The following is a 56,601-nucleotide window of genomic DNA, read 5'->3' as shown; positions in this document are numbered from 1 at the left end:
TCCCCCGCGCGTACCCTCCGCTGCCCCACCGGCCACACCTTCGACCTGGCCAAACAGGGCTACATCACCCTCCTCACCGGCGCCTCCACCAAAATGACCGGCGACACCCCGGCCATGCTCGACGCCCGCGCCACCTTCCAATCCGCCGGCCACTTCACCCCGATAGCCGAAGCCGTTGCCCGAGCGGTCAACAAAGCAGTATTCGGAGCGGACTCCCCCACGGCTGCCACCTCAATCGCGCGCTCGACGGTTCGCGCTCGAATCACCGCGCCCGGAATGTCGGTCACGTCGGCCTCGGCCACCCGACTCGCCGCGACGCTGCTGAATTCGACCGCGCGGCGCGATACCGCGGTGCTCGAGAGAAATGCTGCGGTCCTCGAGATCGGTGCGGGGACGGGGTACTACCTGGCGGCGGTGCTGGATGCGATGCCCTGGGCTCGGGGGATCGCGTTGGATGTGTCCAAGGCGGCGGCTCGGCGGGCGGCTCGGGCGCATGTTCGGGCGGGGTCGGTCATGGCTGATGCGTGGCGGGGGCTGCCGGTTCGAGACGGGGTGGCCGACGCGGTCGTGTGTGTGTTCGCGCCTCGGAATGCCGAGGAGGTGGCTCGGGTGCTCGCGCCGGGTGGGCGGTTCGTTGTGGTTACGCCGACCTCGAGGCATTTGGGGGAGCTCGTCGGGCCGCTCGGGATGGTGAGTGTGGACGAGGGCAAAGAGGATCGGCTGGCTGAATCGCTCGGGGAACGGTTCGAACTCGTGGGGCGGGAATCGGTCGAATATGTGATGGAGCTTTCGCGGGAGGATGTCGCGAACGTGGTGGGGATGGGGCCGTCGGCGTTTCACGCGGGTGAGGAGCGGGCGGAACGGATTGCGGGGCTGGCGGATCCGATCGGGGTGACGGCGTCGGTGACGGTGGCGAGCTATCGGGTGCGGTGATTCGGGAGGAGTTCGAGGAGGTTGCGGACCAGGGGGCGGTCCTCGTTGTCGCGGGTGGCGATGTAGATCGTGGTGGCGGCGGCGGTGTCGGCGACGGGGATGATGCGGGCCGACGCGGGGGCCGGGAAGGCGGCGCTGCGCGGGGCGATGGTGACGCCGAGGCCCGCGGCTACCAGGTAGAGGATGATCGTCCAGTTCGTGGCTTCCTGGACTATGCGTGGGCGGCGGCCGGATTCGAGTAGTGGCGCGAGGTTCTTCTCGTGGGCCAGGCCGCCCGCGGCGCGGGGGAAGAAGACCAGCGGGTGGTCCGCGAGTTCCGCGCCGGTGATGGAATCCCGGTGGGCCAGTGGGTGATCGGCGGCGAGCACGGCGACGTACGGCTCGGTGATCAGGGGGACGGTGACGGTGCCGGGCTGGGGGTCGGGGTCGCGGACGATGGCCATGTCGAGGGTGCCCGCGGCCAGGCGTTCCATGAGGTGGCTGGTGAAGCCCTCGACCAGGTCGATGTCCACGAGGGGGAAGCGGTCGCGGAATTCGCGGACGCCGCGCAGGGGTTCGAGGGGCAGGACCGAGGGGACGAAGCCGAGGTGCAGGGTGCCCTGGCTGCCCTGGCCGATGCGGGTGACCTCGGCGAGGTCGCGTTCGGCGTGGCCGAGCAGGGCGATGGCACGGTCGCGGAGCACGGTGCCCGCCGGGGTGAGGGCGACGGTGCGGGAGGTGCGGTCGAAAAGCCGGGTGCCGAGCAGGGTTTCGAGGCGCTGGATCTGCTGGGTCAGGGCGGGCTGGGCGATGTGCAGGCGGGCGGCGGCGCGGCCGAAGTGCAGTTCGTCGGCGACGGCCAGGAAATAGCGGAGGTGGCGCAGCTCCACACCGGGGTTCATAAGTTGATCATATTGATCGCAGTTATCAAGTATTGGACGTTATGGTTCGACCTCGGACATGCTTTCTCCCGTGACACAGCAGACGGAAACCCGCTCCCTCGAAGCCGACGCCATCGTCGTCGCCCCCATGTCCTCCCCTGCCGATGCCCGAGCCTTCAAGGACCTCAATCTCGAGTGGATCGAGGCCTTCTTCTCGATCGAGCCCGCCGATCTCGCCACCCTCGACCACCCGCAGGCCATTGTCGACGGCGGCGGCGAGGTATTGATCGCCCGCCTCGACGGCGAGCCCGTCGGCTGCGTCGCCCTGGTCCAGGAACATCCCGGCGTCTTCGAACTGTCGAAAATGGCGGTGTCGCCGCGCTTCCGGGGCCGCGGCATCGGCCGCGTGGTGCTGGCCGACGCCATCGAGCGCGTGCGCGCGCTGGGCGCGAAGGAATTCTTCCTGGCCAGCAATGCCCGCCTGGCCAGCGCCGTCCACCTCTACGAGTCCATGGGTTTCGTGCACGTCCCGCCGTCGGAACTGCCGCCCAGCCCCTACGACCGCGCCGACGTGTTCATGCGCTACCCGCTCTGAACCCGCCGCCATCGACTCCGAATCGGAGTCAGCCCTTGCGAACCCGGTCGTAGACGGCCGCCGTCTGAGCCGCGATCCGGTTCCAGTCGAACGCGCCGATCGCCCGGTCCCGGCCCGCCACCCCCATCGCGGCGGCCGTGACCGGGTCCGCGGCAACGGTATTCACCGCCCGCGCCAGCGCCCGCTCATAGTCCCGAGGCGCTGTCTCGTCGTAGTGGACCAGCCGCCCGGTCTCCCCGTGCGCCACCACCTCGGGAATCCCGCCCACATCCGAGGCCACCACCGCGGTCCCGCAGGCCATGGCCTCCAGATTCACGATGCCCAGCGGCTCGTACACCGACGGGCACACGAAAACCGTTGCGGCGGCCAGCACCTGGCGCACCAGCTCGGTGGGCAGCATCTCCTTGATCCAGAACACGCCGTCCCGCTCGGCCCGCAGCGCCCGCACCGCGGACGCCACCTCGGCCTCCATGGCGGGCGTATCGGCGGCCCCGGCCAGCAGCACCAGCTGAATGTCCGGATCCAGATGCCGGGCGGCGGCCAGCAGATGCGAGACGCCCTTCTGCCGGGTGATGCGCCCGACAAACGCCGCGATCGGCCGCCCCTGCGACACCCCGAGTTCCCCGAGCACATCCCGCACCCCGAGCGCGGGCCCGCCCGGATGCCAGACCTCGGCGTCGATCCCGTTGTGCACCACGTGCACCTTGTCCGGATCGATGTCCGGATAGGCGGCCAGCACATCCGCGCGCATGCCCTCGCTGACCGCGATCACGGCATCGGCGTAGGTGACGGCATTGTGTTCCGACCAGGACGAGAGCCGGTAGCCCCCGCCCAGCTGTTCGGCCTTCCACGGCCGCCGAGGTTCCAGCGAATGCGCGGTCAGCACGTGCGGAATCCCGTACAGCTGCGCGGCCAGGTGCCCGGCCAGCCCGGTGTACCAGGTGTGCGAGTGCACCACGTCGGAGAAGCCGGCGGCATCGGCCATGCGCAGCTGCGCCGACATCATCTGCAGCGCGGAGTTGGCGGCGTAGAGCATCGGATCCGGTTGGTGCACCACGGCATCCGTGCGCGCGACGCCCATGCAGTGCACGGTGACATCGCACAATTCCCGTAGTCGCGGCACCAGTTCGGTCACATGCACGCCCGCCCCGCCGTACACCTCGGGCGGGTATTCGCGGGTCATCATGGCCACTCGCAGTCCGCGAGCTCCGTCCGCGCCGTAACTCACCGGTCCAAACTAAACGTTAGCCAGGCGGCTAACCAATCGACGTGGCCCGCAAGATCGCGACGAACACGGGACATGCTGGACATTCGGGGTTCCCCTACACCCGGTAGTTTCAAGAGTGTGAGGAGCCAGCCGCACGTACTCGGGATCGTGCTCGCCGGTGGCGAGGGCAAGCGACTCTTCCCGCTCACCAAGGACCGCGCCAAGCCCGCGGTTCCGTTCGGCGGCGCGTACCGGCTCATCGACTTCGTGCTGTCCAATCTGGTGAATGCCGGTTACCTGCGGATCTGTGTGCTGACGCAGTACAAGTCGCATTCGCTGGACCGGCACATCTCCCAGACCTGGCGGCTGTCCGGATTCGGTGGCGAGTACATCACCCCGGTTCCGGCGCAGCAGCGATTGGGCCCGCGCTGGTACACCGGCAGCGCGGACGCGATCATGCAGTCGCTGAACCTGATCTACGACGAGGACCCCGAGTACATCGTGGTCTTCGGCGCCGACCACGTGTACCGCATGGACCCCGAGCAGATGGTGCAGGCGCACATCGACTCCGGCGCGGGCGTCACGGTGGCGGGCATCCGGGTGCCGCGCAGCACGGCCGGTTCCTTCGGCTGCATCGATTCCGACGAATCCGGCCGCATCATCGGCTTTCTGGAGAAGCCGGTGCACCCGCCGGGCACCCCCGACGACCCGAACGTCACCTTCGCCTCCATGGGCAACTACGTCTTCACCACCAAGGTGCTGGTGGACGCCATTCGCGCCGACGCCGACGACAACGACTCCGACCACGACATGGGCGGCGACATCATTCCGAACCTGGTGCGCTCGGGCGCGGCCGCGGTGTACGACTTCTCCACCAATATCGTCCCCGGCGCCACCGACCGCAGCCGCGGCTACTGGCGCGATGTCGGCACCCTGGACGCCTTCTACGAGGCGCACATGGATCTGGTGTCGGTTGACCCGGTCTTCGACCTCTACAACAAGCACTGGCCGATTCGCGGTGCGGCCGAGAACCTTCCGCCCGCCAAGTTCGGCCGCGGCGGTCTGGCCCAGGAGTCGATCGTGGGCGCGGGCAGCATCCTCTCGGCGGCGACGGTCCGCAATTCGGTGCTCTTCTCGAATGTGATGGTGGAGGACGGCGCGACGGTCGAGGGCAGTGTGCTCATGCCCGGCGCCCGCATCGGCCGGGGCGCGGTGGTGCGGCACGCGATCCTGGACAAGAACGTGGTGGTGACCGAGGGCGAGATCATCGGGGTGGATCTGGATCGGGACCGGGAGCGGTTCGCGGTCAGCAATGGCGGCGTGGTGACCGTCGGCAAGGGCATCTGGGTGTAGCCGGGAGTATGCCTCGTTAACGCCCCACCCGGGCGACACGGATAGAGGTGGACAGTAGGCCGATCCCGGCCGGAAAATCTTGTGCAACTGGAGCGCTGCCCTCGGGGCCGCGCGGGAGGGAGCATCATGGGCCGCCCGGCACGTGTCGTCACCGCCATCACCTGTCTCGCACTGACCGCGCTATTGGCGGGCTGCGGGAAGACCGGTACCGCGGTTCCCGGCGAGATCGATGTCCGCACCCTCGACACCGGCACCTATCCGGTGGACCGCTACACCTACGACCGCAACAACGGCGGCAAGGGCAACACCCTCGAGGGCATCCGCATGACCGCGGCCGTCGCGCCCACCACGAAGGTCGACCCCAGCCTGAACATCGGCCGCGGCGGCGCGGTGCTGTCCACGGTCGACGATGTGCTCGATGTCAGCCATCTGGCCGCGGCGGTGCGGGGCGTGCTGACCAATCGGGGCTTCGTGGCCGGGTACGCGGCCAGCGGGTCGGATCGCGCGGATGTCGGCGACCATCCGGACGCCAACGGCACCACCATCACCATCCGGGCGCTGCGCTTCCCCACCACCGACGCGGCCAAGCTGGCGGCCCGGGAGCTCGAGGACGCCGACTTCAATGTGGCGCTGAACGTGAACCAGAAGCTCACGCTGCCCGACTATCCCGACGCCTACGCGCACTGGCGGCCGGGCGTGCCGAATCTCGGTGTCACCATGGCGCACAAGGACTTCGTGATCTCGCTGTTCATCATCCGGCCCAGCGCCGATTCCAAGGATCTGCTCTCCTGGGCCAAGAAGACCCTGGACGCCGAGGTGCCGGTGCTGGACGCCTTCCAGGAGACGCCCGCCGACCAGATCGCCGGGCTGCCGGTCGATTCCGATCGGCTGCTGGCCCGCACCCTGGTCGACGATCGCGACCACAAGACCGTCGATCAGGACAATTTCGCGGTGTTCCCGTCCAATTGGCTGATCCTGTTCGCCGACGACATGAACTTCTGGACCAAGCTGGTGGCCGATACCGGCGCCGACGAATCCTCGGTCACCGACGGCAATTTCGTGATCCGGGTGCGAGATGCCAAGGCGGGCGAGGACTTCGTGACCGGCATGATCAGCAATCTGCAGGAGACCTCGGCGACCGCGCCGGACAAGGTGCCCGACGCCAAGTGCACGCACCGCGCCTCCAGCAAGACGCCCAACCGCTGCTATGTCCGCTACAAGCGCTACGTGGGCGTGGTGAACGGCACCAGCGACTCCGACGCCCAGAAGAAGGCGGCCGCGCAGTACGCGCTGCTGGCCAACAGCCTCTAGGCAGAAACCTGGACAGTCCCCGGGTGCGCGGCCGAAAATTCAAGGGGTAGCCGTGCGGGAGGGAACGCCATGCGCCGGAGCACCAGGGGCACAACGGTTGTCGCGTCCATCTGCCTGGTGGCCGCCGGATTGTTGACCGGCTGCGGGCAGTCCGGGCATCCGGTGGCGGCCGAAATGGATGTCCGCACACTGAATGTCGGCGGCATGGCGGTCGACCGGTTCCACTACGACACCGGCGCGGGCGGGCACGGCGATGTGCTGGAGGGTATTCGGATGGCGGCGGCGCTGGCGCCGTCGCTGGCCATCGATCAGAGCCTCAATGTCGGCCGGGGCAGTTTCGTGCACACCGACGTCAAGGATCTGGTGAAGTACGACGGCCTGCCCGACCTGGCCAAATCCGTGCTGCAGAGCCACGGTTTCATCGTCGCCTTCGCGGCCAGCGGAGCGGATCGGCCCGATCCCAAGGGCAGTGAGCACGCGGACCCGAACGCGAACCAGGTCAGCATGGTGCTCATGCGCTTCCCCGACGGCGATTCGGCCAAGCTGGCCGCCCGCGAGTTCGAGGACAAGGACTTCGCGGTGGCGCTGCAGCAGAACCAGCGGGTGACGATCGCGGAGTATCCGGACGCGCTCGCGCACTACCGGCCGGGCGTGAACACCATCGGGGTCCGGATGGCGCGCAAGGACTTCGTGCTCTCCATCTTCGCCAGCCGACCCAGCGCCGACCTGCGGGACCTGCAGAGCCTGGCGAAGCGGACCCTCGATGCCGAGGTGCCGGCCATCGACGCCTTCCAGGAGACGCCCACCGACAAACTGGACACCCTGAAACCCGATCCGGACGGCCTGCTGGCCCGCCTGATCACCGACAACCGCGATGCCGGGCGCGCGCCCGAGCCGGACACCTTCGCCGTCTACCACACGAATTGGATCCTCGACGCCGTCCGGGATCAGGCCACCCGCAAGGCGCTGCTGGAGAAGACCGGCACCGAGGCCATCGGCTTCGTCGACGCCAACGAGATCTACCGGGTGCGCGATCTCGCGGCGGGCAACGATCTGGTCAACGGCTTCCTCACCAGTCTCGGCGGCGATTTCGCCACCGACCGGGCGCCGGACAAGGTGCCGAACACCCGGTGCGGCCACTGGACCGACTCCAGCGCGGACGACGCCTACCGGTGCTTCGTCGGCTACCGGCGCTACGTCGCGGTGGTGTACGCGCCGGATCTCGCGGCCGTGCACCGCAAGGCGACGGCCGAGTACGCGCTGCTGGCCAACAGCCTGTAGCGGTTCCGCTGTGGCACAGCGGGATTCGCGCCGGTATCAGAACCGGACGATGTCCGCGTCCAGCAGGCGCCACGCGGCGGGCCGGGTCGATCGATGGCCGGGTTCGGCGCTCCCCGAGTCGTCCTCGGCACAGGGGTGGCATTCGGAATCGTCGTCCGCCCAACCACTTTCGCCGTCCGCCGGGTGCACGACGGGACCACCGCGCGAGACCGTGTGCGGCATCCGGGTGATCCCGCTGCGCGGCGAGCTGTCGTCGCGGAACCAGTAATCACGGAAACCGAACGGCTGCAACAGCGCCCGCAGGAAGGCCGCCCCGTCCGCGGGGAGCACGGTGCGATCCTCGCCCAGGATGTCGACGCCCTGGTGATACCAGACGCGCGCGACCAGCCCCTCGACCGGATCGACCGCCCGGAAGGTGGCGTGACCGTCCGGCGCCAGCCGGAATTCGGCGATGCGCCGCCACTGCCCGGCCTCGCGGAAGTACAACCCGACCACGGCCGGGATCCGCTGCCCCATGGGAACCCCCACTCGTCGAACTATTCCCGTGGAGTATCCGCGCACGCGGCCCGGAAACCTCGTCGGTACCGATCAGTTCGGATATCCGGGTACCGGAGTGCGCGCCCCGCAGAACGGTTCACAGGTACCGGTCGTCGTCGGCACGTAATTCGAGCCCCGGTCGTCGAATCGGGCGCCGCTCACCAGCAGCAGGACCAGCAGTGCCCCGAAGATGATGAGCCCGAAGAAAATCAGCGTCGGCCACAGCCAGCCCGCAGGGAGATGTATACCGAGCGCAAGCCCCTCATACATGTCCTCCACCTCCTCAGCAGTAATCGATCCACTTACTGGGTTACCACCCGATTCCGCCCGAATCCACCCCTCACCGCTGCCCCTGCACCGCCCTCACCGCCGAACGGCCGCACCGGAGGTTCCGGTGCGGCCGTTCGCGGGGTGGTAGCGGTAGCGGTCAGGCCGAGCGGAGGTCGCGGCGGCGGAATGCGATGAGGCCCACCGTGATCAAGACGGCGTCGACCACCAGCAGGGCGATCAGCGGGGTCGCGGTGAACGGTTCGCCGGGGACCTTCGGGGCGTGCTCGAACGGGTTGAGATCGCGGAACCATTGCGGCGCACCGGAGAGCGAGCCGAGCAGGAACACCGCGATGGCGGCGGTCAGGAATCCCCAGGCGACGGTGGTCCAGCGCGGCAGCACACCGAACAGGAACACGGTCAGTGCCGCGAAGGTCCAGACCGCGGGCACCTGCACCAGGGCGGCCGCGAGGACCTGGCCGGTCTTGGCGCCGACGTCACCGGCGGCGCGGCCGTAGACCAGGCCGCCGAGCAGCCCCGACACCGTCAGCGCCAGCACCGGCCCGAGCAGCGCGAAGCCCAGATGCGAAGCCACCCAGCGGATTCGGGAGACCGAACCGGTGAGCACGGTCTCGGCGTGCGCGGTGGTCTCCTCGCTGTGCAGCCGCAGCGCCGTCGACACCGCGTAGGCGGCCGCGCCCACCGCGATCATGGTGAAGCCGTAGCTGATCAGCGCCTTCTCCAGCGATTCCGAACCGCCCATGCGGGTGATCAGATCGCGGATGGTCTGATTACTGCCCAGCTGCTTGCCGATGTCATTGGTGACGCTGCCGATCATCAAGCCGTACAACCCGAGTGCCACGGTCCAGGCCAGCATGGTGCCGCGCTGCAGCCGCCAGGCCAGGCCGAACGGACCGGACAGCGCGGGCGAGGCGGCCAGCGCGCCGGGCCGCTCGGCGAGCAGCCCCGCACCGACATCCCGGTGTGCCAGCAGGTAATACGCTGCCACGCTCAGCACGAGCGCGGTGACCGCGTGCAGCCCCAGCACCGCGAAGTGATCGCCCGCGTACGGCCGGACCTGCAGCGACCAGCCCTGCGGGGACATCCAGGTGAGCGGACTGGTCGGCCCGTCACCGGAGCGCACATCCCCGATGGCCCGCAGCGTGAAGGTCAGGCCGAGCACCGCGAAGGCGAGCCCGCGCGCCACCCGGGCACTGCCCGACAGCTGCGCGGTCACCGCCGCGACCGACGCGAACACGATGCCCGACGCGGCCAGCGCCAACCCGAAGGCCAGCGAACCCTCGCGCGGTACGGAAGTGCCCGCCAGACTGGCGAATCCGATCAGGCCGGTGGCCAGCGCGCCGCCGTAGGCCACGATCAGCGCGGCGGTCAGCCCCGCGAACCGCCCCACCCGGGTGGAGGCCAGCAGTTCGGTGCGCCCGGTCTCCTCGTCGGCGCGGGTGTGGCGGATGACGGTGAGGATGGTCGCCACGCCGATCAGCGTGTAGAACATCCCCGCCTTCCAGATGCCGGTCGCACCCAGGCTGATGTTGTAAACCGGCCCGTACATGGCCAATTCGGCCGGATTGGACAGGATCCCGTTGGCGTAGTCCTGGAAGTCGGCCGGCGTGTGATAGATCTTCTCGAGGCTCTTGATGTAGACGCTGCCCAAAGGCAGTGACAGCAGCAGGATCCACAGCGGCGCCACGATCCGGTCGCGCCGCAGATACAGCCGCAGCAGCTTCCCGGTTCCGGTGAAATCCGCTGCGAAGGACGGTGTTTCGAACGCGCGTGGCGCGGTCGCGGTGATGGCGGTCATTTCGACACCTTCTCCGGCTCGTCGGCCCGCTCGTAACCGTCGAGCGAATAGTGGCGCAGGAACAGCTCTTCCAGCGTCGGCGGCTGACTGACCAGGCTGCGCACCCCGGCGTCGCCGAGCACCCGGATGAGTTCGCCCAGATGCTCACTGTCGACCTGGCAATGCAGGGTATTGCCCTCCACGCTGATGTCCTCGACACCCGCGAGGCGACTGAGATCGCCTGGGCTGCCGATCATTTCGGCGGTGATGCTGGTGCGTGACAGGTGCCGCAGCTCGGCCAGCGTGCCGGTCTCGACGGTCTGTCCCGCGCGAATGATGGTGACCCGGTTACAGAGTCGCTCCACCTCGGACAGGATGTGGCTGGACAGCAGCACCGTGGTGCCGCGCTGCAGCGCCTCGGCCACGCACTCGTTGAACACCTGCTCCATGAGCGGATCCAGGCCCGAGGTCGGCTCGTCCAGCATGAGCAGCCGCGCGTTCGACGAGAACGCCGACACCAGAGCGACTTTCTGCCGGTTGCCCTTGGAATAGGTGCGCGCCTTCTTGCTCGGATCCAGCTCGAAGCGCTGGATCATCTCGGCGCGGCGCTGCTGATCGATGCCGCCGCGCATGCGCGCCAGCAGGTCGATGGTCTCACCGCCCGACAGCGACGGCCACAGCGTGACATCGCCGGGGACATAGGCGATATCGCGGTGCAGCGCCACCGCGTCGGTCCACGGATCCCGCCCCAGCACCCGGGCCTCGCCCGAGGTGCGGGACAGAATGCCCAGCAGGATGCGGATGGTGGTGGACTTCCCGGCCCCGTTCGGTCCGAGGAAGCCGTGCACCTCCCCCTCGGCGACCTCGAGGTCGAGGCCGTCCAGGGCGCGCACCTGCCCGAAGTGTTTGTGCAGATCCCGGACTTCGATCACCGGGTTGGCCGGAGTAGTCATCGAATCTCCTTGTAGGAAAACGACGTTGATGGTTATTGCTCGGTATGTGGAGCGGCCGCGGTCAATGCGTCCAGCGCAGCGGAATCGGTGAGCATGCCGTGGGTGTAGAGCTCCAGCGCGGGCAGCATCATCTCGTCCGCGTACGCCCGCAAGGCCTTGCGGAAATCCACGGGCCCGGGCTGTTCGGCGGCGTAGAGCTGCAGGAACATCATCATGCCGCCGCCATTGTTGGTGGCGACGTAGCGCGCGGTCGCCCGCACGTCGCGCAGGGGCTTGATGGTTCCGGCCGCGATGCCCACCCGCAGGTACTGCTCGGTGTCCTCGACCATGTGCTCGAAGAAGGTTTTCATCAGTTCGCCACCCGCCTGGAAGCTGCGCATCAGGTAGGCCATGCCGGGGGCGAATTCCTCGATCTCGGCCAGCTGCCGCATGAGCCCGCCCGGCGAGGGGTGCTCGATGTACTCCATCTTGGCGGCCCGGATCGTCTCCCGGACCCAGTCGTCACACGCCTCCCGGAGCCCGTCTTTGGACCCGAAATGGTGGATGACCAGGCCGGGAGAGACTCCCGCCGCGGCGGCGATGGCGCGGAGGCCGACCCCGAACCCCTGCTCACCGAACACGGTGATCGCGGCATCGCGAATCCGTGCCCGGGTCGTCAGATCGTCGGTTGAACGCATGTTCAATAGATTAAACACTCGTTCAATCGACGGCAAGACTCCACGCCGAGTTCCCGAAGCGAAGTTGCGAAGAAGGCTCACCGGCGCGGATTACTGCGCGGCGGAAAGTTGAACGGCAAGCACTATTGCGCCGCGGAACATCCGCGCACGGAACAGTGGCGGTTATTCGAAACCACCACCGGGACTTACCTTTTCAGCCGCGTGAAGCGCAGAGCAGCCCGTCCCCGACGGGAATCAGCACGCTCGTCAGATCCGGGTCCTCGGCGATCGCCCGCGTCGCCGCCCGCACCGCCGCGGTTTGCGGATCACGCTGCGCCGGATCGGGGACCCGGCCCCCGAGTAGCGCGTTGTGCAGCAGAATCGCCCCGCCCTCGCGTAGCAGGCGCACCGCCTGCGCCACATACTGCGGATGCTCGAGCGGTGCGGCATCGATGAACACCAGGTCGTAGGCCCCATCGGCCAGGCGCGGCAGCACATCCAGGGCCCGCCCGTTGATGAGCCGGGTCCGCGCCGGCGCGATCTCGGCCGACCGGAACGCCTCCCGCGCCGCCCGCTGATGCTCCGGCTCGGAGTCGATGGTGGTCAGCGTCCCGTCCTCGCGCATCCCGTCCAGCAGCCACAGCCCGCTCACCCCGGCCCCGGTGCCGACCTCGACCACCGCCCGCGCCCCCAGCAATTGGGCATACATGCTGAGCAGCGCGCCGACCGAGGGCGCGACGGGCGCCGCGCCCAGTTCGAGGGCGCGTTCGCGCGCGCCGACGAGGATGTCGTCCTCGGCGACGGATTCCTCCACGTAGGCGAGGTTGCGCTGCAGGTTCTGTGCCGCGGGGGTCTGGCTCACGAATTAGAGGCTAACGGCGATACACCGGTAAGGCGTGGTGGTGACCGGCCGGTGTGGCGATTTTTCTCAGGTGTCCCTCAGCGTCCACATACGGATGCCACATCACGACCTAGAAGAGTGAGCCTCACGCCAGGCCAGCGACCGCGGGCCAGGGATCGGGAACAGCCGAATCAACCGATTGGTTGTCACCGATACCGACGTTCACGGTCCCGAGTAGGAGGTAACCCCATCCACATGGTCGACGCGGCGCGTGAACACGCCAACACTCTGCACCCGCAGATCAAGCCGCTGGACAGCACAGTGACTCCACAGAGCACCCCGCTGGACGGTGACTTCACCCTGTCCCCCGCCGAAGACGAGATCCTCACCGGAACCGCCGCCTTCGACGCCACTGGCGACCGCAATGTCATGCCGACCTGGGACGAACTGGTCCGCGAGCACGCCGATCGCGTGTATCGCCTGGCCTACCGACTCACCGGTGATCAGCAGGACGCCGAGGATCTGACCCAGGAAACCTTCATCCGGGTCTTCCGCTCCCTGCAGAACTATCAGCCCGGCACCTTCGAGGGCTGGCTGCACCGCATCACCACCAACCTGTTCCTGGACATGGTCCGCCGCCGCAATCGCATCCGCATGGAGGCGCTGCCGGAGGACTACGACCGCGTCCCGTCCGAGGGTCCCGACCCGGAGCAGGCCTATCACGCCGCCAATCTGGATCCGGATCTGCAGTCCGCGCTGGACTCGCTGGCCCCGGAGTTCCGCGCCGCGGTCGTGCTCTGTGACATCGAAGGTCTGTCGTACGAGGAGATCGGCGCGACGCTGGGCGTCAAACTGGGCACCGTGCGCAGCCGCATCCACCGAGGACGTCAGGCACTGCGCGAGCACCTCGAGCATAATGGGGTGGAGCGGCGTATCGCCGCCACCGAAAAGGTCGGGTGAGCACGGGCAGGTGTCCCGCCCGAACAGCTCGAGTCGTCCGGAAGGGTGTGCAGCGTATGAGTGGCGAGGACCGACCGCACCGGCGTCCCCCGCGTTTCGCCCCCACCGAGCATCTGGCCAGTGAGGCCATCGCCGCCTACGTGGACGGCGAATTGCGGATGAACGCCTATCTGCGTGCCGCGCACCATATCTCCGTGTGTCGCGAATGCGCCGCGGAAGTGGACGCGCAGCAACAGGCGCGCATCGCGTTGCGGCAGTCCTCGGATCAGATCTCCGCGCCCCTGAGCCTGCACGACACCCTGAGTCGGATTCCGCGTTCACTCATTCAGGAATGCGGCAATCACCACCAGGATTCGTTCGACAGCAGACGGTGGACGTCATGGTGGCGCAAGTAGAGTCCATAGCGTGACCACCGAATCGAAGAACACGGGCCCTGCCGAAGACGGCGGGCCCGCGGCGAATTCACCGCTGTCAGGGGAATCCGATTCGGCGGCCGATCGGGGGAACCTGAGGCCGTCGGACGCACCGGTGCTGGGACCGCGCCCGGTCCTGCGACCGCATGTCGACAACCACACCGCACACGCCTTCCGCCGCCCCAATGGTCAGCAGGGCTCCTTCGCCGCGCGCACCGCTGCCGCCGCGGCCGCCGCCGCGCCGGGAACGCCCGAGATCCAGAACCGCCCGCCGGACGCCGTGCTGGCCGAGGCGTTCGGCCGCCCCCAGGGCTCGACCGAACTGCTGCAACGGGATCCGGAGGCGCGCAGCGAGAACGGCGCCGCCCCCGCACCCGCCGATCCCTGGCGCGACCCGAATTCGGCCGCGCGCCTGGGCACTCCGGCCGTGGCGCAGGCCCGGCCGCAGCCGCTGGTCGTCGGTCCCAAGCTGGGTGCGCGCGAGGTGCTCTTCGGCGGGCGGGTGTCGTGGACGGCGCTGACGCTGCTGGCGGTCATCGCGGCCTTGATCGGGCTGCTGGGCGGATTCGTCGGGGCGTTCACCGGCTCGTCGGCCTCCGCGCTCACCTCCCGCAAGGTGTCGCTGCAGTCCGCGCCCGCGGGCAACGAGGCGCACAACCAGATCACCAAGGTGGTCAATGCCGTCATGCCGGCGGTGGTCACCGTGCGCGCCTGGCTGGGCGACACCGGGTCCACGGGTTCGGGCGTGGTGATCGACGGGGCGGGCTACATCGTCACCAACAATCACGTGATCTCGCTGGCCGCCAACGACAAATCGGGCAAGGCCAAGCTGGACGTGGTGTTCTCCGACGGCAGCAAGGTGCCGACCCGGATCGTGGGCCGCGACACCAAGTCCGACCTCGCGGTGCTCAAGGTCGATGTGAAGAACCTGTCGGTGATCCAGCTCGGCAACTCCAAGGACGTGCAGGTCGGCGACGACGTGCTGGCGCTGGGTTCGCCACTGGGACTGGAGAAGACGGTCACCTCCGGCATCGTGTCGGCGCTGCACCGGCCGGTGAAGGTCGGCGGCGAGGGCACCGACACCGATGCCACCCTGGACGCCGTGCAGACCGACGCCGCCATCAACCACGGCAATTCCGGTGGCGCGCTGGTGGATATGCAGGGCCGGCTGATCGGCATCAACTCGGCCATCAAGTCCGAGAGCGGCGGTTCGGTGGGTCTGGGCTTCGCGATTCCGGTGGATCAGGTCAAGCGGATCTCGCAGGTGCTCATCCGCGACGGCGAGGTGCACCACCCGGTACTGGGCGTGAGCGCCAAGACCAAGATCGTCGCCAATGACGTGATGAGCGGCGCGGCGGTGGCCGATGTGCAGGCCGGCGGCCCGGCCGCGCAGGCGGGCATCGTCGAGGGCGATGTGATCGTGAAGGTCGGCGACCGCGATGTGTCCGGGCCGGAGGAGCTCACGGTGGCGGTGCAGTCCTACGAGATCGGGCAGACGGTGACCGTGCGCCTGATCCGCGACGGCCGCGAGGTGGACGTGCCGGTCACGCTGGGCACCGACAAGAAGCCGTAGTGATGAATCGCAGGTGCGGCGACGAAAACGCCGTAAACGGACAAAGGTAGCCTGTATCCGTGTTCAGCAATATCGGCTGGGGCGAGATGCTCATTCTCCTCGTCGCCGCCCTCGTGATTCTCGGACCCGAGCGTTTGCCCGGTGCCGTTCGCTGGACCGCCCACGCCCTGAAACAGGCGCGGGATTACGCCACCGGCGCGACCCAGCAATTGCGCAATGAACTGGGTCCGGAATTCGACGAGATCCGGAAACCGTTGGAGCAGTTGAACGAACTGCGCAGTATGAATCCGCGGTCGATGGTCACCAAGCACCTGCTCGACGGCGATGATTCCATCTTGAACAGCTTCAATGACCTGACCAATTTCGACAAGCCGGTCAGCGCCCCGAACAGCGGAAACGGTTCCACCAATACGGGATCCGGCCCGATTTCGATGGCCAAGGAACAGAAACCGCTGGAGCGCAACGAACGTCCGCCGGTCGACCCGGACGCCACCTGAGATCACTTCTGTCGAGCGGACTTGACGCATGATGCTGTCCAGCTATCTAGACTGCGCACATGTCGGCCGACGAGGTGGCACGGGTATTCGCGATCGAGGACAAGGTCGAACGCCTGAAAGCCGCCACCGAAGGCGTGGCCGCTGCGCAGCAGCAGATCAATGAGCTGACTCGCATCCGCCGCGCCGTCATCCGCGAACTGCACGCCGAGGGCTGGACGTTCGCGAGAATCGGTGCGGCCGCGGGACTTTCCCGCGCGCGCATCCATCAGGTCAGCACCCAGGGCCCGGTACCGGAGGGCTTGTTCTTCGGTCACGGCCCGCTGACGATCCTCACCCCGGACGTGCGCAGCACGACGCGTGCCATCGCCCTGGTGGGCGCGCCGGACGCCGCCGCGCCCCATCGGCTCGTGGAGCTGCTGCGTGAACTGGGCTTCACCGCCACCGTGCAGCGGTTCCTACCGGGCCGCCCGCTGGACCTGGACCGAGACGGGCTGATCGTGCTCGGCGGGCCCGAATTGTCGCCCAGCCTGCGCTATCTGGTGGCCGCCGATCCCCGGCTGCGCCGCACGGTGGCGCGCGCGGGCCGGGTGCGGCGCGGTATCGAGGACCGGGCCGCCCGCCGCGTCTACCGGCCGGGCGGCACCGAGCCCTACGACATCGCCTATCTGGCCCGGCTCCCCCGCCCCGACGGCAAGGGCAGTGTGCTGGTCATCGACGGGCTGCACCCGCCCGCCTCGCTGGGCGCGATCCGGCTGCTGGCGACCCGGCTCGCCACCCTGCACGAGCGCGCGGGCACGCACCCGTTCTCGGCGGTGGTGGGCGTGCGCTACGACCGGTCGACGGGCGAGCCGATCGAGGCGGATCTGCTCACGCCCATCTACCGGCACGACCGCTGAGGCGAAAACGCCTCAGGCAGCGGCCTCCTCGGGGCGCAGGGTGTTCATGGGCGGCCGGTCGGCCAGCGACACCTCCGTGGCGTGCGCGATGAATTCGCCTGCCACCAGCGGGAACTGGGTCAGCGCCGCGCCGGAGTCCTGAATTCCGCTGCGGCCCAGGACCGTGCCCAGGATCTGGCGGCTCATGACCCCGAGGTCGGCCAGCGGCCGGTTGCGGTGCTGGCGGACGCCGAGATTGACCTGGCCGATGCTGGACAGCCCCAGCAGGTCGTAAGTGTCGAGCAGCAGCCCGATTTCGACGCCGTAGCCCGGGGCGAAGGGCACCGAGGTGAGCAGTTCCCGGGTGCCCGCGTACTCACCGCCCAAGGGCTGCAGCACATTCGAGAGTTCGGGCCGCAGCGCGGCCAGCAGCGGGCGGGCCACCAGTTCGGTGACGCGGCCGCCGCCGTGGTGCTCGACCGCCTCGCCGGTGCGCAGCGGGCGGCGGTAGTAGGCCTTGACCAGGTGCATGCCGTCCACGGTCAGCAGCGGGCCCAGCAGCTTCGGGACGAAGTTCGGGTCCGGGTCGATGAGGTCGGAGTCCACGAAGGCGATGATGTCGCCGGTGGTGACGGCCAGCGAACGCCACAGGCATTCGCCCTTGCCGGGTACGGGTTCGAGTTCGGGGACGGCCTGTTCGCGGGTCACCACGTCGGCTCCGGCGGCCCGTGCGCGGGCGGCGGTGGCGTCGGTGGACCCGGAGTCCAGGACGACGAGTTCGTCCACCAGCGTGCCGAGCAGGGGCCGGATGCTGGCCACCACGGCGGCGACCGTGGATTCCTCGTTGAGGGCCGGAAGCACCACGGAAACCGTGCGGTCACCCTTGGCCGCGATCAGTTCCTCGACGGTCCATTCGGGGCGATCGAAGGTGTTGGTGTTCACCCAGTCTGTTTTCATGCGAGACCTCGCAGGGTACGGGCGGGTGGGCGGAGACCCTGGATGGCGGCGATCATGTCCACCACCCGGCGCGTCTGGGCCACCTCGTGCACTCGGAAGACGCGAGCACCCGCGGCGGCCGACCAAGCAGTCGCTGCCAATGTGCCCTCCAATCGCTCGGACAGCTCGACACCAAGAGTCTCTCCGATGAAATCCTTATTACTCAGCGCCATCAAGACGGGCCATCCGGTTTTCACAAGAACGTCTATCGCACGCAACAATTCGAGCCCGTGATAGGTGTTTTTGCCGAAATCATGGGTCGGGTCGATCAAAATCGAGTCCTTGGCCACCCCTGCCGCCGCAGCATTTTCGGCGGCGGCCACCACCGTGTCTGTGACCTGAGCCACCACATCGGCGTACCGGACGCGGTGCGGGCGGGTCCTCGGAATCGCACCCCCGGTGTGCGAGCACACGATTCCTACGCCCAGATCGGCAGCCACGCTCACTAGCTCGGGATCCGCTCCGGCCCAGGTGTCGTTGATCAGATCCGCGCCCGCGGCGACCGCGGCCCGCGCCACCTCGGCCCGCCAGGTGTCGATGCTGATGAGCAGATCCGGATGGCGCTCGCGGATGGCCGCCACGAACGGCACCACCCGCCGGGCCTCCTCGGCGGCATCCACCTCCGAGCCCGGCCCGGCCTTCACCCCGCCGATATCGACCAGATCCGCGCCCTCGGCCACGGCCCGGTCCACGGCGTTCATGGCGGCTTCGTCGGTGAACGTCGCGCCCCGGTCATAAAAGGAATCCGGCGTCCGGTTCACAATCGCCATGACAAGCGCCCGATCCGTCGCCACCGGCTTCCCGCACAATGTCGGCAACGGCGCACACATGCCCTCGACTGTACCGAGCCCTGTCCCAGCACTGCTGGGCAGCCGACCTACACAGCTGGGCAGACGACCTAGTTGACGGGGGCGCGACCCGCGGCTACCTCGGCCGGGTAGTCGGCATAAAAGGGCACGTAGCCGTCGGTTCGGCCCGCCAGGACGTAGAGGCCGCTCTTGTCCTCGGCGTCGAAGCCCTCCTTGCGCAGCTCCACCTTGCGACTCTTGAAGGTCGAGGTCTGCTCCAGTTCGGGCACCACGCGGATGAACAGCGGGACGGCGTAGGACGGGAGACGGTCGTAGAGGGCCTTGGCGGCCACCTTGCCGTCGAAGGCCGCGCCCTCGTGCAGGGTCACCGCGGCCATGCCCGCCTTGCCGTCCGCGCCGGGGATGTCGACGCCGAAAACGACCGCCTGCGTGAGGAAGTCGATGCCGTCGAAGGCGCCCTCGACCTCGGTGGTGGCCACGTTCTCACCCTTCCAGCGGAAGGTGTCGCCGAGGCGGTCGACGAAGGCGATGTGGCCGAAGCCCTGATCGCGGACCAGGTCGCCGGTGTCGAACCAGCAGTCGCCGTCCTTGAAACCGTCACGCACGAGCTTGGATTCGGTGGCGTCGGCGTCGGTGTAGCCGTCGAACGGGGAGCTCTTGGTGACCTTGGCCAGCAGCAGGCCGACCCCGCCCTTCCCGACCCGGCGCAGGCGTCCGTCCGGATGCCGCAGCGCCTTGCCGGTGGCGTCGTCGTACTCCACGATGGCGAAGGGCAGCGGGGTGAAACCGGCGGTCTTGTCGACGCTGAAGGCGTTGATAAAGGCGACGTTTCCCTCACTGGCGCCATAGAATTCGACGATCCGCTCGATGCCGAAGCGCTGCTGGAACTCGTCCCAGAGCTCGGGCCGCAGGCCGTTGCCGACGCAGAGCCGGACGGTGTGCGCCCGGTCGGTGCGCCGGGGCGGCTGGTTGAGCAGGTAGCGGCACAGCTCGCCGATGTAGATGAACGCGGTGGCCCGGTTCTCGATGGCCTCGTCCCAGAAGCGGGTGGCCGAGAACTTGCGCCCCAGTGCGAAGGTCGCGCCGCCGGCGATGACCGAGGACAGCGCCACGGTCAGGGCGTTGTTGTGGTACAGCGGCAGACAGCAGTAGAGGGTGTCCTTGCCGGTCAGCCGGACGCCGAGCCCGCCGATGCCCGCCATGGACTTGGTCCAGCGCAGATGGGTCATGACGCTGGCCTTGGGCAGGCCGGTGGTGCCCGAGGTGAAGATCAGGTAGGCGCGCTCCTTCGCCGTGATCTGTTCGGTCACAGCGGGATTCGCGGCGTCCATGATCTTGGCCCGGGTAGCCAGCTGCTCGGACCAGAGCAGGTTGGGCCGGGGGTCGGCCAGCGTCTCGAGGGCGTCGGCGGATTCCTCGCCGATCACGTCGAGCACCGAGTTCAGCAGCCCGAAGCTGTGCTGCAGCACCACATCTCGCTGATTGTGGTTGAGCAGGCCCGCCGTCGCACCGAGTTTCACGGTGGCGAGCACGGTGAACAGCGCCTCGGGCCGGTTGGCCATCAGGATGCCGACCACATCGCCGCGCCGCACCCCGTGCGCGGCAAGCACATTGGCGTACCGGTTGACCTCGGCGTTGGCCTCGCCCCAGGTGTATTCGCGGCCCTCGAAGCGCAGGAAAGGCCGGTCCGGGTGTTTGGCCGCGCCGCGCTGGAAGAACAGTCCGATGGAGGCCTTGTCGCCGGATTTCACCAGCATGTGCACGGCATTGCGGAGCATGCCCGGGGCCTGCGTCGCCATGCCCGGCAAGCTGCGGGCCAGATCCATCAGACTCACCGTCGAACGGGCATCGGTATTCACTTCGTCGGGCTCCTCACCAGGCTGTGCTCACGCTCACACCCACCCTTACCGATTTGCCCGACAATGTCGAGTGAAACCGACTGGTTTCGCTCAGAAACTCGGCCGTAGGGCAGCGAAAGCGGTGTCGAAATCCGCGGTCACGACCGCCTTGTCGATCGCCTCCCGGCCCGCGTACCCCCGCCGGCCCAGCTCCTCGATCCAGGCGAACAGGCCCGCGTAGTGGTCCTGCGGATCGAGGATGACCACCGGCTTCTCGTGCACACCCAGGTATGCACCCGTCCAGGTCTCGAAGAGCTCCTCGAGGGTGCCGATGCCGCCGGGCAGGGTGAGGAAGGCGTCGGCGCGGTCGTCCATGATCTGCTTGCGCTCGCGCATGGTGTCGGTGACGATCAGCTCGTCGGCGTCGGTGTCGGCGACCTCGCGGTGCACCAGCTTCTTGGGGATGACGCCGGTGGTCTTCGCCCCGGCTGCCCGCGCGGCCCGCGCGACCGCGCCCATCATGGACACATTGCCGCCGCCGGACACCAATTGCCAACCGCGGCGGCCGATTTCGGCCCCGACTCGCTCGGCCAGCTCCAGCGCCCGCGGATCCTCCACGGAGGCAGAGCAATACACGCAGACCGCATACGGTTCGCTCACCACTGGTCCTCCACCACGCCGTCGTCATCCTGCTCCTGACGCGCCCGCGCCGCCTCGGTGACGATCCGCACCACCTCGTCCACGCTGTCGGTGACGTGCAGCAGGCCCATATCGCCCGGCGCGATCTTGGCCGAGCCGAGCAGCGAGTCGCGGATCCAATCCACCAGTCCCGCCCAGTATTTGGTGCCGAACAGGATGATCGGGAAGCGGGTGATCTTGTGGGTCTGCACCAGGGTCAGCGCCTCGAAGAGTTCGTCGAGGGTGCCGAAACCACCCGGCATGCAGACGAAGGCCTGGGAGTACTTCACGAACATGGTCTTGCGCGCGAAGAAGTACCGGAAGTTGATGCCGAGATCGACCCATTCGTTGAGGTGCTGCTCGAACGGCAGCTCGATGCCGAGCCCGATGGAATAGCCGCCCGCCTCGGAAGCACCCCGGTTGGCCGCCTCCATGGCGCCCGGGCCGCCACCGGTGATCACCGCGAAACCCGCACGGGCCAAGGCGCTTCCGATGGCCATCCCGGCGTGGTACTCGGCCGAGTCGGCGGGCGTGCGGGCCGAACCGAAGACCGACACCGCGCGCGGCACCTCCGCCAAAGCGCCGAAGCCCTCGACGAATTCGGCCTGAATGCGCAATACGCGCCACGGATCGGTGTGCACCCAGTCGGCGGGGCCGCGTTCGTCCAGCAGGTGCTTGTCGGTGGTCCCGATCCCCTTCTTGCGATCCCGCCGCAGCATTATCGGGCCCCGGAACCGTGGCGTCTTCGGCGAACGCGCACCCTCGAAATCAGCGTCAGCAGACATGCAGCCAACCGTACAGGGAGCCGGTTACCCACGTCGGTCGCTCGACCGGCGAGGTGTTGAACAACCGATCAGTCTTTGGCTCCGGTCAGGTAACCGCGCAGCATCGACGTGACCTGGGTGATCTGATCGACCGGCAGGTGCTCGTCGCGCTTGTGCGCGAGATTGGGGTCGCCCGGGCCGAAGTTGACGGCCGGGATGCCGCGCGCGGCGAATCGCGAGACATCGGTCCAGCCGTACTTGGCGCGGACGCCGCCGCTGCCGTGCGCGTGCACGATCTCGATGAGGTCCTTGGCGGCCGGATTGGACAGCCCCGGCAGGGCCCCGGGCGCGCCGTCGGTGCGCTCGAAATCCAGGTCCAGACCGGCGAATACCTCGCGCACGTGCTCGGTGGCCTGATCCAGGGTGCGGTCGGGGGCGAAACGGAAGTTCACGTCCACGGTGGCCACGTCGGGCACCACATTGCCCGCCACGCCGCCCTCGACGCGGACCGCCGAGAGGCCCTCGCGGTAGGTGCAGCCGTCGATCTCGACCTCGCGCGCCTGATATCCGGCCAGCCGCTCCAGGATCGGGGCCAGCCGGTGAATCGCGTTGTCCCCCAGCCAGGCTCGCGCGGTGTGCGCGCGCACGCCCGAGGTGGTCAGGCGCACCCGCAGGGTGCCCTGGCAGCCCGCCTCGATCCAGCCGCCGGACGGCTCGCCGAGAATGGCGAGGTCGCCCTCGAGCCATTCGGGCAGTTCGCGTTCGATGCGGCCGAGGCCGTTGAACTCGGCCGCGATCTCCTCGCAGTCGTAGAAGATGAGCGTCAGATCGTGGACCGGGTCGGCCACGGTGGCGGCCAGGTTCAGGAAGACCGCGTCGCCGGACTTCATGTCGACGGTGCCGCAACCCCACAGCTGCCGTTCGCCGTCCGCGGTGGTCTCGAAATGGCTGGGCACATTGTCGGCGATGGGCACGGTGTCCAGGTGCCCGGCCAGGATCACCCGGGTGGGCAGGCCGCGATGGGTGCGCGCCAGCACGGTGTTCCCGTGCCGCAGGATTTCGAACCCGGTGGTCTGCTCACGCAGCGCCTTCTCGACGATGTCCGCGATGACCTTCTCGTCCTTCGACACGCTCGGGATGTCCACGAGCGCGGCGGTGAGTGATATGGGGTCGGCACTCAGATCGATGGTGGTCACTTGATCCACCCTAAAGGAGGAATGACCTCCGCTCTTCGCTCGGTGGTTGCGTTGGCACAAATCGGCACCGTGTGGGGTACGAATTCACAGCCCGGTAACGTGTAGGGCCGTGAGTACTCAGGGAGCATCAGCAGTCGGCCTCGCCACCATCACCGCGAACGGGACGGTGCTCGACACCTGGTATCCCTACCCCGAGCTTGGTGAATTCAGCGATACCGGCACCAAGCGGCTGGACCCCTCCGACACCGAATACGCCAAGTTCGCCGACGCCGCCGGTCCGGACGAGGCCCGCCGGGTCGAGGTGGTCGTGGTCCGTACCACCATCGCCGACCTGTCCGCCGCGCCCGTCGACACGCACGACGTGTATCTGCGCCTGCATCTGCTCTCGCACCGTCTGATCCGCCCGCACGGCGCGAACCTGGACGGCCAGTTCGGTCTGCTCGCCAATGTCGTCTGGACCAACTACGGCCCGTGCTCGCTCGAGGAGTTCGAGCTGACCCGCCTGAAGCTGCGCGCCCGCGGCCCGGTCACCGTCTACGGCGTGGACAAGTTCCCCCGCATGGTCGACTACGTGCTGCCGTCGGGTGTCCGCATCGCCGACGCCGACCGCGTGCGCCTGGGCGCGCACCTGGCCTCGGGCACCACGGTCATGCACGAGGGCTTCGTGAACTTCAATGCCGGCACGCTCGGCAATTCCATGGTGGAGGGCCGCATCTCGGCCGGTGTCGTGGTCGGCGACGGCTCCGATGTCGGCGGCGGCGCGTCCATCATGGGCACCCTGTCCGGCGGCGGCAAGCAGGTCATCTCGCTGGGCGAGCGCTGCCTGCTGGGCGCGAACTCGGGCCTGGGCATCTCGCTCGGCGACGACTGCGTGGTCGAGGCGGGGCTCTACGTCACCGCGGGCACCAAGGTGACCGGGCCGGACGGCACCGTCATCAAGGCCGGTGAGCTGTCGGGCCAGTCGAACCTGCTGTTCATCCGCAACTCGGTGAGCGGCGCGGTCGAGGTCAAGCCCCGCAAGGGCACCGGCGTCGAGCTGAACGCGGCACTCCACGCCAACGACTAGATCCCGAAGGCGATGACCCGTTCCGGGGTGATCCGGATGAGTTCCGGCGAAAGCCCCGGATAGAACGGTTCGACGTCACGCAGAGCCTGTGCGGTGCCTCGGATTTCGAGGCACCGCACCTCCCACGGCTGCTCCGACTTGACGTCGTCCACCACGAAGGCGACCCGCTCGTCCTTGGCCAGATTGCGGAACTTCTGACTGGCGCCCAGATCCCGGCCGCCGATATCGATGGTGCCCAGGGCCACGTTGTAGCGGAAGCCGACGGGATTGTTCTGGGGCGAGCCATCGGGGCGGATGGTGGCCAACCGCCCCAAGCGCTGACTGGTCAGGTACTCGATCTGGGCGGGTGACAGTGATGCGGTCATGGTTCGACGGTAGAACCTCGACCACACTCGAGGTCAATATCTAGTGCGCTACAACACCACTGAGCTCATTGGGCGTGCCCGGCAGCGTCACTGTTGCCGCGATCGTGCCGGTCGCCAGATCGATCCGGTGCAGCTGTTTGGTGGCCGGATCCGACACATAAGCATTGCCGCCGCGCACGAACAGCGCCGGGCGGGGCTGCTGCCACTGCAACGGTTCCTCCCAGCGGCCCGTGACCGCGATGGTGCGCAGCACCGTCCCGGCCTCCGGATCGATCACGCGCAGCCCGCCGTCCGTGCCGAGCACCAGCGCCTCGCCCTGTGGGCCCCGGCCGAGGGAGCGGAAGGTGTAGCTGGTGCCGAGATCGACCAGTCGTAGACCGCCGGTGCGGGTGTCGATCAGCGAAACCTGATGCGGGCGTTCGAGTTCGGCGTCCCGATCCTGCTTGTAGTCGCCGAGCACGATCGGCGAGTTCGCCGATCCGGATTGATTCCCGATGCGGCCGTATGGTGTCGGGCTCTGCACCTTGGTGATGACGCCGTCGCGGTAGACGAGAACCCCGTCCTCGCAACCGAATGCGACAGCCTCGGGGACGGCGACACTCTCGCCGTGGACGCCGGGGCAGTTCTCGCTGCGGGCGATCTCCTTACGATCCTTGTCCAATACCGCTATGCCGGAACGCTTTTCCTCGGTACCCACCGTGACGAGCAGGTTCCCATTCGTCAGCTCGACGGCTACTCCGTGGTGCGGTTCCGGAGCCCGGTACACCCGGGTCTCGGGCTTTCCGGCGTCGAGCCGCGTCGGATCGAAACCGCTCACCTCGCCGGTGCCGTCGTCGAAGAGCACGGTGCGCCCGCCATGACGGACGACGTGTCCCGGCTTCGCGGCCGGGAATTCGATATCGGTGAATTCGGCGCGCGTGGCGTCGAGTACCCGGAAGCCGGTCTTGGTGGACACCATGACGTGCCGATCGTCGCCCGCGGGGTTCAGCCGGTTGAAGCCGTCCAGCGTCACCTCGCCGCCCTGGGCGAGGGATTTGCCGTCCAGCAGCAGAATGCCGCCGTCATAGGTGACCGCGATCGGCTCGGCGATGGCGGGCCGCTCCGATGTGCTCGACGCACCGCCACCACAACCGCTCAGGGCCACAGCGATCGCCCCGACGCCGGACAGGGCCAGTACTCCGCGCCCATGAATCCGCATGTATTGCTCCCTCTTTCGTGATTCCACAGCTCTCACCGCCCCGTCTCGACCAGGTGGTCGGGTGCGATATCCAGGTCGAATGTCCGTGTGCGCCGCAGCGAGTCGCGATAATCGATCTCGTGGACGGCCTTGCCCGCCGGGTCGTTGAGATAGGCGCGATTCGCGTCCATCCGGATCACCGGCGCGATCCGCTCGGGGATGGGGCGTGAAAGCAGCTGGACCCGTGCGGTTTCCGCGCCGGTCGCGAGATCGAAGGCGCGCAGTAGGCCGTCCCGGCCGAGTACCAGCAGCGGGGCATCCGAACCGGCGGCATTGGCGGCCGCGACGGGCCCGGTTTCCGTGAACGTCCAGGCGCGGGCTCGGATATCGAGCGTCCATACGCCGTGTTCACCGGCGGGCGCGACGAGCGTCGAACCGCCCGGGCGGAAGAAGAATTCGGTAGGTCGCTCGGAGTCGGCGACCGGATGGGGGAAGGGAATACGGGTGGCGGCGAGCGATCCGCTCGCACGGGAAATGACCAAAGCTCCATCCGCGCAACCGAATACGACTCCTCGGCGCGTGACCGCGTGTCCCCGCGGAGCCGAGCAGGTTTCGGGGAGGGTGGTGATCACGGGTCCATCGCGGCTACGCACCACCGGTGAGTCGCGGGAATCGCCAATCCCGAGCAACTGCCCCTCGTACGGCACGGCGATGCCATCGATCACCTGGCGTTCGGTGAGGACACCCGCGACCAGCGCGGCCCGGTCCAACAGCACGGTGCGGTCGTCGACACCGACCGCAGTCACCACCGAATCGCTCGATACCGCGCTCACCGCGCCGTGCCCGAGGTCCCCGATCTCTCGGACGGCCGCACTGTAGTGGTGTCCGTGGTCGCCGTGATCGACGGTCCACACCCCGCTGTCGACCACCCGCGTCGCCCGCGGCCCGGTCAGATACGCGAAGCGACCGTCGCCCAGCACCCGCTCGATGCCGCCCGGGACCGCGTCCAACTCTGTGACCCGGCCGGTTCCGGCATCGATCACCCGGACCGCGCCGGTTTCCTTGTCCGCCACCACGAGTCGCGGCTGCTCCGTCGCGGTCTCCTCCGCGCCTTCGACATAGCCGTGCGGAGCCGAGCCCGTGCGCTCGTCGCGGTCTTCCGCTTCGCATCCGGCCAGCGGCAGCGCGACGGCGGCGACCGCCAGCAGGTGTGCCCTCAACCATCTCATGTCGAGGCACACTATAATGAAAACAATTTTCAGTTCAAGTTCGGGGTGGAGTCAGCCGAGCAGCTTCTTCTGGACCTTGCCCATGGCATTGCGCGGGAGTGAGTCGACCACGCGGACCTCGCGCGGGCGCTTGTGCACCGAGAGTTCGCCCGCCACATGGGCGATGAGTGAATCGGCGATGGATTCGCCTGCGCCGTCCCGCAGGACGACATAGGCCACGATGCGCTGGCCCAGGTCGTCGTCCGGCACGCCGATGACCGCGGTCTCGGCCACCGCCGGATGCCCGAGCAGTGAGGTCTCGATCTCGCCCGCGCCGATGCGGTAGCCGCCGGATTTGATGAGGTCCACCGATTCCCGGCCCACGATGCGATGGAAGCCCTCGGCGTCGATGACGGCCACGTCGCCGGTCTTGAACCAGCCGTCGGCGGTGAAGTTCTCGGCGGTCACCTCGGGCTTGCCCAGGTAGCCGTCGAACAGCATGGGGCCGCGAACCTGTAGTCCGCCAACGCTTTCCCCATCGTGCGGCACCGGATCACCGGCCTCGTCGCGCAGCCGGGTCTCCACCCCGGCGACCGGGGTGCCGACCCAGCCGGGGCGGCGCTCGCCGTCGGGGCGGGTGGAGAGGGTGATCATGGTCTCGCTCATGCCGTAGCGCTCGATCGGGGCGTGACCGGTGAGTTCGGCCAGCCGCTCGAAGACCGGGACGGGCAGTGGCGCGCTGCCGGAGATCAGGATCCGAGCCTTCGCCAATTCCTTTGCGGCCGAAGGCTCTTCGGCAATTCGCGACCACACCGTCGGCACTCCGAAATACATGGTGCCGTGCGCGTCGGCGTACGCCTTCGGGGTCGGCTTACCGGTGTGGATCAGCGGGCTGCCGACCCGCAGCGGGCCCAGCACGCCGAGGATCAGGCCGTGCACGTGGAACAGCGGAAGACCGTGCACCAGAACGTCTTTGTAGGTCCACTGCCATGCCTGGATCAACGCGTCCAGTCCGGCGGCGATGGCGTCGCGGCTGAGCACGACGCCCTTGGGCAGGCCCGTGGTGCCGGAGGTGTAGAGGATGAAAGCCGTTGATTTCCCGGCCGGTTCGGCATAGCGGTGCCACGACCGCGCGTGCTTGCGCACCGGGATGACCGGCAGCTCCGAACCCTCCGGAGCCTTCCCCAGCCAGGCCTGCGCGCCCGAATCCTTCAGGATGTGCGCCAGTTCCGCGCTGCCCGCATCCGGCGGCACCGGCACCACGGTCACCCCGGCCAGCAGGCAGCCGACCACCGCGAGCACGGTGGTGACGGTCGGTTCGGCCAGGACCGCGACCCGCCGCGCCTGGGCGACACGTTCGGCGACGGAGGTGGCCGCGCCGAGCAGATCGCTGCGCGACAGCGTTTCCCCGTCGATGGTGACGGCATTCGGGATATCGTCCCCGGCGGCAATGGCGGCCGGATTCAGCGAACTCAGCAACAGCGGCGACACGGCCGCCACGCTACCGGAGGGGATCCACTTCCTCCGGGCACGGAGTGGGCTTCGTTCGGGCACGGAGTGGACAACGAATCGCTTGCGAACTTGCCAAGTCGGTTGACAGGCGACCCGAGTGGGTAAGAAAGTTTCTGTACAACCTTCTCACCAGAGGATGTGGTCAACGATGACCAGGCCGCTTCACGACCCGTTCGAATTCGAAGCCTCCCCGCCGGAGGTCGATGTCCGGCAATACCTCGACGGCGCGGCCGGCTTCTTCGGCGCGGCGGCGAATGTGATCATGCAGCTCTCCAACCCGCCGGTCGGCTACGGCGTGGTGGAGAGTCCCGTGGAATCCGGGAATGTCATGGTCCATCCGATCAAGCGGCTGCGCACCACCCTGACCTATCTGGCCGTCTCACTGCTGGGCAGCGAGGACGACCGGGCGGCCTATCGCGAGGCGGTGGACTCGGTCCACAAACACGTCCGCTCGCGCGCCGGAAGCACGGTCAAGTACAACGCCTTCGACCCCAAACTCCAGCTGTGGGTGGCAGCCTGTCTCTACTGGGGTGCGCGGGACCTCTACGAGCGCATGCACGGCCCGATGGACGAGTTCGACGCCGACGCCTTCTACCAGCACTCGGCCCGCATGGGCACCACGCTGCAGGTGCGCCCGGATATGTGGCCCGCGGATCGCGCCGCCTTCGACCGCTATTGGGAGGAGAACCTCGCCAAAACGCGCATCGACCCGAAGATCAAGGCATATTTCGAGGATCTCATCGACCTGAAGATGCTGCCGCGCCCGTTCCAGCTGGCCTTCGGCGGCGTGCACCGCTTCTTCGTGACCGGGCTACTGCCGCAACATCTTCGGGACCAGATGGGCATGACGTGGACGCCGCGTCAGGACCGGCTGCTGGCCCGCATGCTGCGGACGATCGGCGCGGTCGAGTCGGTGGCGCCCGCACCGATACGCAGCTTCCCGCTGAACCTGTACCTGACGGATATGCGCCTGCGCCGCAGGCTGGGCCTGCGCCTGGTGTGAAAACCGTTGCCGGTCAGAGGATCCGGAAACCGGGAACGACGTGATCGCGGGCGAACCGCCGCAGTGCGACCGGATCGTCGAGCGGGATGACGGTCTGCGGGGTCAGCGCCAGCGAGAGCGCGGCGCGGGCGATCATCTCGGCCAGCGGCAGCGGATCGTATTGCGGCACTTTGCCTTCCGCCTGCAGGCGGGCGATGAACTCGGCGAGGTAGTCGCGGCCGAGTTCGATGACCGGTGCGCCCTGCACGGTCAGGTAGGGCAGCACGATCTCGGGTTCGGTCTTGAGCAGCCGCCCCAGCAGCTGATTGCCGCGCAGCCCTTCGATGAAGGCGACGAACAGCGCGATGATCTGCTCCTCGGCGCTCGCGTCGCGTTCGATGGGCCCCTGCACGGCGGCGTCGATCTCGTCGACGAGCTGGCGCGCCTGCCGCAGGCCGACGGCCTGGATCAGATCGTTCTTGCCGGCGAAGCGGCGATACAGCGTGGCGAGGGACAGTCCGCCGCGCCGCGCGACCTCCACCATGCTGGTGCGTTTGATGCCGAAGTCCAGGAAGGCCATGAGCGCGGCGTCGAGTACCTTGGCCTGACTCTGGTCCTCGGGGCCGGATCCGCGAACGAGCGGCAGCAGTTTGGCCAGTTTGGCCATGGTCCGAGCCCTTTCCGGTCGCAAAGAAACGGTGAGGCTCTAATCTTCGCACATTGACACCGGCGGACAGCGGTGAGAGGGTGACCCGAGAACTTTCTCACACTCTCTCCTCATGGGCGAGGAGTGACCGACGAGGAGCCGAGTCAACGATGACCGCACCGCTTCGCAAGGCCGACGAGTACCCGTTCGCCGACTTCGAACCGCTGACCCCGGAGACCGTCCGCGCACACCTCGACGGCATCGGTGCCTTCCTCGGCGGTGCGGCCAACGTGGTCATGCAGCTGTCGCTCAAGCCGGTGGCCTACGGCGTCATGGACAGCGACGTCGACAGCGGCAAGGTCACCCTGCACCCGATCAAGCGCCTGCGCACCACCATCACCTACCTGGCCGTCGCCCTGCTCGGCACCGAGGACGACCGGCGCGACTACCGCGAGGCGGTCAACACCTCGCACCGCAGCATTCACAGCAAGCCGGGCGCGGAGGTCAAGTACAACGCCTTCGATCCGAAGCTGCAGCTGTGGGTGGCGGCCTGCCTGTTCTGGGGCTTCGACGACATCTACCACCGCATGCGCGGACCCATGGATCCCGATGTGGCGGAAGCGTTCTACCAGTACGGCGCGCGCCTGGGCACCACGCTGCAGATGCGACCGGAGATGTGGCCACCGACCCGCGACGCCTTCTACGAGTACTGGGAAGACAACCTGGCGACCAAGACCATCGACGATCGCACGCGGACTTACTTCAACGACCTCGTCGATCTGAAGATGCTCCCCTGGCCGCTGCAGATCACCCTCGGCGGGCTGCACCGCTTCATCGTGACCGCGCTGCTCCCGGCGCATCTGCGCACCGAGATGAACATGTCCTGGAGCGCCCGCGACGAGCGCATCTTCGCCGGCTTCCTGCGCCTGATCTCCGCGGTCTGGACCCGCATGCCCGACGTAATCCGCTTGTTCCCCTTCAACTTCTATCTCGCGGACATGCGCCTGCGCCGCCGCTTCCGCCGCCCGCTGGTCTAGTACAAGCGCTCAGCGGCCGCCCACGCCGTGCAGGAACATGTCAACGATGAGGGCGGCCGCGTGCTCGACTCCGCCGCCGGGACCGGCCGCCAGGGGGATGCCGGTTTCGATCAGGCTGCCGTAGAGCAGTAGCAGCGCGTCGGCGGGGAGGTCGGCGCGCAGGTCACCGGCGTCGATGCCGCGGGCGATCACCGCTTGGACGGGTTCGGTTACGGCGGCGGCGATTTCGGCCCGGTCGGCGGGTTTCGCGCCGGTGCGGGTGAGGACCACGTACTTGCCGCCGACGGCGAGAAAGATTCGGGTGAGGCGGGCCAGCGCCTCGGGGGCAGGGACGGTGTCGAGGCGGGCTTCGGTGAGGCGTTGCCGCAATTCGGTGAGCGCGACGGTGGCCATGGCCTCGAGCAGCGCGTCGCGGCTGGCGAAGTAGCGGTAGAGGGTCGCGCGGCCGATATCGGCGGCGGCCGCGATATCGGCCATGCTCACGGACTCACCGTGGGTGGCGAACAGGGCCGTCGCCTTGTCGAGGATCAGCGTCGCGATGTGGTCGCGCAGCGCGGGCGTGCGGCTCATGGGTCACATCGTACGAAGGGACACGCGGACCGGAACGGCGTACTCTCGTTATGAGACATCAATGTCTCATAACGGGATGAAGAAGTATCCAGGAGCTGTCATGCTGCCGAATTCCGCCCTCATTACCGGCTGTTCCTCCGGCATCGGCCGGGCCACCGCCCTCGCCCTGGCGGCCGCCGGAATACCCACCTACGCCACGGCCCGTAACCCCGAATCCATTGCCGATCTGGCCGAATCCGGCTCCCGCGTGCTGCAACTCGATGTCACCGATCCGGAATCCTGTGCGCGGGCAGTGCGTTCGGTGGAAGAAGAGCACGGATCGGTCGGAGTGCTGGTCAATAATGCGGGTTACTCGCAGGTCGGGCCGGTCGAAGAGGTGCCGATGGACGAGCTGTATCGGCAGTTCGACACCAATGTCTTCGGGGTCGTCCGCCTGACCCGGCTGGTTCTGCCCGCCATGCGCGGCCACGGCGGCGGCCGGATCATCACCCTCGGTTCGGCCGCCGGGCTGGTCGCGCCACCGGCGTCGGCCGCCTACAGCATGACGAAATACGCGCTCGAGGCGCTCTGCGACAGTCTCCGGCTGGAGGTGCACCACTTCGGTGTGCGCGCCGTCCTCATCGAACCGGGCGCTGTCCGAACACGATTCATCGAGACCGGTCAGCGCGGCCTGCCCCAGCCCAACTCCGACCACGCCTACGACCACCTGCGATCCAACCTCGGCACTCTCATCGAGCGGACGCACCGTGACGGCGCACGCGGCATCCTCACCTCCGAGACGGTGGCCAGGGTCGTCGCCCGCGCCGCGCTGGCTCGAAACCCCAAGCCCCGCTACAAGATCGGCGCCCAGGCGAGGATCATGCCGATCGCCCGCCGCCTGCTCGGCGACCGACTCTGGGACCGGGCGATGCACCGCCTGGTCCCCGCCGAATAACGCCTCGCGGACCCGCCGAATGACGACCTGTGGGGAGCGAATCAGCCGCGGTCGGCCAGGGCGCGCAGGAAGAAGCCCAGGTTGGCGGGGCGTTCGGCGAGGCGGCGCATGAGATAGCCGTACCACTGGGTGCCGTAGGGGACGTAGACGCGCAGGGCGTGGCCGTCGGCGACCAGGCGCTTCTGTTCGGCGTCGCGGACTCCGTAGAGCATCTGGAATTCGTAATCGCCGGGGCTGTGGTTGTTTTCGCCCGCCAACGTGAGGGCGGCGGTGATCATGGCCGGATCGTGGGTGGCGATCATGGGGTACCAGGCGTCGCGCATGAGGACGTTCAGGCAGCGCAGGTAGGAGGCGTCGACCTCGGCGCGGCGCTGATAGGCGACTGCCGCGGGTTCCTGGTACGCGCCCTTGCACAGGCGGATTCGGGTGCCGTCGGTGGCCAGGTCGCGGGCATTGTCCTCGGCGTCGCGCAGGTAGGTCTGCAAAGCGACGGCGAGCCAGGGGAATTCGGCCCGCGCCAGCCGCACCGCCGCCAGGGTGTCGGCGGTGGTGGTGTGGTCCTCGGCGTCGACGGTCACCCAGACGCGGCGTTCGACGGCCTTGGCGCACAGCTTGTGCAGGTTCTCGGCGGCGATGGCCGGGCCGTCCGGGCCGAGGGACTGACCCAGCGCGGACAGTTTGAGCGAGACCTCCACCCGGGGGATCTCGGAGTGCGCGCCGGGCACCGCGTGATCGGCCTCGGCCAGATCGTCGATGAGCGAAAGGTATTCCGTCACAGCCGCATCGGCCTGGCCGCGGTCGGTGGTGTACTCGCCGAGGAAGTCGACGCTGATCGAACGGCCGCTGGCCAGCAGCGCCCGCGCCACGGGGTCCAGCTCGGCGCGGGTCTCACCGGCCACGAATCGCTGGACCACCGCGTGCGTGACCGGGACCTTCGTGATGGCGTTCTTCAGCGTGGCCGATCCGGCCGCCGCCAGGATGGCCGGGCGTAGCGGGTTCATCGCACCTCCATGTGGGGGTAGCGGTAATCGGTTGGGGGAACGAAGGTTTCCTTCAGCGTGCGTGGGGCGACCCAGCGGAGCAGGTTGAGATAGGAGCCGGCCTTGTCGTCGGTGCCGGAGGCGCGTGCGCCGCCGAAGGGCTGCTGGCCGACGACGGCGCCGGTGGGCTTGTCATTGATGTAGAAGTTGCCCGCCGCGAATCGCAGTGCGGTCGCGGCGGTTTCCACGGCCTTGCGGTCGCGGGCGAAGATCGCGCCGGTGAGGGCGTAGGGCGAGGTGGCGTCCACGACCTCGAGGATCTCGGTGAAGGCGTCGGGGGCACTGTCGTCGTAGACGTACACCGACAAGATGGGGCCGAAGTACTCGGTATCGAAGGACTCGTCGCCCGGATCGTCGCTGAGCAGCACGGTCGGGCGGATGAACCAGCCCTCGGTGTCGTCGCAGCCGCCGCCCGCCGCGATATCGATCCCGGCGCCCTCGGCCCGGTCGATGGCGGCGGCGCACTTGGTGTAGGCGCGGGAGTCGATCACGGCCCCACCGAAATTCGACAGGTCGGCGACGTCGCCGTAGGTCAGCGACTCCACTTCGGACAGGAAGTCCTTGCCCATCCGCTTCCACACCGACTTGGGGATGTAGGCGCGTGAGGCGGCCGAGCACTTCTGCCCCTGATACTCGTAGGCCCCGCGAATCATGGCCACGCGCAGGGCATCCGGCTCCGCAGAGGGGTGGGCGAGGATGAAGTCCTTGCCACCGGTCTCCCCCACCAGGCGGGGATAGCCGTGGTAGCGGCCGATATTCGAGCCGACGGTCTGCCACAGGTACTGGAAGGTGCGGGTCGAGCCGGTGAAGTGGATGCCCGCCAGCCGGGGATCGGCCAGCGCCACCTCGGACAGCTTCGCGCCGTCGCCGGTCACCATATTGATGACGCCGGGCGGCATCCCGGCCTCCTCCAGCAGCTGCATGGTGAAGTAGGCCGAAAGGGTCTGTGTCGGTGATGGTTTCCAGACGACGGTATTGCCCATGAGCGCGGGCGCGGTGGGCAGGTTTCCGGCGATGGCGGTGAAGTTGAACGGCGTGATGGCGTAAACGAACCCCTCCAAGGGCCGGTAATCCATCCGATTCCACACGCCCGCAGCCGATTCCGGCTGCTCCCGCAGGATCTGCCGCGCGAAGGCGACATTGAACCGCCAGAAGTCCACCAGCTCGCAGGGCGCGTCGATCTCGGCCTGCTGCACCGTCTTCGACTGCCCGAGCATGGTGGCCGCGGCAATGGTCTCCCGCCATGGCCCGGCCAGCAGGTCGGCGGCGCGCAGCAGGACGGCGGCCCGTTCCTCGAACGGCATGGCCCGCCAGCCGGGGGCGGCGGCCGTGGCGGCGGCGACGGCCGCGCGGGCCTCATCGTGAGTGGTATTGGTGTAAGTCCCGAGGACATGCCGGTGCCGGTGCGGCATCGTGATATTCAGCCGCTCCCCGCCGCCGGGCTGACGCTTGCCGCCAATGACGAGCGGCACATCCACGGATTCGGCGGAGAGTTCGGCGAGCTTGGCTTTCAGCAGTTCGCGTTCGCGACTGCCCGGAGCGTAGGAGTGCACCGGTTCGTTGGCTGGAGCAGGGACAACCGTGACAGCGTCCATAACCCAGGCTATCGCGATAGCCCCTGCCCAGCCCGAACGAACACGCTCCTAGTGGAAGTCGTCCGCGATGATCTTCTCGATGTTCCGTTCCGCCAGCGCGGTAATGGTGACGAACGGATTCACCGTGGTCAGACCGGGAATCAGCGAGCCGTCGATGACGTACAGGCCCGGGTACGACGTGAGCCGCCCGTAGTTGTCGGTCGCCACGTTGATCACGCAGCCGCCCAGCGGGTGGTATGCGAAATCGTCGCCCCAGGTCTTGTACTCACCGAACAGGTCGGTCCGGTAGATCGTCCCTTCCTTCTTGTTGATCTTGTCGAAGATCCGCTTGGCGGCATCGATGCTGGGCTGGTTCCAGGCCGTCTGCCAGTTCAGGTCCACACCACCGGAACCCGAGTTGTAGGTGAACTTGCCGCGGTTCGGATTCTTGGTGATGGCCAGGTACAGGCTGGCGAAGGTCTCGATGCCCGCCGGGAACGGCGACACCTCAGCGAAGGCCGGGCCGCCGGCGTCGGCCCAGTTGTCGATGCCCAGGCAGGGGATGCAGGACTGCAGGCTGCCGGTGGCGTCCCAGGCCTGGTTCTGCCGGGCCACCATGACATTGCCGTTATTGCCCCAGCCGCTGCCGACCGAGTCGGGCAGATTGGGCAGTTTGCCGGTGGCCTTCTGGGTGACCAGCAGTTTGCTGGTGCCCACGCTGCCGGCCGCGAAGAAGACCTTCTGCGCCGTAACGGTTTTGGTGGCGGTGGTCTTGCCGGTGGTGTCGATCTGGTTCATGACCACCGTGAACCCGCCGCCATTGGCCGGGGACACCGTGGTGACCACGTGCTGCGGGACGATGGTCACCTTGCCGGTGGCCGACGCGTCCGCCAGATAGGTCTTGTCGAGGGAGTTCTTGCCGTAGTTGTTGCCGTAGATGACCTCGGCGTTGAGCGCCGAGCGCGGCGCGGTGTTGGCCTGCTCCTGCTTCATGTAGTTGAAGTCGTAGACGTTCGGCACGAAGGTCCACGAAAAGCCGGACCGCTCAGCCTGTTTCCGCCCGACCCGCGCGAACTGGTAGCAGTCCGCGGACTCGAACCAGGTCTGGTCGATGTTGTTGACCTTGAGCCCCGCATTGGCGCGCGGGTAGTACGTGGAGTACATCTCCCCCGCGTCCACCGAGGGCAGGATGCTCGCGAAGTTCTCCTGCTTGGGCGTCACCGCCATGCCGCCGTTGACCAGCGACCCGCCGCCGACGCCGCGCCCCTGGTAGATGCGAATCCCGCTGAACGCCTCGGAATCCAGCACGCCGGTGTAGCTGGGGATGGTCTTGTTGTAGTCCGCGCCCATGAAGTGGTTGATGGGCTGATCGGTCTTGGTGCGCAGCCAGAAGGACCGGCCGTCCGGCTTGAGCATGTTGGAGAAGACCTTGCCGTCGGACCCGGGCTGGGTCCAGGACATGCCCTTCTCGACCATGACCACGCTCTGCCCGGCCTGCGCCAGCCGCAGCGCCGCGACCGCGCCGCCGTAGCCGGTGCCGATCACCAGCACGGGCATCTTGTCCCCGTCGTTGATCGATCCGGTGGGTAATGCCCGCGCCGAGGGCATCTTCGGTAGTAGTGCTGCCGCCCCCAAAATGACACCTGTTGCAGCTAGGAACCCGCGTCGGCTGATATTGCTGCCGAAGACACTCTTACCGGGGGTTTCATAAGACAGACCACGCACTGAAAGACTCCTCATCGAGATGCGATGAGAACCTGTTATAGGCGTTGTGAAGAGCCTACGGGTCAGTTTCGGGAAAGATCGAGATCGGAGAACCCCGGAAAAAGAAAAAAGCCCTCGAATGAGGGCTTCAAACTCGAGAGGCGACCCTGACGGGACTCGAACCCGCGACCTCCGCCGTGACAGGGCGGCGCGCTAACCAACTGCGCCACAGGGCCTTGCATAACTGCTCAGCCACTGGGCCTTGCAACGTCGTAGACGCTATCACGCGGCCCGCGGTAACGGGAAATCAGCTGGTCAGACGATCCGCGGCCGCCGCGATGCGCTCATCGGTGGCGGTAAGGGCAATGCGCACATGCTGATTCCCGCGCGGCCCGTAGAACTCGCCGGGGGCCGCCAGAATGCCACGCTCGGCCAGCCAATCCAGCGTCGTGCGGCACGGCTCGCCGCGCGTCGACCACAGGTACAGTCCGGCGTCGGAGTCGTCGATGCGGAATCCCGCGCGCTCCAAGGCATCTCGCAGCACCGCCCGCCGCGCCCGGTAGCGGTCCTTTTGCTCGACCTCGTGGGTGTCGTCGCCGAGGGCCGCGGTCATGGCCGCCTGGATCGGGTACGGCAGCATCATGCCCGAGTGCTTGCGCACCTCGAGCAGCTCCGCCACCAGCTCCGGATCGCCGGTCACGAAACCGGCCCGGTAGCTGGCCAGGTTCGAGGTCTTGGACAGCGAATGGATGGCCAGCAGCCCGGTGTGGTCGCGGCCGCACACCTCGGGATCGAGGATGGACACCGCATCGCGGCCCCAGTCCAGGCCCAGGTAGCACTCGTCGGAGGCCACGATGGCCCCGCGCTCACGGGCGAACCGCACCACCTTGCGCAGGTGATCGACGCCCAGCACCTTGCCGGTGGGATTGGACGGCGAGTTGAGGAAGATCAGCGCCGGACGTTCGGGACCCAGCTGGACCGTCGAGTCGGCCCGCAGGTAGCGGGCACCGGCGAGCAGCGCGCCCACCTCGTAGGTCGGGTACGCCACCTCCGGGATGACCACCAGATCCTCGGCGCCCAGGCCGAGCAGTCGCGGCAGTCCCGCGATCAGCTCCTTGGTGCCGATGGCGGGCAGCACCGCGGCCGGCTCGATCCCGGTGATCCCGAATCGCCGCTTCAGCGCCGACACCACGGCCTCGCGCAATTCGGGCGTGCCGTGCGTGGTCGGGTATCCGGGCACCTCCGCCACCGACGAGAGTGCCTCGCGGATCAGCGGATCCACCGGATCGACGGGGGTGCCGACCGAGAGGTCGACGATGCCGTCCGGATGCGAAGCGGCCTTCGCCTTCACGGAAGCGATGGTGTCCCAGGGGAAATCGGGTAGCAGAGCGCTGACCCGGCCACGCGCGGTCAAATCTCGTCCTACTCGCTGGCCATCGGCGGTAGCGCGGCGATGAACGGCGGGTCGTAGTCGACCTTGCCGACCTTGGTGGCGCCGCCCGGGGAGCCCAGGTCGTCGAAGAAGTCGACGTTCGCGTTCACGTAACCGGCCCACTGATCCGGGGTGTCGTCTTCGTAGAAGATGGCTTCCACCGGGCAGACCGGTTCACACGCACCACAGTCCACGCACTCGTCCGGTTGGATGTACAGCATGCGGCCGCCCTCGTAGATGCAGTCCACGGGGCATTCCTCGATGCACGCCTTGTCCTTCACGTCAACGCACGGTTCAGCGATGATGTACGGCACTGCCGCTCTCCTAGTCTGTCCTCACATGCGGGATGAACTCCGCCCGGCGAAAACCCTATCCCGGCCAGCCAACATTACTCTTGCCAAGCCTGCCCTAACTTCGGACCGCCACGCTGCGGCCGACCCTGAGGTCGATCGAGTCCTAGCCTCGATCCGGCCCCACTTACCCCAATAGTGAGGCGACGGGCGAGCGGTGCGGCGGTACACCATAGGTGGTGGTGCGCTGCCTTACCGGGCGGCCGATGCCCGACGCGATCTCCGTCAGTTCCTCGACCGTCTTCGCTGAACCGTGTTCGGAGCCGGCCATGCGGGAGATGGTCTCCTCCATGAGGGTGCCGCCCAGGTCGTTGGCTCCACCATTCAGCATCAATTGGGTTCCCTTGATACCAAGTTTGACCCAGCTGGTCTGAATATTCTTGATTCGGCCGTGCAGCATGATTCGCGACAGGGCGTGAGCGGCCCGATTGTCGCGCACGGTCGGGCCCGGGCGGGACGCGCCCGCCAGGTAGAGCGGGGCGCTCTGGTGCACGAACGGGAGCAGCACGAATTCGGTGAAACCGCCCGTCTCGTCCTGGATTCCACGCAACACACGTAGGTGGCCGACCCAGTGCTTCGGGTTGTCCACGTGGCCGTACATCATCGTCGAGCTGGAGTTGATGCCCAGCTTGTGCGCCGTGGTGATCACGTCGATCCACGCCGACGTCGGCAGCTTGCCCTTGGTGAGCACCCACCGCACCTCGTCGTCGAGGATCTCCGCGGCCGTGCCCGGAATCGAGTCCAGCCCGGCCTCTTTCAGCGCCGAGAGCCAGTCGTGCACGGACTGGCCGCCGCGGGAGGCGCCGTTCACGATCTCCATGGGGCTGAACGCGTGCACATGCATCTCGGGGATGCGGGCCTTGATGGCGCGCACCAGATCCGCGTACCCGGTGACCGGGAGCTCGGGATCGATGCCGCCCTGCATGCAGATCTCGGTCGCGCCCTCGACCCACGCCTCCCAGGCGCGGTCGGCGACCTCGGCCGGGCTCAGGCTGAAGGCGTCGGCATCGCCCTTGCGCTGCGCGAACGCGCAGAAGCGGCAGCCGGTGTAGCAGATATTGGTGAAGTTGATGTTCCGGTTGACGATGTAGGTGACGTCATCGCCCACGGTGTCGCGGCGCAGCTGATCGGCCAGCGCGGTGACGGCCTCCAGCGCCGGGCCGTCGGCGGTGGCCAGGGCCAGGTACTGGTCGTCGGTCAGGCCGGCCGGGTCCTTCTCGGCGGCGCGCAGGGCGGCCATCACATCGGCATCGAAGCGCTCGGGCGCGGCGGCGGCCAGCTCGTGCACCTGCTCGCGAATGGACTCCCAGTCGCCGAAGGCGCCCAGCGAATCATCGGCAATGCCGGAGTCGCTGCGGGATTCGGTGAGGCGGCCCTCGGAGTCGATGGCGGTATTGAGATCGATGCGGCCGACCGATTCCCAGTCGTGGTCCGGCTCCTGCCACGGCAGGCCGGTCGGCTTCACGTCGGCGGCCAGACCGGTCTGCGGATCCGACAGCGCGGCAACGTGTTTGGAGACGCGCGGATCGATCCACGGATGGCCCGCCAGCACGTACTTCGGGTGCGCGGTGATGCGCTCGGTGAGCACGTAACCGGCATCGGCGGTGACCTGCGCGAGGGTCTCCAGATTCGGCCAGGGCCGTTCCGGATTCACGTGGTCGGGGGTCAGCGGGGAGACCCCGCCCCAGTCGTCGATGCCCGCCGCGATGAGCGCCCGGCATTCGTCCAGCGACACCAGATTCGGCGGGGCCTGGATGCGCATCTTCGGCCCCAGCAGCAGGCGGGCCACCGCGATGGTGGCCCGGAACTCCTCCAGATCGGCGTCCGGGGTGTCGCGCATGGCGGTGTTCTGCTTGGCCAGGAAGTTCTGCACGATGACTTCCTGCACATGCCCGAACGCCTTGTGCGCCTTGCGGATCGCCAGGATGGACTCGGCGCGCTCGGTGAGGTTCTCGCCGATGCCGACCAAGATGCCGGTGGTGAACGGCACCGAGAGGCGACCGGCGTCGGTGAGCGCGCGCAGCCGCACGGCCGGATCCTTGTCCGGCGAACCGTAGTGCGCCTGACCGGGTTCGGTGAACAGCCGGGTGGAGGTGGTCTCCAGCATCATGCCCATGGACGGGGCCACCGGCTTGAGCCGCGAGAGCTCCTCCCAGGTCATCACGCCCGGATTCAGGTGCGGCAGCAGGCCGGTCTCCTCCAGCACGCGAATCGCCATGGCGCGCACGTAATCCAGGGTGGAGTCGTAGCCGCGCTCGTCGAGCCACTGCCGAGCCTCCGGCCAGCGCTCCTCCGGGCGGTCGCCGAGGGTGAAAAGCGCTTCCTTGCAACCCAGTTCGGCGCCCTGGCGGGCGACCTCGAGAATCTCGTCGGGCTCCATGTACATGCCCTTGCCCTGCGCGCGCAGCTTGCCGGGCACAGTCACGAAGGTGCAGTAGTGGCACTTGTCGCGACACAGGTGCGTAATGGGGATGAACACCTTGCGCGAGTAGGTGATCGGGAGGGTCTCCCCCGCGTACCCGGTCTCGCGCAGCCCGGCGTCGCGCACCCGCGCGGCCGAGGCGGTCAAGTCCTCGAGTTGTGCGCCGCGCGCGTGCAGCAGCACCACGGCCTCGTCGAGGTTGAGCGTCGCCCCGTCCCGGGCCCGGCGCAGCGCCCGGCGCATGGCCGAGTCACTCGGGGGCTTCGGCGGCAGGCTCGGGTTCGCAAGATCCGTCACGCCCTCGATCATGCGCCATCCATCCGACTTATCCGACTCGGGTGCCATGGAACGGGCAAACCCGTGTCCCCCGGCCGTTATTCCGGGCCGGTGATACGAGTATTCGTACTCACTGAGATCAACTGTTCAAATTTCAGTGGCGGTGAAATAGCCTGCCGGTTCGACCGCTTCGCCGGAGAAGAGGAAGTGACCTTCGTGCTCGCGAAAATCCGCCGCGCCACCGTTGTCGCCGGGCTGGGCGCCGCCGCCCTGCTGACCGTCGCCACCAGCACCGCTTACGCCTTCGGGCCGGTGCCGCCGGCCAATCCCTATCTGGGGCCGACCGGCACCGCGACCATGCACGGTGACGCCGAGGCCTCCGACACCACGCCGCTGCCCGGCGTCGGCACCGGCGGCGTGCGCGCCGACTTCCACGAACAGGCGGCGGCCTGCCCGACCATCCTGCAGGGCGCGGACGGACTCCCGCAGGCGCTGTGCACCAAGGTCACCGACCGCGCGCCGGAGGTGTTGCTGCTGGATCCGAACAACGGCAACACCCTCGCGCGCCTCGATCTCACCAAGGGCAGCCTGCTCGGCGGGGTGTATGCCTACCTCGACAATCAGGACCGGATGGTCACCGTCGACGGGTCCGGCAGTCTGCTGCGCATCGGGCATCAGCGCGGCTCCGACGGATCGTGGTCGCTGTCCATCGCCTCGAAAACCGATGTGACGCAGGCGGTCACCGGGCACTGCGGCGGCGGTGACTGCGATGCGGTCAGCTCGGTTTCACCCGACTACCAGGGCCGGGTCTGGTTCGCGACCGACGGCGCGGCCGCCGGGTTCGTGAACACCGACGGCACCGCGCGCTCGATCGTGCTCGCGCCCGGTGAGAACGTCGCCAACTCCATCGCGACCGCGCCGCAGGGCATGTCGGTGGCCACCGACCACGCGCTGTATCTGCTGAACGTGGACGGCGGCGGCAATCCGCGGATCGTGTGGCGGCAGGCCTACGATCGCGGACCGGCCCGCAAGCCCGGCCAATTGAGCTGGGGCACCGGCGCGACGCCGACCTTCTTCGGGCCGGGCGACGGCACCGAGTACCTCGCCATCACCGACAATGCGGCCACCAAGGAGAACCTGCTGGTCTTCGACACCGCCACCGGACATCAGATCTGCTCGGTGCCCGCCATCGACGGCACCGAGAACTCGCCCATCGGATCGGGCAACAGCGTGTTCGTGGCGAGTACCTACGGCTACCCGTACCCGGCGCTGCCGCCGAACGCGGGGACGAGTCAGCCCGCGAGCGCGCCGATCTCGGGCGGCATGACCCGGATCGATGTGACGGGGTCGGGCTGCACGGTGGTGTGGACGAACAATGTGCCGTCCTCGGCGGTGCCGCGACTGTCCGTGGCGGACGGGAAGATCTACACCTTCACGCGGCATTCGCTGCTGGGCAGCGGCAGCGGCGCGCTGGGCAGCGGGAGCGCCAGTGGCAGTAGCGGCCTCGGCAGCGGTAGCGCCGCGATCACCGATAACTACAGCTTCGCGGTGATCGACGCGGCCACCGGCCACCTCGATACCGAACAGTTCATCGGCGCGACCATGGTCAATGACACCCTGGAAATGGTCGGCACCATCGCGCCCGGCCGAATCCAGTACCAGGGCACCACGACCGGGCTGTACCGGATCACGCCGAAGTAGCGGGAACGGGGCGTCCAGTCCCTGGCTCGTAACAACCGCCTCCGCGGTCGGATTCATGCAAGCATGGGCAGCATGTCCCAGCCTCCCGCCGCAGGCGGCATCCTGGCCGACCCGTCGCGGCGCCCCAGCCCGCGCGCCAAACTGCTGTGGGCGCTCAGCGCCGCGCTGTCCTGGGTGGTGCCGGTGCTGGGGGTGGGGATCTGGGCGCTGTTCGACTCGCAGCGGCGCGGCATCCAGGGGCTGGTGCTCGGAATTGTGCTGCTGGCAGCGGTATTCAGCATCGCGGTGATCCCGCTGTGGCGCTATGCGGTGCACCGCTGGGAGATCACCGACGAGGCCGTGTACACGCGCACCGGCTGGTTCACCCAGGAGAGCCGGGTCGCTCCCATCACCCGCGTGCAGACCGTGGACACCTACCGGGGACCCCTCGAACGGCTGCTGGGGCTGGCCACGGTCACCGTCACCACCGCCTCCTCCGCCGGGGCGGTGCACATCAGCGCGCTGGCGCTGGCCGATGCCCGCGACACCGTCGCGCAGTTGACCGCCATCGCCGCGCAGCATCGGGGGGATGCCACGTGAGCCAGCCGAATCCCGATCCCGAGGTGTTCTCGGACGCGTATCCGACCGAAGTGCTCGCGCCCCTGCCCGGACCGATCGGGTCCGCCGCGGGCAGCTGGCAGCGGCTCGACAAGCGCATGCTGCTGGTCCACCCGGTCACCGAGCTCATCCGCTACATCCCGGTCCTGATCGCCACCCTGGTCGCGGGGGCCAGCGCCGACAACCCCATGTGGTCGCTGGCCGTGGTGGCGATCATCGTGGGTTTCGCGCTCACCCGCTGGTTCACCACCACCTACCGGATCACCCCGGAGAACGTGGAACTGCGCACCGGACTCATCCAGCGCAAGCGACTCTCGGTGCCGCGCAACCGGGTTCGCTCGGTGGATGTGCAGGCCGACCTGCTGCACCGGGCGCTCGGACTCGCGGTGCTGTCCATCGGCACCGGGCAGGACGCGGAGAAGAAGGACCAGTTCAAGCTGGATTCGCTGGACGCCAAGCTGGTGCCGGAACTGCGCCTCGCGCTGCTGGCGCACACCCGCGCGGGTACGGAACCGGTTGACTCCCCCGCGATTGCGACCGAGGGCACCGCCGTCGACGCCGAACCCGCCGGGCCCGCCGTGGAAATCGCGCACTGGCAAGCGGATTGGGTGCGCTACGCCCCACTGTCCTTGACCGGCTTCGCGATTGTCGCGCCGGTCGTCGGTCTGGCCTTCCAGTACGGCTTCGCCCAGATCTTCCTGAAGTCCGGCACCCTCCAGGATGTCGGCCACCGCGGCGCCACCGTCATCGCGGGCGTGATCGCCCTGCTGCTCGTCATCCTCGTAGTCGTAGTCAGCCTCGCCGCCTGCGCCCGTTACCTGATGACCTGGTTCGGCCTCAACGTCCACGACGACGGCAAGACCCTCACCATCCGCCACGGCCTCTTCACCACTCGCCAAACAACTCTCGACCTGGCCCGCCTGCGCGGCGCGACGGTCAACGAGCCCCTGATGTTGCGGCTGGCCGGGGCCGCCGAACTCGAGGCCATCATGGTCGGCACCAGCCCCCGCCAGAAGATCCTGCCCCAGGCACCCCGAGCCGCCGTGGATCGGACCCTGGCCCACCTCCTCGGCGACACCTCACCCCGTCATTCCGGCGCGCCTTCGGCCGAAATCCACCACACCGCCGTGGATCCCGGCCGAAAGCATGCCGGGATGACGGAGGAGAACCCCGCCCCGCTGCCCGTGACCGTGCCGTTGGCTCCCCACGGCCCGGTAGCTCGTCGTCGCCGGTACACTCGCGCCCTGGGCCCGCTCGCGGCGGTCGCGGCCGCCCTGCTCGCGATATCCATTGCCGGAGTGGATATTCCGCTGTGGATCTGGATAGTCCTGGCCATTGCCGTGCCGATCGCGGCGGCGCTGGCGTGGGATCGCTATCGCGGTCTCGGCCACGCCGTGCTGCCCGCCGCGAATGGCAATCCCACGTGGCTGATCACTCGCAGCGGGTCACTGGATCGCGATCGCGACTGTCTGGAAGCCCCGGGCGTCATCGGCTGGACCGTGCGCCAGAGCTTCTTTCAGCGCCGCGCGGGTGTGGCCACCGTGGTGGCCGCCTCCGCCGCGGGCAAGAAGCGGTACCACGTCATCGACCTGCCCCTCGATCAGGCGTGGGCCTTGATCGAGGCGGTCACTCCGGGACAGCTCGGCGTCAGCCGGTAGTGGCTCGGCGTCAGCCGATGACCGGGTAGTTCGAGCGAATCACGTTGTGCGGGTCGCGGTCTCGCTTGATCGCGCGGAGGCGGTCGAGGGTCGCCGCGTCGAAGGCGGCGGCCGCGGATTCGCCGGGAGCCAGGAAGGTGAAGGGCTTCTGGCCGGTGATCTGCCCGCTGAACTGGCCGACCAGGGCGTCGATCTTGCCGCGCACCGCGTCGCGCAGCTGCGGCAGCCCGAGGCCGAGCAGGTAGATCAGGTACTGCTCGGGCATCGCCTCGCGAGCGCCGCCGGTGGGCCGGGATAGGGCGCCGCCGAGGTAGCGGACCTGGATATTGGCCAGTGGCGCAACGGATTCGCCGAGGATGATCTTCTCCGCCTCCGGGGTCAGCTCGGTCAGCAGTTCGGTGCGGCCGATGGCGGGGCTGGGGTCGGTCGGTTCGGAGGTGATGGTGCCGAGAGCGGCCACCGACATGGCGGCCCGGGTGTCGGACACCGCGCCTTCGATGCCGTCGAGCACGGACACCAGCGCCCGGCCCGCTTCGGGGTCGCCGAGGTAGGCGACGTCGAGGGCCACCATCTCCGGGGCCTGCGGGAACTGGAACCGCTGGAACCACACCGACAGCTCATCGGGGGCCTGAGAGGTCAAGGCGCGGAAGGCATCCCACACTTCGCGCAGGCGCTCGCCGGGCCACATGATCCGGCCGCCGTACAGGCCGGGCGCCTCGAAGAGCTCGAACTCGAGACCGGTCACCACGGCGAAATCGCCGCCGCCACCGGACAGCGCCCAGAACAGATCCGGATCGCTGTCCGCGGTCACCCGCGCCGCGCGTCCCTCGGCGTCCACGATCTCGAAGGCGCGCACCGCATTCGAGGCCCAGCCGTGCTTGCGGCCGAACCAGCCCGCGCCGCCGCCCAGCGTGTAGCCGGTCACGCCGACCACCGGGTTGCTGCCCGCGAGCCCGGTCAGCCCGTGCTCGGCCGCGGCGGCCTGCACCGCGCCCCACTGCGCGCCCGCGCCTACCCGCGCCACCCGCGCGGCCGGGTCGATTTCGATCCGGTTCAGCGCACCGGTGCGCAGCAGGATCGCGTTCTCCACCCCGCCCGCGGCGCCGTGCCCGGTCGGCTGGGTGACCACCGGGATGCCCGCGCCGCGGGCGTACCGCACCACGGCCGCCACATCATCGACATCGGCGGCCTCGACCACCGCCGCCACCGGCTGCGTGACCGCGACACTCCACGGCCGCGCGGCCTGCTCGAAATCGGTGTCGCCCGCGGCCAATACGCGGCCGCGGACGGTGTTGCGCAGTTCGTCGAATCCCATCGTCTTTCCCCTTGCTCGTCCTCGCTGTTATCGCGTTCATTAAGATGACGAGAGGGGACGGCGGAGTGTGACTCCGTCAGGGAACGCTCAACCTGTGAGCTCGCTCACGCGCCCGTCGTGGCCAGCCGGGCGGTGGCCCGGTAGTACAGGTACATGCCCGAGGGCAGCAGGCCGCAGATGAGCAGCAGCATGGTCGGCCAGTCGCCCATGAGCAGCGCGTAGCCGCTCGGGCTGAACCCGGCGCAGATCAGGAATCCGACCGTCCACACCAGGATCGGCGACGCCATCACCGGAATCCGCTGTGTCACAACGCCCATGCCCATCACCAGCAGCACATTGATCACCGCGGCCGCCAGCGCCGTGAACGGCAGCGCGATCGCGCCCGCGGTGGTGGTCGAGGCCAGCGGCGCGGCCATCACCGGCGATAGTTCCGGCAGATGCGCCCGCCCGGCGTAGATCGGCAGGAACAGCACCTCGAGTCCCAGCGTGATCACGGCGTCGATCAACAGCAGTGCGCCGATCACCGCGTTGAGCACGGTGCGCACCGGCTCGGTCTCGGCAATGGCATCGCCCGCCCGGGCGCCGACGGCGGCCGTCACGGCACCGGCGGGAATCCGAGCAGCGTCAGCAGGTGACTCTGCATGTCCACGAACCCGTACAGCACCGACAGGTACAGCTCGTGCTGCCATTCGAAGTACGGGCGCTGGCTCTCGACGAAAGCCGCTATCGCATTCTGCAAATCCCAGTTGTACATGGCTCAGTCCTCATTCCAGCCCGGCGAAGAGATCGTGTTCACGGCCGTCGGGGCCGAGCGGGCCGCGCTCGCCGCGCACCAAAATGTAGTGCTCTTCCGGCAGTACCGGCTGGGCAATGTCGTTCGACAGGGAGAATTCGCGCCCCGAGGGGGCCACCGTCACCTGGGTGGCGTGGGCGCGCAGGGCGGCCCGCTTGGCGGCCAGCACATCGGACACGTCCACCGTGGTGGTCACGGATTCGGCGGGGACACAGGCCAATTCACCCTCGTGCGGCAGCCGCCAGCCGCGCGGCAGGGCGCCCGGCAGCTGATCCACCGTGCGGCGCTTGAGCGCATCGGTGTGCATGGCCAGCACCGCGCCGTCGGTGACCGTCCAGTAGACCTTGGGGACGATCCAGCCCCAGTCGGAGGCGGTGTCGATGGCGGCCATCGTGATCTCGTGCGCGCGAATGTGATCCGGATGCCCGTAGCCGCCGCGCGGGTCGTAGCCGATCACCACGCGCGGGCGCAGTTCCAGGATCACCTGCACCAGCGCGTCCACGGCGGCGGTGCCGGAGTTGACGAAGGCGCGGGGATTGCGGGCCGACGGCGTCCCGGCCATGCCGGAGTCGCGCCAGCGGCCCGCGCCGCCCAGGAAGTGCGGCTCGCCCGCGTCCAAAGCGGCCAGGGCCCTGGTCAATTCGAGGATCCGGTAGCCGCCCAGTTGATCGGCCTGCCCGGCCACCAGGTGCGCGTACTCGTCCCCGATGACCTCGCCCTCCTCACCGAGCGTGCAGGTCACCACGGTGACCGGGATGCCGCGCTTGCGGTAGTGGGCGATGGTGCCGCCGGTGGTGATGGACTCGTCGTCCGGGTGCGCGTGCACCAGCAGCAGGCCGTGTGTCGCGGCGCTCGGATCGTGTGCGCTCACGGCAGCCTCCGCCAGTTGGCGGCATCGCCGAAGATGCCGGTCTGGATGGCGCCGCTGAGCGAGGCCCCGTCCACCCGCGGCCCGGCCGCGGCCACCTGCGTGTCCTGCACGATCGGCAGCACGGTCGACAACTCCCACAGCTTGGGTTCGGCCTCGGCGATCACCTTGCCCACATCGATGCCGCGCAGGGCGGCGTCGATGGCGGGCTGCAGCGACGGATCGCAGACACCGGACAGATTGGAGGGTGACTTCTTCGCGCCGTCCACCACGGTCGAGTCATTGCCGTCACCGGGCAGCGGCACCGGCGCACAGCCGTAGCGGGAGGCCAGCACGGTCGCCGGATCCCCGCCGGTGCGCTCCCAGCCGACCACGACGTCGATGCTGCCGTCGGTCAGCTCCTTGCTGTACAGCGTGGAGGCCGACACGCTGCGCACGATCACATCGATTCCGGCGCTGCGCAATTGGTCGGCGGCGGTATTCGCCACCGCCTGCGAGGTGGTGTCGTTCTCCACCGCGCCCAGGCGCACGGTCAGCGACTTCCCGTTCTTGGCCAGCGGACGCGGTTGCGGCGCGGGCGAAGTCGCCGACTGCGCGGCGGGAGTCTCCGCGGCGCGGGCGAATCCGGCCTCGGCCAGCAGCCCGAACGCCTCCTCCGGGCTCAGCCGCGGCGGCGCGGTCACGGCGTAACCGGGATCCGAGGGTGCGAGCACCTGCGCCCGCACCGGCTCCACCCAGCTGCCGGTCTGCGCGCCGACGGTGGCCAGCAGCACCGGATCCAGCAGTCCCAGCAGCGCGCGGCGCACCCGCACATCGGCGAGATCGCCGCTGCGGCCGTTGAGCACCAGCTGCATCTCGCGGGCCTGCGCCATCATGGCCGTGCGCACCGAGGGAATCGCGCCCAGCTGCGCCTGCAACGCGACGCCGCCGTGCACCAGCGCCATCTGCGCGTCGCCGGTCCGCAGCGATTCGGCGACCTGCGCGGCGGTTCCGCCGCGGCGCAACAGGATCTGATCCGGCACCGCGGGCTGACCCCAGTACCGGTCATTGCGTTCGAGCAGGATCTCCTCGCGGCCGCGATCGGCCTGCTTGATGCGGAACTGGCCGCCGGAGATCCGGATGGTGTCGACGAGCCCCTGCTCGAAACCGGAGTCCTTCACCAGATGCTGGGGCAGCAGATCCGAGAACAGTTGCCGCCAAGCCGGATACGGCTCGGTCATGGTGACGGTCACGGTCTTGCCGCCCGCCGAGGAGCTGACATCGGAGATGAGCCGGTAGCCCGCGGGATCCACCGCGCCGGGCTGCGTGATCATCTGCTGCCACAGGTATTTGAAGTCCTCGGCCGCGATGGGCGCGCCGTCGGACCAGGATGCCTCGTTCTTGATCTGGTAGGTGATGGTGAACGGCTCCTGCGCCGTCACATCCGCCGACACCATGAGCGCCGGATCCAGATTCCAATCGGTGCCGCCCGGAACGCCGGGAGTCGGACTGGCCCGGAACGGACTCGGCAGCACCATGGACGCCACGGCCGCGGTCGCGGGCGACTGCTGCGAGCGTAGGTGCGGATTGAACCCGATCCCGATGTCGTCGACCGCCACCACGACCGTGTTCTTCCCCGGCTTGGCGGGCTGCGTCTTCGGACTGTCCGTGGACTCGATGGGCGGCGGCGGATTCGCGGTGCAGCCGGTAGCGACCGCCAACAGGGTCGCCACCATCAACAGCACCGCGCGCAGCGATGCGCGCATCCGGGCCCCCGTTCTCACGTTCGGCACTCTACTGGATCCACCCTTCACGATCCGGCCACGGCAGCCGTACATACCAGTCGGCGAGCCGCTCGAAAGCGACTCGCCGACAGGTCAGAGCGTTACTACTGAGCGGCCCGGTCCCGCGCCTTGCGGCGGGAGATCTCGCGCTGGCGGTCGTTGGCGTTCAGGGTGACCTTGCGCACGCGCACGATCTCCGGGGTCACCTCGACGCACTCGTCGTCGGTGCAGAACTCCATCGCGCCCTCGAGATCCAGCTGCAGCGGCTTGGCCAGGGTCTCGAGCACGTCACCGGTGGCGGACCGCATATTGGTCAGCTTCTTCTCGCGGGTGACGTTGATGTCGAGGTCCTCGGCACGCGGGTTGATGCCGACCACGTGGCCCTCGTAGGTGTCGGCGCCCGGCTCCACGAAGAACTGGCCGCGGTCGGCCAGCTGGATCATCGCGAACGGGGTCACCGAACCGGCCCGGTCGGAGACCAGCGAGCCGGTGTGGCGGGCGCGGATCTCGCCGGCCCACGGGGCGTAGCCGTCGAACACGGCGTTGGCGATGCCGGTGCCGCGGGTCTCGGTGAGGAAGTCGGTGCGGAAACCGATCAGACCGCGCGAGGGAACGATGAACTCCATGCGCACCCACCCGGCCGAGTGGTTGCTCATCTGGACCATCTTGCCCTTGCGGGCGGCCAGCAGCTGGGTGACGGCGCCGAGGTACTCGTCCGGGCAGTCGATGGTCAGCTCTTCGAACGGCTCGTGGGTCTTGCCGTCGACGATCTTGGTGACCACCTGCGGCTTGCCGACGGTCAGCTCGAAGCCCTCGCGGCGCATCTGCTCGACCAGGATGGCCAGCGCCAGCTCACCACGGCCCTGCACCTCCCAGGCGTCCGGGCGGCCGATGTCGAGCACGCGCAGCGACACGTTGCCGACCAGCTCCTGGTCCAGGCGCGACTTCACCATGCGGGCGGTCAGCTTGTGGCCCGAGACCCGGCCGACCAGCGGCGAGGTGTTGGTGCCGATGGTGACCGAGATGGCGGGCTCGTCGACGGTGATGCGCGGCAGCGCGACCGGGTTGTCGACGTCGGCGAGGGTGTCGCCGATCATGATGTCCGGGATGCCCGCGACGGCGACGATGTCACCGGCCACGGCCTCCTCGCCGGGCTGACGCTCGACGCCGACGGTCTTGAGCAGCTCGGTGATGCGGACGTTCTTGACGCCGTCGCCGTTCATCCATGCGACGGTCTGGCCCTTCTTCAGGGTGCCGTTGTGGATGCGCACCAGGCCGATACGACCCAGGAACGGGGACGCGTCGAGGTTGGTGACGTGCGCCTGCAGGGTGGCGTTCGGGTCGCCCTTGGGGGCCGGGACGTACTTCATGAGGACCTCGAACAGCTCGTCGAGGTTCTCGGCGTCGGGCACCTGGCCGTTGTCGGGACGCTTGGTGGACGCGACGCCCGCGCGGCCGGAGGCGTAGAGCACCGGCAGGTCGAGGGCCAGCTCGGCGGCTTCCGAGGCCTCGTCGTCGAGGTCGGAGGCCAGGTCCAGCAGCAGGTCGTGCGACTCCTCGACGACCTCCTCGATGCGGGCGTCCGGGCGGTCGGTCTTGTTGACCACCAGGATCACCGGCAGCGAGGCGGCGAGCGCCTTGCGCAGCACGAAGCGGGTCTGCGGCAGCGGACCCTCGGACGCGTCGACGAGCAGCACGACGCCGTCCACCATGGACAGACCGCGCTCGACCTCACCACCGAAGTCGGCGTGGCCGGGGGTGTCGATGACATTGATTACGGTGACCGATCCGTCGGCATTATGCCGGTGAACAGCGGTGTTCTTGGCGAGAATGGTGATGCCCTTCTCGCGCTCGAGGTCACCGGAGTCCATCACTCGGTCGACGAGTTCGGCGCGTTCGGCGAACGCACCGGATTGCCGGAGCATGGCGTCGACCAGTGTTGTCTTGCCGTGGTCGACGTGCGCCACGATGGCGACGTTGCGGAACTCGACAGACGACACGTTTGATTCCTCCTGGTGAAAAGTCTGATGCCGACCCGGATGGGTCTCATGCGTGGGTAGGCCAACTTCGAGACATGGCGAACTCCACCGGGCATGCGGCGAGCTACATATTACGGGGCCGAGGAAATCACACGTTTAATGGGCTGAGGTTAGGTTAAGCTAACCAACATGGGCAAGGTGAAGGCGAAGGACGTCTCCGGCCTCAAGCCGAAGAAGAAATGCTGCCGCAAGAAGACCCGGTGCGTGAAGTGCCCGGTCGTCATCATGCGCATGAAAAAGGCCGAGGCCCAGGGCTGCTGCGGCAAGGAACTCAAGAAGTGCCTCAAACTCGCACGCGCGGCCTGAAACCGGAGTAGACCGGGTTCATGAAGCCCGCGCTGCTCTCCGACGACGACATCGCCAAGGCCCTCACCGAACTGCCCGAGTGGACCCGCGAAGGCGACAGCATCACCCGCACCATCGAGGCCACCTCGTTCCTGGCCGGCATCGAGCTGGTGCGCCGGGTGGCCCTGGCGGCCGAGGCCGCCGACCACCATCCCGATATGGATATCCGCTGGCGGCGAGTCACTTTCACGCTCTCGACGCACTCCGCGGGCGGCCTCACGCCACTGGATATGGCTCTCGCACGGGAGATCGATCGACTGCACGCGCAGGGGTGAGCCGGGCGAATCGCCCGACCGCGATCATCCAGCCGAACAACACCAGCACGCCGAGGGTGTTCGACGCGCCGAGCCAGGCCAGGTACCACGGACGCGAGATATCCCACATGTTCGTCTGGAGCGTGCCCAGCATCCACGGGATGCCGATGATCGTGTTGAACAGCCAGAACGCGCGCAGCAGGCCGGCGCCGACAGCATCGCGCAGCGGACCGTAGCGCAGCCACAGCACCAGCGGGATCAGGCAGATCCAGTGGTGCGACCAGGAAATGGGCGCGGCCATCATGCCGAACAGCTGCACGATCAGCAGCAGGCCCAGGCGATCGTCGGAACGCAGTGAGCGCCAGGCGAAGAAGGCCAGCACCGCCGTCACCAGCACCGCCGATTCCCACAGCAGCCCGGAGCCGATGTCGTGCCCGGCGATGCGGGTGAGCGCGCCGCGCAGCGACTGGTTGATCACCGAACCGACCGGGCCGATGCGATGCGGATCACCGACGAGCTCACCGAAGTATCGATCGGTTTCCTTGGGCGCCAGCAGAAAAGTCAGGCCGATGGTCCCGAAGAACGCCACCGCCGAGGCGACCACCGCGAGCCACTGCCGCCGGGCCACGAAGTACAGGCCGGTCACCGCCGGGGTCAGCTTGATACCGGCCGCGATGCCGACCAGCAGACCCGACAGCCACCACCGGGTGCTGCGCGCGGCGAGCATGGCCAGCAGCACGATGAACACGTTGACCTGGCCGTAGTCCAGGGTCGAGCGCACCGGCTCCAGCCACAGCCCGCCCGCGGTCCAGGCGACCGCGGCGGTGCGCCACCGCTGTTCGCGCATGGCTTCGCGGCCCACCATCATCTCCAACGCGATCCACACGATGCCGAACAGCGCCGCCGCGGTCGCCACCAGCCAGCCGACGGCTACGACGTCGAAGGGCAGAAAGTGCAGCGGATACAGCAGGAAGGCCGCGAAGGGCGGATATGTGAACGGCAGCGGAAATTGCGGGGAACGACTGGAATCGGTCCAGTCGTAAAGGTTTCCGTTGAACAGGTTCGCGGCGCCTTCGACATAGACGTGCAGGTCCACCAGGATCAGGTTGCTCGGCCAGAACAGCGCCCAGGCCAGGCGGACCAGTACCGAGATGCCCAATGCGGCGGTCGCCAGGTAGAAACGTCGATTCACGGCACGGAACTTTCGAGTCGGATGGATCACCGACCGGAGTTCACGGCTGGCGAATGCGGCTTGCGGAGTGTCGACAAGCGTAGTCGCGCAATGGAATAACGCGCGCAACCCCAAAATTCAGGGCAAGCGGCCCCCCGCGGGAATACTTATATCACCGGTCCGAGGACTCCCGCGCAGGTGACCGATTCACCGACCGATCGGAACCGGACCGCCCGGAGCGGATGATCCAGACGAAGAAAACCAGCACGCCGAGCGCGTCCACCGTGCCCAACCAGGACAGGATGCCCGGCCGCGAGATGGTCCAGATCGAGTCCTGGAAGAAGCCGAGCACCCACGGCACGCCGATCAAAGTCACAATCAGCCAATAGCCAGCTATCACTCGCGCGCCGGCCGCGTCCCGCAGCGGACCGTAGAGCAGCCACAGGATCACCGGGAGCAGCCAGATCCAGTGATGCGACCACGAGATCGGCGACACCATGAGCCCGAACAGCTGCACGATGATCAGGGTGCCGAGGCGGTCGTCGGAAGCCAGTGCGCGCCAGGCGAAGAAGGCGAGCACCGCCGTGACCAGCGCGGCCGCGATCCACAGCGGGCCCGACACCACATCGTGGCCGACCAGGCGGCTGAGCGCGCCGCGCAGCGACTGATTGGTCGCCGAACCGACCGGTCCGATGCGGTGGGCGTCGCCGAGCAGCTCCCGGAAGTACTTGTTGGTCTCCCCCGGCGTGATCAGGTAGGTCAGGCCGATGGTCCCGAAGAACACCACCGCCGACCAGATCGCGGTGAGCCAGCGCTTGCGGGCCGCGAAGTACAGCCCGGTCACCGCCGGGGTCAGCTTGATGCCCGCCGCGATGCCGACCAGCGCGCCCGAGATCCACCAGGTGGCGCTGCGCACCGCGACCATGGCCAGCAGCACCAGGAAGACATTGACCTGGCCGTAGTCGAAGGTGGATCGCACCGGTTCCAGCCACATGCCGATCGCGGTCCAGGCCACCGCGGCAGTGCGCCACTTCGGTTCTCCCATGGCCGCTTTGCCCACAAGCATCTCGAACGCCAGCCACACCACACCGAACAGCGCCGCCACCGTGGCCAGCAGCCAGCCGATGGCCACCACCGAGAAGGGCAGGAAGTGCAGCGGATAGAAGACCATGGCCGCGAAGGGCGGATAGGTGAACGGCAGCGGGAAGTCCGGCGTCTTGCTGGAATCGGTGTAGTCGTAGAGGTGGCCGCTGCCGAAGTTCGCCGAACCGTCGACGTAGACGTGCAGGTCGACGAAGTTCATGCCGTTGGGCAGCAGCAGCACCCACGCCAGCCGCGCCAGCACCGAAATGCCCAGTGCCGCGGCGGCGATGCGGAAGGGTCGATTCACAAGCCGCGTCGATTCACGGGCGGCATGGAGGCAAGGACGTGTCGATACACGGCACGGTCTTTCGTTCGGCGGGTCACGCATGCGGCCATCGGCTGGTCCCCGGGGGCACGGCCTCGACAAGCCTAGTCGTACCGCCGAATATGCCGCCCACCGCGCACCCCTCGCTGTAACATTTGCATCACTGACCCCATCTGTAACACGCTTTCTGGTCGCTCGTTCGATAGCGTCAGCTGATCTAGTTCGCCAAGATCGCGCCGTGGCTGTACAACTTGGCAGCCCGGTACCTAGAGTGGCGCGGAGCGATGGCTCCATCGCCGCTAGATGGTCCCTGAAGGTAAGGACGGCTACACCAGTGCTTCGCACCCGAGGATCGCGGTTCGCAATGTCCGCGCTGGCCCTGGCGGCCTGCGCCACCGTCGCCGTGCCGACGGCCTACGCGAAGCCCGCACCGGCACAGAATGTCTCGTCCATTCCGATGATCCCCGAAGGTGTTCCGGTCGACGCGCTCGCGTCACTGGTCCCCGCCATCATCGGCGCCGCGACCGGGCCCGCCGATATCGCCGACGCCGGCCCGAAGAACGCCATCCTGGCCCAGGCCAAGCAGCTGCTCGAGAGCAGCAACCTGCCCGCCCAGGTGAAGACCACCCTGCTCGCGGTCATCACCTTCCTCGACGGCAGCGGCGGTGGCGGCCCGGACATCCCGAAGGACGGCCCGGTCATCGCCCAGTTCCTGTGGCCGACCATCGGCAAGGGCTGCATCTCCTCCTCCGCCGACTCGGTGGGCACCGCGCTGGCCGTCCCCGGCCCGGCGCAGCTGCCCCCGCCCGGACCCGCACAGGGCCAGGCCGGTTTCGTCTTCACCGCGCTGGGCACCAAGCAGCCCACCGATGTGCAGGCGGCGCCGATGACGGTGCAGTGGCTGAACCTGGACACCCGCGCCAGCGGCACCATGAACCTGACCAACGAGCAGCACATCAACCCCGACGGCCCGGCCACCCTCTCGGCTATCGCCAATACCGGCAACGGCCGCGTGGTCGCCGTCGTCTCGGGTTCGCTGACCACCCAGGCCGATCCGGAGTCGCAGCCGATCACCTGCTCGTTCCTGCCGACCATCGGCTTCTTCACCGTCTAGCGGTCACCCGCCGGTAGCGAAGAATTCCGCCCCCGTTCTCCCCTGGCCTTCGCCGGGGGATGGCGGGGGCGAAATCGTTGGTGGGGGCG

54 protein-coding genes and 1 tRNA gene are annotated in these 56,601 nt (G+C 68.2%); 20 read left to right on the top strand and 35 right to left on the bottom strand.

Annotated features, from left to right (window positions below; all coding sequences use genetic code 11):
* On the top strand, nt 1-933 hold a 933-nt coding region (locus ACAM49_RS11155; RefSeq protein ID WP_369635383.1), incomplete at its 5' end, for a methyltransferase domain-containing protein.
* Here the strand turns inward: ACAM49_RS11155 and ACAM49_RS11150 are convergent.
* Nucleotides 918-1,814, bottom strand: coding sequence for a LysR family transcriptional regulator (locus ACAM49_RS11150; RefSeq protein ID WP_369635382.1), 897 nt, complete (start codon nt 1,812-1,814; stop codon nt 918-920). The genes ACAM49_RS11155 and ACAM49_RS11150 overlap by 16 nt on opposite strands.
* Nucleotides 1,815-1,884: 70 nt before the next feature.
* Here ACAM49_RS11150 and ACAM49_RS11145 point away from each other — a divergent pair, with 70 nt between their 5' ends.
* Entirely contained in the window at nt 1,885-2,388 is a 504-nt protein-coding gene (locus ACAM49_RS11145; protein WP_369635381.1) for a GNAT family N-acetyltransferase, read from the top strand.
* A 28-nt stretch (nt 2,389-2,416) separates the two neighbouring features.
* On the opposite strand, the gene glgA is transcribed toward ACAM49_RS11145, so the two are convergent.
* Nucleotides 2,417-3,586 carry a glycogen synthase gene (gene glgA / locus ACAM49_RS11140; protein WP_369635387.1) on the bottom strand — a complete coding sequence of 390 codons (1,170 nt, stop codon included), beginning with the start codon at nt 3,584-3,586 and terminating at the stop codon, nt 2,417-2,419.
* 147 nt (nt 3,587-3,733) lie between these two features.
* Between glgA and glgC the strand changes: the two genes are divergently transcribed.
* From glgC to ACAM49_RS11125, 3 genes are all read left to right on the top strand, one after another.
* Entirely contained in the window at nt 3,734-4,948 is a 1,215-nt protein-coding gene (gene glgC, locus ACAM49_RS11135; RefSeq protein ID WP_369635380.1) for a glucose-1-phosphate adenylyltransferase, read from the top strand.
* A 126-nt stretch (nt 4,949-5,074) separates the two neighbouring features.
* On the top strand, nt 5,075-6,259 hold the full coding sequence (locus ACAM49_RS11130) for a hypothetical protein (protein WP_369635379.1): 1,185 nt from the start codon (nt 5,075-5,077) through the stop codon (nt 6,257-6,259).
* A gap of 69 nt (nt 6,260-6,328) precedes the next feature.
* A complete protein-coding gene (locus ACAM49_RS11125; protein ID WP_369635378.1) occupies nt 6,329-7,540 on the top strand; it encodes a hypothetical protein in 1,212 nt (403 codons plus the stop codon).
* A gap of 36 nt (nt 7,541-7,576) precedes the next feature.
* Here the strand turns inward: ACAM49_RS11125 and ACAM49_RS11120 are convergent, their stop codons facing one another.
* The 6 genes from ACAM49_RS11120 to ACAM49_RS11095 form a co-directional block, all read right to left on the bottom strand.
* Entirely contained in the window at nt 7,577-8,068 is a 492-nt protein-coding gene (locus tag ACAM49_RS11120; protein WP_369635377.1) for a hypothetical protein, read from the bottom strand.
* A gap of 60 nt (nt 8,069-8,128) precedes the next feature.
* Nucleotides 8,129-8,347: a hypothetical protein gene (locus tag ACAM49_RS11115; RefSeq protein WP_369635376.1), complete on the bottom strand. Its 219-nt coding sequence runs from the start codon at nt 8,345-8,347 to the stop codon at nt 8,129-8,131.
* A gap of 157 nt (nt 8,348-8,504) precedes the next feature.
* A complete protein-coding gene (locus ACAM49_RS11110) occupies nt 8,505-10,163 on the bottom strand; it encodes an ABC transporter permease (RefSeq protein ID WP_369635375.1) in 1,659 nt (552 codons plus the stop codon).
* Nucleotides 10,160-11,095, bottom strand: coding sequence for an ATP-binding cassette domain-containing protein (locus ACAM49_RS11105; protein ID WP_369635374.1), 936 nt, complete (start codon nt 11,093-11,095; stop codon nt 10,160-10,162). Before ACAM49_RS11105 ends, ACAM49_RS11110 begins: the two co-directional genes overlap by 4 nt.
* A gap of 32 nt (nt 11,096-11,127) precedes the next feature.
* Nucleotides 11,128-11,772 carry a TetR family transcriptional regulator gene (locus ACAM49_RS11100; RefSeq protein WP_369635373.1) on the bottom strand — a complete coding sequence of 215 codons (645 nt, stop codon included), beginning with the start codon at nt 11,770-11,772 and terminating at the stop codon, nt 11,128-11,130.
* Between the two features lie 193 nt (nt 11,773-11,965).
* Nucleotides 11,966-12,613 carry an O-methyltransferase gene (locus ACAM49_RS11095; protein WP_051179351.1) on the bottom strand — a complete coding sequence of 216 codons (648 nt, stop codon included), beginning with the start codon at nt 12,611-12,613 and terminating at the stop codon, nt 11,966-11,968.
* A 234-nt stretch (nt 12,614-12,847) separates the two neighbouring features.
* On the opposite strand from ACAM49_RS11095, the gene sigE reads away from it, so the two are divergent.
* The 5 genes from sigE (at nt 12,848) to ACAM49_RS11070 (ending at nt 16,931) form a co-directional block, all read left to right on the top strand.
* Complete coding sequence (sigE, locus tag ACAM49_RS11090) at nt 12,848-13,552, top strand: RNA polymerase sigma factor SigE (protein WP_369635372.1); 705 nt, start codon at nt 12,848-12,850, stop codon at nt 13,550-13,552.
* Nucleotides 13,553-13,608: 56 nt separating this feature from the next.
* Nucleotides 13,609-13,947 carry a hypothetical protein gene (locus tag ACAM49_RS11085; protein WP_040812163.1) on the top strand — a complete coding sequence of 113 codons (339 nt, stop codon included), beginning with the start codon at nt 13,609-13,611 and terminating at the stop codon, nt 13,945-13,947.
* A 73-nt stretch (nt 13,948-14,020) separates the two neighbouring features.
* Nucleotides 14,021-15,538, top strand: coding sequence for a S1C family serine protease (locus ACAM49_RS11080; protein ID WP_369635386.1), 1,518 nt, complete (start codon nt 14,021-14,023; stop codon nt 15,536-15,538).
* A 59-nt stretch (nt 15,539-15,597) separates the two neighbouring features.
* Nucleotides 15,598-16,035: a Sec-independent protein translocase protein TatB gene (gene tatB / locus ACAM49_RS11075; protein ID WP_369635371.1), complete on the top strand. Its 438-nt coding sequence runs from the start codon at nt 15,598-15,600 to the stop codon at nt 16,033-16,035.
* Between the two features lie 59 nt (nt 16,036-16,094).
* Nucleotides 16,095-16,931 (top strand): hypothetical protein, encoded by an 837-nt coding sequence (locus ACAM49_RS11070; protein ID WP_369635370.1) that lies wholly within the window; start codon nt 16,095-16,097, stop codon nt 16,929-16,931.
* Nucleotides 16,932-16,943: 12 nt separating this feature from the next.
* Here ACAM49_RS11070 and ACAM49_RS11065 read toward each other — a convergent pair whose 3' ends face one another.
* From ACAM49_RS11065 to dapE, 6 genes are all read right to left on the bottom strand, one after another.
* Entirely contained in the window at nt 16,944-17,867 is a 924-nt protein-coding gene (locus ACAM49_RS11065) for a glucosyl-3-phosphoglycerate synthase (protein ID WP_369635369.1), read from the bottom strand.
* Nucleotides 17,864-18,736, bottom strand: coding sequence for a dihydropteroate synthase (folP, locus tag ACAM49_RS11060; protein WP_369635368.1), 873 nt, complete (start codon nt 18,734-18,736; stop codon nt 17,864-17,866). The genes ACAM49_RS11065 and folP overlap by 4 nt, the downstream gene beginning before the upstream one ends.
* 68 nt (nt 18,737-18,804) lie before the next feature.
* Nucleotides 18,805-20,574, bottom strand: a complete 1,770-nt coding sequence (locus tag ACAM49_RS11055; protein WP_369635367.1) for a long-chain-acyl-CoA synthetase — start codon at nt 20,572-20,574, stop codon at nt 18,805-18,807.
* 90 nt (nt 20,575-20,664) lie between these two features.
* Nucleotides 20,665-21,216 (bottom strand): TIGR00730 family Rossman fold protein, encoded by a 552-nt coding sequence (locus tag ACAM49_RS11050; RefSeq protein ID WP_369635366.1) that lies wholly within the window; start codon nt 21,214-21,216, stop codon nt 20,665-20,667.
* A complete protein-coding gene (locus ACAM49_RS11045; protein WP_369635365.1) occupies nt 21,210-22,016 on the bottom strand; it encodes a TIGR00730 family Rossman fold protein in 807 nt (268 codons plus the stop codon). The genes ACAM49_RS11050 and ACAM49_RS11045 overlap by 7 nt, the downstream gene beginning before the upstream one ends.
* A gap of 68 nt (nt 22,017-22,084) precedes the next feature.
* Complete coding sequence (gene dapE / locus ACAM49_RS11040; protein WP_369635364.1) at nt 22,085-23,191, bottom strand: succinyl-diaminopimelate desuccinylase; 1,107 nt, start codon at nt 23,189-23,191, stop codon at nt 22,085-22,087.
* Nucleotides 23,192-23,300: 109 nt separating this feature from the next.
* Here dapE and dapD point away from each other — a divergent pair, with 109 nt between their 5' ends.
* A complete protein-coding gene (dapD, locus tag ACAM49_RS11035; protein WP_369635363.1) occupies nt 23,301-24,257 on the top strand; it encodes a 2,3,4,5-tetrahydropyridine-2,6-dicarboxylate N-succinyltransferase in 957 nt (318 codons plus the stop codon).
* Here dapD and ACAM49_RS11030 read toward each other — a convergent pair.
* Genes ACAM49_RS11030 through ACAM49_RS11015 form a run of 4 tightly spaced genes read right to left on the bottom strand, consistent with a single transcriptional unit; the run spans nt 24,254 to nt 28,489 of the window.
* Nucleotides 24,254-24,622 (bottom strand): PPOX class F420-dependent oxidoreductase, encoded by a 369-nt coding sequence (locus tag ACAM49_RS11030; protein WP_369635362.1) that lies wholly within the window; start codon nt 24,620-24,622, stop codon nt 24,254-24,256. The two genes, dapD and ACAM49_RS11030, sit on opposite strands and share 4 nt — an antisense overlap.
* 40 nt (nt 24,623-24,662) lie before the next feature.
* Complete coding sequence (aztD, locus tag ACAM49_RS11025; protein WP_369635361.1) at nt 24,663-25,820, bottom strand: zinc metallochaperone AztD; 1,158 nt, start codon at nt 25,818-25,820, stop codon at nt 24,663-24,665.
* Between the two features lie 32 nt (nt 25,821-25,852).
* Nucleotides 25,853-27,028, bottom strand: coding sequence for a hypothetical protein (locus ACAM49_RS11020; protein ID WP_369635360.1), 1,176 nt, complete (start codon nt 27,026-27,028; stop codon nt 25,853-25,855).
* Between the two features lie 51 nt (nt 27,029-27,079).
* On the bottom strand, nt 27,080-28,489 hold the full coding sequence (locus ACAM49_RS11015; RefSeq protein ID WP_369635385.1) for an acyl-CoA synthetase: 1,410 nt from the start codon (nt 28,487-28,489) through the stop codon (nt 27,080-27,082).
* A gap of 178 nt (nt 28,490-28,667) precedes the next feature.
* On the opposite strand from ACAM49_RS11015, the gene ACAM49_RS11010 reads away from it, so the two are divergent.
* Entirely contained in the window at nt 28,668-29,522 is an 855-nt protein-coding gene (locus ACAM49_RS11010; RefSeq protein WP_369635359.1) for an oxygenase MpaB family protein, read from the top strand.
* A 13-nt stretch (nt 29,523-29,535) separates the two neighbouring features.
* On the opposite strand, the gene ACAM49_RS11005 is transcribed toward ACAM49_RS11010, so the two are convergent.
* A complete protein-coding gene (locus ACAM49_RS11005; RefSeq protein WP_369635358.1) occupies nt 29,536-30,168 on the bottom strand; it encodes a TetR/AcrR family transcriptional regulator in 633 nt (210 codons plus the stop codon).
* A 149-nt stretch (nt 30,169-30,317) separates the two neighbouring features.
* On the opposite strand from ACAM49_RS11005, the gene ACAM49_RS11000 reads away from it, so the two are divergent.
* Complete coding sequence (locus tag ACAM49_RS11000) at nt 30,318-31,184, top strand: oxygenase MpaB family protein (RefSeq protein ID WP_369635357.1); 867 nt, start codon at nt 30,318-30,320, stop codon at nt 31,182-31,184.
* Nucleotides 31,185-31,193: 9 nt separating this feature from the next.
* Here the strand turns inward: ACAM49_RS11000 and ACAM49_RS10995 are convergent, their stop codons facing one another.
* Entirely contained in the window at nt 31,194-31,754 is a 561-nt protein-coding gene (locus ACAM49_RS10995) for a TetR/AcrR family transcriptional regulator (RefSeq protein ID WP_369635356.1), read from the bottom strand.
* Nucleotides 31,755-31,854: 100 nt separating this feature from the next.
* Here ACAM49_RS10995 and ACAM49_RS10990 point away from each other — a divergent pair, with 100 nt between their 5' ends.
* Complete coding sequence (locus ACAM49_RS10990; RefSeq protein WP_369635355.1) at nt 31,855-32,688, top strand: SDR family oxidoreductase; 834 nt, start codon at nt 31,855-31,857, stop codon at nt 32,686-32,688.
* 41 nt (nt 32,689-32,729) lie between these two features.
* Here ACAM49_RS10990 and ACAM49_RS10985 read toward each other — a convergent pair whose 3' ends face one another.
* The 7 genes from ACAM49_RS10985 to ACAM49_RS10955 all read right to left on the bottom strand — a co-directional run bounded on the left by ACAM49_RS10985 (nt 32,730) and on the right by ACAM49_RS10955 (nt 41,519).
* On the bottom strand, nt 32,730-33,689 hold the full coding sequence (locus ACAM49_RS10985) for a proline dehydrogenase family protein (RefSeq protein WP_369635354.1): 960 nt from the start codon (nt 33,687-33,689) through the stop codon (nt 32,730-32,732).
* Complete coding sequence (gene pruA, locus ACAM49_RS10980; RefSeq protein ID WP_369635353.1) at nt 33,686-35,323, bottom strand: L-glutamate gamma-semialdehyde dehydrogenase; 1,638 nt, start codon at nt 35,321-35,323, stop codon at nt 33,686-33,688. The genes ACAM49_RS10985 and pruA overlap by 4 nt, the downstream gene beginning before the upstream one ends.
* A 48-nt stretch (nt 35,324-35,371) precedes the next feature.
* Nucleotides 35,372-36,910 (bottom strand): GMC oxidoreductase, encoded by a 1,539-nt coding sequence (locus ACAM49_RS10975; protein WP_369635352.1) that lies wholly within the window; start codon nt 36,908-36,910, stop codon nt 35,372-35,374.
* Nucleotides 36,911-37,168: 258 nt separating this feature from the next.
* Nucleotides 37,169-37,242, bottom strand: a tRNA-Asp gene (locus ACAM49_RS10970).
* Between the two features lie 71 nt (nt 37,243-37,313).
* On the bottom strand, nt 37,314-38,420 hold the full coding sequence (dapC, locus tag ACAM49_RS10965) for a succinyldiaminopimelate transaminase (RefSeq protein WP_369635351.1): 1,107 nt from the start codon (nt 38,418-38,420) through the stop codon (nt 37,314-37,316).
* Nucleotides 38,421-38,428: 8 nt separating this feature from the next.
* Nucleotides 38,429-38,752: a ferredoxin gene (fdxA, locus tag ACAM49_RS10960; protein ID WP_040812194.1), complete on the bottom strand. Its 324-nt coding sequence runs from the start codon at nt 38,750-38,752 to the stop codon at nt 38,429-38,431.
* A gap of 163 nt (nt 38,753-38,915) precedes the next feature.
* Nucleotides 38,916-41,519 (bottom strand): bifunctional FO biosynthesis protein CofGH, encoded by a 2,604-nt coding sequence (locus ACAM49_RS10955; RefSeq protein WP_369635350.1) that lies wholly within the window; start codon nt 41,517-41,519, stop codon nt 38,916-38,918.
* Nucleotides 41,520-41,693: 174 nt separating this feature from the next.
* On the opposite strand from ACAM49_RS10955, the gene ACAM49_RS10950 reads away from it, so the two are divergent.
* From ACAM49_RS10950 to ACAM49_RS10940, 3 genes are all read left to right on the top strand, one after another.
* Nucleotides 41,694-43,187: a hypothetical protein gene (locus ACAM49_RS10950; RefSeq protein WP_369635349.1), complete on the top strand. Its 1,494-nt coding sequence runs from the start codon at nt 41,694-41,696 to the stop codon at nt 43,185-43,187.
* A 72-nt stretch (nt 43,188-43,259) separates the two neighbouring features.
* Nucleotides 43,260-43,766, top strand: coding sequence for a PH domain-containing protein (locus tag ACAM49_RS10945; protein WP_369635348.1), 507 nt, complete (start codon nt 43,260-43,262; stop codon nt 43,764-43,766).
* Complete coding sequence (locus ACAM49_RS10940) at nt 43,763-45,442, top strand: PH domain-containing protein (RefSeq protein WP_369635347.1); 1,680 nt, start codon at nt 43,763-43,765, stop codon at nt 45,440-45,442. Before ACAM49_RS10945 ends, ACAM49_RS10940 begins: the two co-directional genes overlap by 4 nt.
* 10 nt (nt 45,443-45,452) lie before the next feature.
* Here ACAM49_RS10940 and ACAM49_RS10935 read toward each other — a convergent pair whose 3' ends face one another.
* The 6 genes from ACAM49_RS10935 to typA form a co-directional block, all read right to left on the bottom strand.
* The gene (locus tag ACAM49_RS10935) at nt 45,453-46,757 is read right to left on the bottom strand and encodes an FAD-binding oxidoreductase (RefSeq protein WP_369635346.1); all 1,305 of its coding nucleotides are present in this window, start codon (nt 46,755-46,757) and stop codon (nt 45,453-45,455) included.
* Nucleotides 46,758-46,861: 104 nt separating this feature from the next.
* The gene (locus tag ACAM49_RS10930) at nt 46,862-47,356 is read right to left on the bottom strand and encodes a hypothetical protein (RefSeq protein WP_369635345.1); all 495 of its coding nucleotides are present in this window, start codon (nt 47,354-47,356) and stop codon (nt 46,862-46,864) included.
* Nucleotides 47,353-47,511, bottom strand: a complete 159-nt coding sequence (locus tag ACAM49_RS10925; protein WP_167333469.1) for a hypothetical protein — start codon at nt 47,509-47,511, stop codon at nt 47,353-47,355. The genes ACAM49_RS10930 and ACAM49_RS10925 overlap by 4 nt, the downstream gene beginning before the upstream one ends.
* Nucleotides 47,512-47,521: 10 nt before the next feature.
* Nucleotides 47,522-48,421: an N-acetyl-1-D-myo-inositol-2-amino-2-deoxy-alpha-D-glucopyranoside deacetylase gene (gene mshB / locus ACAM49_RS10920; RefSeq protein ID WP_369635344.1), complete on the bottom strand. Its 900-nt coding sequence runs from the start codon at nt 48,419-48,421 to the stop codon at nt 47,522-47,524.
* Entirely contained in the window at nt 48,418-50,163 is a 1,746-nt protein-coding gene (locus ACAM49_RS10915; RefSeq protein ID WP_369635384.1) for an ABC transporter family substrate-binding protein, read from the bottom strand. The genes mshB and ACAM49_RS10915 overlap by 4 nt, the downstream gene beginning before the upstream one ends.
* Before the next feature lie 122 nt (nt 50,164-50,285).
* Nucleotides 50,286-52,181 carry a translational GTPase TypA gene (typA, locus tag ACAM49_RS10910; protein ID WP_040812199.1) on the bottom strand — a complete coding sequence of 632 codons (1,896 nt, stop codon included), beginning with the start codon at nt 52,179-52,181 and terminating at the stop codon, nt 50,286-50,288.
* A 168-nt stretch (nt 52,182-52,349) separates the two neighbouring features.
* Here typA and ACAM49_RS10905 point away from each other — a divergent pair, with 168 nt between their 5' ends.
* The gene (locus ACAM49_RS10905; protein ID WP_086008037.1) at nt 52,350-52,526 is read left to right on the top strand and encodes a hypothetical protein; all 177 of its coding nucleotides are present in this window, start codon (nt 52,350-52,352) and stop codon (nt 52,524-52,526) included.
* Between the two features lie 20 nt (nt 52,527-52,546).
* Nucleotides 52,547-52,840, top strand: a complete 294-nt coding sequence (locus ACAM49_RS10900; RefSeq protein ID WP_369635343.1) for a 4a-hydroxytetrahydrobiopterin dehydratase — start codon at nt 52,547-52,549, stop codon at nt 52,838-52,840.
* Here ACAM49_RS10900 and ACAM49_RS10895 read toward each other — a convergent pair.
* Nucleotides 52,782-54,041, bottom strand: coding sequence for a mannosyltransferase (locus tag ACAM49_RS10895; RefSeq protein ID WP_369635342.1), 1,260 nt, complete (start codon nt 54,039-54,041; stop codon nt 52,782-52,784). The two genes, ACAM49_RS10900 and ACAM49_RS10895, sit on opposite strands and share 59 nt — an antisense overlap.
* A 121-nt stretch (nt 54,042-54,162) precedes the next feature.
* Nucleotides 54,163-55,461 carry a mannosyltransferase gene (locus ACAM49_RS10890; protein ID WP_369635341.1) on the bottom strand — a complete coding sequence of 433 codons (1,299 nt, stop codon included), beginning with the start codon at nt 55,459-55,461 and terminating at the stop codon, nt 54,163-54,165.
* Nucleotides 55,462-55,762: 301 nt separating this feature from the next.
* Between ACAM49_RS10890 and ACAM49_RS10885 the strand changes: the two genes are divergently transcribed.
* Entirely contained in the window at nt 55,763-56,512 is a 750-nt protein-coding gene (locus tag ACAM49_RS10885) for a hypothetical protein (RefSeq protein ID WP_369635340.1), read from the top strand.
* The last annotated feature ends 89 nt before the right edge of the window (nt 56,513-56,601 follow it).

It is taken from the genome of Nocardia sp. JMUB6875, from assembly GCF_041154655.1.
Classification (GTDB): Bacteria; Actinomycetota; Actinomycetes; order Mycobacteriales; family Mycobacteriaceae; genus Nocardia.
The sequence above is the reverse complement of the archived record's forward strand: the minus strand, read 5'-3'. Positions and strand labels throughout refer to the sequence as shown.

Coding starts and splice junctions, on each gene's coding strand:
- ACAM49_RS11150 (WP_369635382.1), bottom strand. CDS start 1,814: ATGAACCCCGGTGTGGAGCTGCGCCACCTCCGCTATTTCCTGGCCGTC.
- ACAM49_RS11130 (WP_369635379.1), top strand. CDS start 5,075: ATGGGCCGCCCGGCACGTGTCGTCACCGCCATCACCTGTCTCGCACTG.
- ACAM49_RS11125 (WP_369635378.1), top strand. CDS start 6,329: ATGCGCCGGAGCACCAGGGGCACAACGGTTGTCGCGTCCATCTGCCTG.
- ACAM49_RS11115 (WP_369635376.1), bottom strand. CDS start 8,347: ATGTATGAGGGGCTTGCGCTCGGTATACATCTCCCTGCGGGCTGGCTG.
- ACAM49_RS11110 (WP_369635375.1), bottom strand. CDS start 10,163: ATGACCGCCATCACCGCGACCGCGCCACGCGCGTTCGAAACACCGTCC.
- ACAM49_RS11105 (WP_369635374.1), bottom strand. CDS start 11,095: ATGACTACTCCGGCCAACCCGGTGATCGAAGTCCGGGATCTGCACAAA.
- ACAM49_RS11100 (WP_369635373.1), bottom strand. CDS start 11,772: ATGCGTTCAACCGACGATCTGACGACCCGGGCACGGATTCGCGATGCC.
- sigE (WP_369635372.1), top strand. CDS start 12,848: ATGGTCGACGCGGCGCGTGAACACGCCAACACTCTGCACCCGCAGATC.
- ACAM49_RS11085 (WP_040812163.1), top strand. CDS start 13,609: ATGAGTGGCGAGGACCGACCGCACCGGCGTCCCCCGCGTTTCGCCCCC.
- ACAM49_RS11070 (WP_369635370.1), top strand. CDS start 16,095: ATGTCGGCCGACGAGGTGGCACGGGTATTCGCGATCGAGGACAAGGTC.
- ACAM49_RS11065 (WP_369635369.1), bottom strand. CDS start 17,867: ATGAAAACAGACTGGGTGAACACCAACACCTTCGATCGCCCCGAATGG.
- folP (WP_369635368.1), bottom strand. CDS start 18,736: ATGTGTGCGCCGTTGCCGACATTGTGCGGGAAGCCGGTGGCGACGGAT.
- ACAM49_RS11045 (WP_369635365.1), bottom strand. CDS start 22,016: ATGTCTGCTGACGCTGATTTCGAGGGTGCGCGTTCGCCGAAGACGCCA.
- ACAM49_RS11030 (WP_369635362.1), bottom strand. CDS start 24,622: ATGACCGCATCACTGTCACCCGCCCAGATCGAGTACCTGACCAGTCAG.
- aztD (WP_369635361.1), bottom strand. CDS start 25,820: ATGCGGATTCATGGGCGCGGAGTACTGGCCCTGTCCGGCGTCGGGGCG.
- ACAM49_RS11020 (WP_369635360.1), bottom strand. CDS start 27,028: ATGAGATGGTTGAGGGCACACCTGCTGGCGGTCGCCGCCGTCGCGCTG.
- ACAM49_RS11010 (WP_369635359.1), top strand. CDS start 28,668: ATGACCAGGCCGCTTCACGACCCGTTCGAATTCGAAGCCTCCCCGCCG.
- ACAM49_RS11005 (WP_369635358.1), bottom strand. CDS start 30,168: ATGGCCAAACTGGCCAAACTGCTGCCGCTCGTTCGCGGATCCGGCCCC.
- ACAM49_RS11000 (WP_369635357.1), top strand. CDS start 30,318: ATGACCGCACCGCTTCGCAAGGCCGACGAGTACCCGTTCGCCGACTTC.
- ACAM49_RS10995 (WP_369635356.1), bottom strand. CDS start 31,754: ATGAGCCGCACGCCCGCGCTGCGCGACCACATCGCGACGCTGATCCTC.
- ACAM49_RS10990 (WP_369635355.1), top strand. CDS start 31,855: ATGCTGCCGAATTCCGCCCTCATTACCGGCTGTTCCTCCGGCATCGGC.
- ACAM49_RS10985 (WP_369635354.1), bottom strand. CDS start 33,689: ATGAACCCGCTACGCCCGGCCATCCTGGCGGCGGCCGGATCGGCCACG.
- pruA (WP_369635353.1), bottom strand. CDS start 35,323: ATGGACGCTGTCACGGTTGTCCCTGCTCCAGCCAACGAACCGGTGCAC.
- ACAM49_RS10975 (WP_369635352.1), bottom strand. CDS start 36,910: ATGCCCTCGGCGCGGGCATTACCCACCGGATCGATCAACGACGGGGAC.
- ACAM49_RS10955 (WP_369635350.1), bottom strand. CDS start 41,519: ATGATCGAGGGCGTGACGGATCTTGCGAACCCGAGCCTGCCGCCGAAG.
- ACAM49_RS10945 (WP_369635348.1), top strand. CDS start 43,260: ATGTCCCAGCCTCCCGCCGCAGGCGGCATCCTGGCCGACCCGTCGCGG.
- ACAM49_RS10935 (WP_369635346.1), bottom strand. CDS start 46,757: ATGGGATTCGACGAACTGCGCAACACCGTCCGCGGCCGCGTATTGGCC.
- ACAM49_RS10925 (WP_167333469.1), bottom strand. CDS start 47,511: ATGTACAACTGGGATTTGCAGAATGCGATAGCGGCTTTCGTCGAGAGC.
- ACAM49_RS10915 (WP_369635384.1), bottom strand. CDS start 50,163: ATGCGCGCATCGCTGCGCGCGGTGCTGTTGATGGTGGCGACCCTGTTG.
- ACAM49_RS10905 (WP_086008037.1), top strand. CDS start 52,350: ATGGGCAAGGTGAAGGCGAAGGACGTCTCCGGCCTCAAGCCGAAGAAG.
- ACAM49_RS10900 (WP_369635343.1), top strand. CDS start 52,547: ATGAAGCCCGCGCTGCTCTCCGACGACGACATCGCCAAGGCCCTCACC.
- ACAM49_RS10890 (WP_369635341.1), bottom strand. CDS start 55,461: ATGCGTGACCCGCCGAACGAAAGACCGTGCCGTGTATCGACACGTCCT.
- ACAM49_RS10885 (WP_369635340.1), top strand. CDS start 55,763: ATGTCCGCGCTGGCCCTGGCGGCCTGCGCCACCGTCGCCGTGCCGACG.